The sequence below is a fragment of the Pseudomonas sp. B14(2017) genome (assembly GCF_002113255.1).
In the GTDB taxonomy this organism is placed as follows: domain Bacteria; phylum Pseudomonadota; class Gammaproteobacteria; order Pseudomonadales; family Pseudomonadaceae; genus Aquipseudomonas; species Aquipseudomonas putida_Z.
Genome location: NZ_NEJY01000001.1, coordinates 170148 through 225984, shown reverse-complemented (window position 1 = coordinate 225984; position 55837 = coordinate 170148). Strand labels below are relative to the sequence as shown.

The following is a 55837-nucleotide window of genomic DNA, read 5'->3' as shown; positions in this document are numbered from 1 at the left end:
GTCGGCCTGTGCGCCCCGGGCAAGTTCGGCGGCGACGTATCCCACCTGAACCTGCACAAGACCTTCTGCATCCCGCACGGTGGTGGCGGCCCGGGCGTCGGCCCGATCGGCGTCAAGTCGCACTTGGCGCCGTTCCTGCCCGGCCATGCGCAGCTGGAAAACACCGAGGGCGCGGTTTGTGCCGCGCCGTTCGGCAGCGCCAGCATCCTGCCGATCACCTGGATGTACATCCGCATGATGGGCGGTGCCGGTCTCAAGCGTGCCTCGCAGATGGCGATCCTCAACGCCAACTACATCGCCCGTCGCCTGGAAGAGCACTATCCTGTTCTGTATACCGGCGGCAATGGCCTGGTGGCCCACGAGTGCATCCTCGACCTGCGCCCACTGAAGGACACCAGCGGCATCAGCGTCGACGACGTGGCCAAGCGCCTGATCGACTTCGGCTTCCATGCCCCGACCATGTCCTTCCCGGTGGCGGGCACGCTGATGATCGAACCGACCGAAAGCGAGTCCAAGGAAGAACTGGACCGCTTCTGCGACGCGATGATCCAGATCCGCGAAGAAATTCGCGCGGTCGAGAACGGTAGCCTGGACAAGGACGACAACCCGCTGAAGAACGCCCCGCACACTGCGGCCGAGCTGGTTGGCGAATGGGCCCATGGCTACAGCCGCGAGCAGGCGGTGTACCCGCTGCCGAGCCTGGTGGAAGGCAAGTACTGGCCGCCGGTCGGCCGGGTCGACAACGTGTTCGGCGACCGCAACCTGGTGTGCGCCTGCCCGTCGATCGAGAGCTATCAGGACGCCTGACCCGGCGCTCAGGCCTCATCGCCGGCAAGCCAGCGCCCACAGGGGCCTCACCGCACTCAAGGCTAGTGCAGTACCTGTGGGAGCTGGCTTGCCGGCGATCGAGTGCGCAGCACTCGCCTTACTTACCGGAGGGAATGAGCAATGTCTTTGAGCGTCTTCGACCTGTTCAAGATCGGCATCGGCCCCTCCAGCTCGCACACGGTCGGCCCGATGCGCGCCGCCGCGCGCTTCGCCGAAGGGCTGCGCCGTGATGGCCTGCTGGCCCGCACGGTCAGCGTCAAGGCCGAGCTGTACGGCTCGCTCGGCGCCACCGGCAAGGGCCACGGCAGCGACAAGGCCGTGCTGCTGGGCCTTGAAGGCGAACACCCCGATGTCATCGACACCGACACCATCCCTGCCCGCCTGCAGGCCATCCGCGACAGCGGTCGGCTGAACCTGCTCGGCGAGCACAGCATCGCGTTCATCGAAAAGCAGCACCTGGCGATGATCCGCAAGCCGCTGGACTACCACCCCAACGGCATGATCTTCCGCGCCTTCGACGAGGCCGGCCTGCAAATCCGCAGCCGCGAGTACTACTCGGTGGGCGGCGGTTTCGTGGTCGACCAGGACGCTGCCGGCCACGACCGCATCGTCGAGGACAGCACACCGCTGACCTACCCGTTCAAGACCGCCAAGGAGCTGCTCGGCCATTGCACCGGGCAAAACCTGTCGATCAGCCAGGTAATGCTGGCCAACGAGGCGGCCTGGCGCCCCGAGGCGGAAACCCGTGCCGGGCTGCTGCGCATCTGGCAGGTGATGCAGGATTGCGTCGAAGCCGGTTGCCAGCATGAAGGCATCCTGCCGGGCGGGCTCAAGGTCAAGCGCCGGGCACCGGCGTTGTACCGCCAACTGAGCCGCAACCCGGAGGCCAGCCTGCGCGATGCCCTGTCGGTACTCGACTGGGTCAACCTCTATGCCCTGGCAGTGAACGAGGAAAACGCCTATGGCGGGCGTGTGGTCACCGCTCCGACCAACGGCGCGGCGGGCATTGTCCCGGCGGTGCTGCATTACTACATGCGCTTCGTACCGGGAGCCAACGAGGACGGGGTGGTGCGGTTTCTGCTCACCGCCGCGGCCATCGGCATCCTGTACAAGGAAAACGCCTCCATCTCCGGCGCCGAAGTTGGCTGCCAGGGCGAGGTCGGCGTGGCCTGCTCGATGGCCGCCGGGGCGCTGTGCGAGGTGATGGGTGGCACCGTCCAACAGGTGGAAAACGCTGCCGAAATCGGCATGGAACACAACCTGGGCCTGACCTGCGACCCGATTGGCGGGCTGGTCCAGGTGCCTTGCATCGAGCGCAACGCCATGGGCTCGGTGAAGGCGATCAACGCGGTGCGCATGGCCTTGCGCGGCGACGGGCAGCACTACGTGTCGCTCGACAAGGTCATCCGCACCATGCGCCAGACCGGCGCCGACATGAAAAGCAAATACAAAGAGACCGCCCGTGGCGGCCTGGCCGTCAACATCATCGAATGTTGACCCGACAACAACAGCAAGGAGTCACCGATGTCCGAAACACTGCTCAAGACCCCACTGCACGCCCTGCACCTGGAACTGGGTGCGCGCATGGTGCCGTTCGCCGGCTATGACATGCCGGTGCAGTACCCGTTGGGCGTGCTCAAGGAACACCTGCACACCCGCGAGCAGGCCGGCCTGTTCGATGTCTCGCACATGGGCCAGATCACCCTGCGCGGCAGCGATGCCGCCAAGGCCCTGGAAAGCCTGGTGCCGGTGGATATCATCGACCTGCCGGTGGGCATGCAGCGCTATGCCATGTTCACCAATGAGCAAGGCGGCATCCTTGACGACCTGATGGTCGCCAACCTGGGCGACGACACGCTGTTCCTGGTGGTCAACGCCGCCTGCAAGGACCAGGACCTGGCCCACCTGCAAGCGCACATCGGTAGCCGTTGCGAGGTGCAGCCGCTGTTCGAGCAGCGCGCTCTGCTGGCCCTGCAAGGCCCGGCGGCGGTCAAGGTGCTGGAGCGCCTGGCCCCGGAAGTGGCCGGCATGACCTTCATGCAGTTCCGCCCGGTGAAACTGCTGGGTGAAGACTGCTTCGTCAGCCGCTCGGGCTACACTGGCGAAGACGGCTACGAAATCTCGGTACCGGTACATGCCGCCGAAGCCCTGGCCCGCCGCCTGCTGGCCGAGCCCGAAGTACAGCCGATCGGCCTGGGTGCGCGTGACTCGCTGCGCCTGGAAGCCGGCCTGTGCCTGTATGGCCACGACATGAACACCGAAACCACGCCGGTGGAAGCCAGCCTGTTGTGGGCCATTTCCAAGGTTCGCCGTGCCGATGGCGCGCGTGCCGCCGGCTTCCCGGGTGCCGAGGCCATCTTCGCTCATCAGCGCGATGGTGTGGCGCGCAAACGTGTGGGCCTGTTGCCGCAGGAGCGTACCCCAGTACGTGAAGGCGCGGATATTGTCGATGCAAACGATAAACCTGTAGGCAAAGTGTGCAGCGGCGGCTTTGGCCCGACACTCGGTGCACCTGTAGCAATGGGTTATATCGATAGTGAACATAGCGCTATCGACACCCCACTGTTTGCCGTGGTGCGCGGCAAGAAGGTTGCCTTGAAAGTCAGCAAAATGCCTTTCGTGGCACAACGTTACTACCGGGGCTGAAGCCGCTTTGTGAAGGTTGCGGGCAGGTTCGACATATTCGTTTTCGAACCTGTCCAATAACTTTTGAACATGGCGCCAGGCCAGGCGCCATGCCGTTTCCGACAAATCGGTCGGTTATCGGCAAACGGCCGATTTTCCATACGACCAAGGGCTTGTTTTTCGCTCGGGAGTTGGCGTAGAGTCACTGCACTGTGTTTGCATGGGTCGCAACAGTTCGTGACCTGGGCCAGTAGCCGCAATCTGCTACAACCCGTTCGACGTCTCTTACTTTCCTGCAACCCAGCCCAGTAATCTTTTGCTTCCTTTATTGCAAAAGAAACTGTCATCAAAATTCAAGCTTCATAGGAAATAAGACAATGGCTGAGCGTCAGAACGGTACCGTCAAGTGGTTCAATGACGAAAAAGGTTACGGCTTCATCACCCCAGAAAGCGGTCCGGATCTGTTCGTGCACTTCCGCGCTATCGAAGGTAACGGCTTCAAGAGCCTGAAAGAAGGCCAGAAGGTCACCTTCGAAGCAGTCCAGGGCCAGAAAGGCATGCAGGCTGACAAAGTTCAGGTCGCCGGCTAAGCCGAACCCGACTTCGAGAAAAGCCCCTGCCAAGTGCAGGGGCTTTTTTTTGCCCGTAGAATAGCGGCTTCGTCTTCTGGAGCCGTTTTGCATGTCCAAGCCTCTGCTCACACCCCAGGGTGATTTTCCGCCGGTCGGCCTGGGCCGGCGCCTGGCGGCGATGTTCTACGACTTCCTGCTGTGCACGGCGCTGCTGATCGTGACCGCCGGTGCCTACAAGATGATCCAGATGGCGATCATCGGCGAAGCCCGCATGCGTGAGCTGACCGAGGCTGGCGCACTGGACGGCGACCCGCTGTTGTCCACCGTGTTGCTGTTCGTTCTGTTCGGTTTCTTTGCCAAGTTCTGGACCCATGGCGGGCAGACCCTGGGCATGCAGGTGTGGGGCGTGCGGGTGCAGAACGCCGATGGCACAGCCATCAGCCTGTGGCAGGCGCTGCTGCGCTTCGTGGTGTCGATTGCCTCGTGGCTGTGCCTGGGGCTGGGGTTTTTCTGGGTCTTGATCGACAAGCGCCAGCGGGGCTGGCATGACATCTATTCGGAAAGCCAGCTGGTGCGGGTGCCGAAGCAGAAGAAATGAACTGAGACTTGTATTGCCTGCTCCGGCCTCTTCGCGGGCTTGCCCGCTCCCACAGGAACCTCACCATCCTCAGGACCTGTGATGAACCTGTGGGAGCGGGCAAGCCCGCGAAGAAGGCAACACAAATACCAGCAAAAAGCCGACCCTGAGGTCGGCTTTTTTGTACAGCTCAGGCCATCAACCTGCCCGGCGCAACAACCACACACCGGCCAGCGCACAGATGCCTGCCGGGATCACCACCGCCAGCAGCGGCGGGAAGCCGAACACCTGGCTCGAAGGCCCCAGCAGGTCCTGGGCGATGCGGAACACGAAGCCCACCAGTACACCGGTGAACACGCGCTGGCCAAGGGTTACCGAACGCAGCGGGCCGAAGATGAAGGAAATGGCCATCAGCACCAGCGCCGCGGTCACCATCGGCTGCAACACCTTGGTCCAGAACGCCAGCCAGTAACGGGCATTGTTCAGGCCCTGGTCGGACAGGTAGTGGATGTAGTCCCACAGCCCGGTGATGGACAGCGACTCCGGCGCGAGGATCACGGTATTGAGCAGTTGCGGCGTGAGCGAAACGTCCCAACGCTCCTGCGGCGCGGTCACCACTTCGGTGTGGTCGCCACGGAAGAAGGTGGTGCGCACGTCGCTGAGCATCCAGTGGTCGTCCTGGTACTGTGCACGGCGGGCGAAGCTCGAGGTGACGATCTTGCGCTCGCTGTCGAAGCGGTAACGGGTCACACCCAGCAGCAGGCCGTTAGGCTGCACGGCGTTGATATGCACGTACTCCTCGCCCTGGCGGTGCCACATGCCGCGCTTGGAGCTTTGCGCATCACCACCACCCTGGGCCAGGGAACGGTCGGCCTGGGCCTTGTTCTCGGTCACCGGCGCCACGTACTCGCCGATCAGCAGGCCGACCAGCATCAGTACCAGCATCGGCTTCATCACCGCCCAGACGATGCGCCCGATGGAAACCCCGGCAGCACGCATGATGGTCAGTTCGCTGCTGCTGGCCAGGCTGCCCAGGCCGATCAGGCAGCCGATCAAGGCAGCCATCGGCAGCATTTCGTACAGGCGCCGCGGTGCGGTCAGCAGGACGAAGTTGCCCGCCTCCATCACCGTGTAGGTGTCACTCAGGTCGCTCATCTCGTCGATGAAGGCAAACAGCGAAGCCAGGCCGAGGATGATCCCCAGCACGGCGAGGATGGCCAGCAGCACGCTCTGGCCGATGTAGCGGTCGAGCTTACCCATGGGCCACCTCCGCACGACGGGCGGCGCGCTTGAGACGCAGCGGCTCCCAGTACATCAGGCCCAGGCCGATCAGCAGGAACAGGCCGTGGACCCACCACATGCCCAGGGCGATCGGCAGTTTGCCCTTCTCGAGGGCGCCACGTACGGAAATCAGCATTGTCAGGTAGGCCATGTACAGAAGAATTGCCGGCAGCAGCTTGAGGAAGCGGCCCTGGCGCGGGTTGACCCGGGACAGCGGCACCGCCAGCATGGTGACGATGAACACCAGGATCGGCAGCGACAGCCGCCATTGCAGCTCGGCGCGCTCACGCAGGCCTTTCTTGCCGATCAGCTCGGAAGTGGGGATGGCTTCGCGATCGGTCACTTCCTCGGCGACTTCCGGCTTGGGCAGCAGCACGCCGTAGGTGTCGTATTTGATTGCACGGTAATCGGCCTGGCCCGGGTTGCCGTCGTAACGGTAACCGTTTTCCAGCACCAGGTAGCGGTTGCCGTCGGCCTGGATTTCCTGGTGGCCTTTTTCGGCAACCAGCACCGACGGGGCGCGGTCCTTGGTCTTGTCCTGGTTGAAGCGCTTCTCGGAAATGAACACCCCGGCCAGGTTGATGCGGTCGTCCGACAGCTCTTCGGTGTAGGTCACCCGCGAGCCGTCGCGCAGGGTCTGGAAGCGGCCCGGCACCAGGGTGTCGAACTCGGTCAGGGCATCCTGCTGGCTGATGATCTGCTGCACCTGGGCAACACCCAGCGGCGCCAGGCTCAGGCTAAGCCAGGCCACCAGCAGGGCAACCAGGGCGGCCGGTGCCATGGTCAGGCCCAGCAGGCGCTGCTGGCTCATGCCGGTGGCCGACAGCACGGTCATCTCGCTTTCCAGGTACAGGCGCCCGTACGCCAGGAGAATGCCGAGGAACAGCCCCAGAGGCAGGATCAGCTGCAGGAAGCCCGGCAGGCGGAAGCCCATGATCAGGAACAGCACGCTCGGGTCGAGCACACCCTGGGCAGCCTGGGCCAGGTACTTGATGAAGCGCCCACTCATGATGATCACCAGCAGCACGGCGCTGACGGCGCTCAAGGTCACCAGGACCTCGCGGGACAGATAACGAAAGACGATCAAACCAGACACTCCTGGGTTGTCAGGGCGGACTGCCAATCAATGGCGCCAGACAATGACTTAGTACAGCCAAGACCAATGCCGGTTCGCCAAAGGCGAACCTCCATGTAAAGTGCGCGCATTATCCTGTGATTGACCGCCCCTGTCACTTCGCCGCGCATGAAGGCGCATAACGGGGTTGTCAGCACGCTTGCCGCAGGCTCAAACTGGCAGCTTTTCCGCTGGCGCGCGACGACGCGGCCAGGCCTGTCCAGAGCGCTGGAACACACAGCGCCGACTGTATCGATCATTCGGGGATCCTGACATGGAACTGGTTGTAAAAAGCGTAGCTGCTGCATCCGTAAAAACCGCCACCCTGGTCCTCCCGGTAGGTGAAAACCGCAAGCTCGGCGCCGTGGCCAAGGCCGTCGACCAGGCCAGCGAGGGCGCCATCAGTGCCGTGCTCAAGCGTGGCGACCTGGCCGGCAAGCCGGGCCAGACCCTGCTCCTGCAGAACCTCGCGGGCCTAAAGGCCGAGCGCGTACTGCTGGTGGGCAGCGGCAAGGACGAAGCCTTGGGCGACCGCGCCTGGCGCAAACTGGTCGCCAGCGTCGCCGGCGTGCTCAAGGGCCTGAACGGCGCTGACGCAGTGCTGGCCCTGGACGACATCGCGGTCAGCAACCGCGATGCCCACTATGGCAAGTACCGCCTGCTGGCCGAAACCCTGCTCGACGGCGAATACGTGTTCGATCGCTTCAAGAGCCAGAAGGCCGAGCCGCGCGCCCTGAAGAAGGTCACCCTGCTGGCCGACAAGGCCGGCCAGGCCGAGGTCGAGCGTGCCGTCAAGCATGCAAGCGCCATCGCCACCGGCATGGCTTTCACCCGCGACCTGGGCAACCTGCCGCCCAACCTGTGCCACCCAAGCTTCCTGGCCGAACAGGCCAAGGACCTGGGCAAGGCGCACAAGGCGCTGAAAGTCGAAGTGCTGGACGAGAAAAAGATCAAGGACCTGGGCATGGGCGCGTTCTACGCCGTCGGCCAGGGCAGCGACCAGCCACCACGCCTGATCGTGCTCAACTACCAAGGCGGCAAGAAGGCGGACAAGCCGTTCGTGCTGGTGGGCAAGGGCATTACCTTCGACACCGGCGGCATCAGCCTCAAGCCTGGTGCCGGCATGGACGAAATGAAGTACGACATGTGCGGTGCCGCCAGCGTGCTCGGCACCCTGCGTGCGGTGCTCGAGCTGCAGCTGCCGGTCAACCTGGTGTGCCTGCTGGCCTGCGCCGAGAACATGCCGAGCGGCGGCGCCACCCGCCCGGGTGACATCGTCACCACCATGAGCGGGCAGACCGTGGAAATCCTCAACACTGACGCCGAAGGCCGCCTGGTGCTGTGCGACACCCTGACCTACGCCGAGCGCTTCAAGCCGCAGGCAGTCATCGACATCGCCACCCTGACCGGTGCCTGCATCGTCGCCCTGGGCAGCCACACCACCGGCCTGATGGGCAACAACGACGACCTGGTCGGCCAGTTGCTCGACGCCGGCAAGCGCGCCGACGACCGTGCCTGGCAGCTGCCGCTGTTCGATGAGTACCAGGAGCAGCTGGACAGCCCGTTCGCCGACATGGGCAACATCGGCGGGCCGAAGGCCGGCACCATCACCGCCGGCTGCTTCCTGTCGCGCTTTGCCAAGGCCTACGACTGGGCGCACATGGACATCGCCGGCACCGCCTGGGTCAGTGGTGGCAAGGACAAGGGCGCCACTGGCCGCCCTGTGCCCCTGCTGACCCAGTACCTGCTGGACCGCGCTGGCGCCTGACGCCATGAAGCCGGTGGCGCCCCGTGCGCCGCCGGCCGGCGATACCACCATGAGCAAAGTCGATTTCTACATCCTGCCCACCGACTCGCTGTCGGCGCGGCTCGATTTCGCCTGCAAGCTGTGCGAAAAGGCCTGGCGCCTTGGCCACCGGGTCTACCTGCATTGCCAGGACGCCGAGCAGCGCAGCGAGCTGGACCAACGCCTGTGGCGCTTCAAGGGTGAGGCCTTCGTGCCCCACGACCTCGCGGAGGCACATGCCGATGCCAGCGTGGCATTGGGCCTGGCCGCCGACAGTGCAGGCGACCACCACGACCTGTTGATCAACCTGGGCGCCGGCGTACCGGCCTTCGTCGGCCAGTTCGAACGGGTGGCCGAAATAGTCGTTGAAGAGCCTGGCATCCGCCAATCGGCCCGTGAACGATTCCGTTTCTACCGTGAACAGGGCTATGCTCTGCAAGACCACCGCTTACAGCGACTTTGACGACGATGGACAAGCCCTCCCCCCTGCCCGATTCCGCCCATCTGCTCGATGACCTCGAGTCGATACGCCAGTTGCTTGGCGACGCCGACCTGCAACCGCCGCTGCTGACCGAGACGGTGGAGCAGATCCCGTTGCTGCTGGAAGAAGCGCCCGGCAATCATGTGCCTGCGGCCGAACCGGTAGCTGCCGAACCCGAAGATGACCCGCAGACCCGTCGCCAGGACACCCTGCTGCACCTGGAAAGCGAACTGCGTGCGGCGGCGCAGATGATCATGCAGGACGTGATCAACGACTTCACCCCGCACATCGAGAACGAGATCAAGCGCCGGCTGGATGCGCGGATCGAGCGGTTGATCAAGCGTTCCGAGTAGATATACCGAACATCCGGGTCGCCTGCTTCGCGGGCACGCCCGCTCCCACAGGGTCCCCACAGCCCGCAAGACCTGTGGTGCACCTGTAGGAGCGGGCGTGCCCGCGAAGCAGGCGCCACTGTTCCGACAGTTGTCAGCAGCTTGTCGCCTGCGGCCCCCAGCTTGGTTATACTTCCCGGCTTTCCCGAATAAATGCACAGGGTCCCGCCGCGCATGGATAAGACCTACCAGCCGCACGCCATCGAAACTTCCTGGTACAACACCTGGGAGTCCGAGAACTATTTCGCCCCACAAGGTGCAGGCGAGTCCTACACCATCATGATCCCGCCGCCGAACGTGACCGGCAGCCTGCACATGGGCCACGGGTTCAACAACGCGATCATGGACGCCCTGATCCGTTTCCGCCGCATGCAAGGCCGCGACACCCTGTGGCAGCCAGGCACCGACCACGCCGGTATCGCCACCCAGATGCTGGTCGAGCGCCAGCTCGAGGCCAAGGGCCAGAACCGGCATGACCTGGGCCGCGAAAAGTTCCTGGAAAAGGTCTGGGAATGGAAGGACCAGTCCGGTGGCAACATCAGCCGTCAGATCCGCCGTCTGGGCTCGTCGGTCGACTGGAGCCGCGAGCGCTTCACCATGGACGACGGCCTGTCCGAAGCGGTCAAGGAAGCCTTCGTGCGCCTGCATGAAGATGGCCTGATCTACCGCGGCAAGCGCCTGGTCAACTGGGACACCAAGCTGCACACGGCCATCTCCGACCTCGAAGTGGAAAACCACGACGAGAAGGGCCACCTGTGGAACCTGCGCTACCCACTGGCCGACGGCGCCAAGACCGCCGAAGGCAAGGACTACCTGGTAGTCGCCACCACCCGTCCGGAAACCCTGCTGGGTGACGCCGCCGTGGCGGTCAACCCGAACGACGAGCGCTACCAGGCACTGATCGGCAAGTTCGTCGAACTGCCGCTGGTCGGCCGCCGCATCCCGATCATCGCCGACGACTACTGCGACCCCGAGTTCGGTACCGGCTGCGTGAAGATCACCCCGGCCCACGACTTCAACGACTACGAAGTCGGCAAGCGCCACAACCTGCCGCTGCTGAACATCTTCGACAAGAACGCCTTCGTGCTGGCCAGCGCGCAGGCCTTCAACCTCGACGGCAGCGTCAACGAGCAGGTGGACACCCGCCTGCCGGCCCAGTATGCCAACCTCGACCGCTTCGTCGCGCGCAAGCAGATCGTCGCCGACCTGGATGCCCAGGGCTTGCTGGTCAGCATCGATGACCACGCGCTGAAAGTGCCGAAAGGCGACCGTTCGGGCACCGTCATCGAGCCGTGGCTGACCGACCAGTGGTACGTTTCCACCAAGCCGCTGGCAGAACCTGCCATCGCCGCCGTGGAAGATGGCCGCATCCAGTTCGTGCCCAAGCAGTACGAGAACATGTACTTCTCCTGGATGCGTGATATCCAGGACTGGTGCATCAGCCGCCAGCTGTGGTGGGGCCACCGCATCCCGGCATGGTACGACGAGGCCGGCCAGGTCTATGTCGGCCGCAACGAGGAAGAAGTGCGCGCCAAGCACAACCTGGGCGCCGACGTGGTCCTGCGCCAGGACGACGACGTACTCGACACCTGGTTCAGTTCGGGCCTGTGGACCTTCTCTACCCTGGGCTGGCCGGAACAGACCGAGTTCCTCAAGAAGTTCCACTCCACCGACGTGCTGGTGACCGGCTTCGACATCATCTTCTTCTGGGTTGCGCGCATGATCATGCTGACCATGCACCTGATCAAGAACGAGGATGGCACCCCGCAGGTACCGTTCAAGACCGTGTACGTGCACGGCCTGGTACGTGACGGCCAGGGCCAGAAGATGTCCAAGTCCAAGGGCAACGTGCTGGACCCGCTGGACATCGTCGACGGCATCACCCTCGACGCCCTGCTGGAAAAACGCACCAGCGGCATGATGCAGCCCAAGCTTGCCGAGAAGATCGCCAAGCAGACCAAGGCCGAGTTCCCCGAAGGTATCGCCAGCTACGGCACCGACGCCCTGCGCTTCACCTTCTGCTCGCTGGCCTCCACCGGCCGCGACATCAAGTTCGACATGGGCCGCGTCGAAGGCTACCGCAACTTCTGCAACAAGATCTGGAACGCCGCCCGCTACGTGCTGGACAAGGGCGAGGACTGCGGCCAGAACGGCGAGGCCTACGAGCTGTCGTTGGCCGACCGCTGGATCATCTCGCAGCTGCAGCGTACCGAAGCCGAAGTGACCCGCCAGCTGGAGCAGTTCCGCTTCGACCTGGCCAGCCAGGCGCTGTACGAGTTCATCTGGAACCAGTACTGCGACTGGTACCTGGAGCTGTCCAAGCCAGTGCTGTGGGACGAGAACGCCCCGGTCGAGCGCGCCCGTGGCACTCGCCGCACCCTGGTGCGCGTGCTGGAAGTGGCGCTGCGCCTGGCACACCCGTTCATGCCGTTCATCACCGAAGAAATCTGGCAGCGCATCGCACCGCTGGCCGGCATCGAAGGCAAGACCATCATGCTGCAGCCATGGCCGGTGGCCAATGAAAGCCGCATCGATGCTGCCGCCGAAGGCGACATCGAGTGGCTCAAGGAGCTGATGGTCGGCCTGCGCAACATCCGCGCCGAAATGAACATCGGCCCGGGCAAGCCGCTGCCGCTGTTCCTGAAGAACGCCAACGCCGACGACCAGCGTCGCCTGCAGGAAAACGAAGCCCTGCTGAAGAAGCTGGCCAAGGTCGAGTCGTTCACCGTACTGGGCGATGCCGACGAAGCGCCGCTGTCGGCCACCGCCCTGGTCGGTGACCTGCAAGTGCTGGTGCCAATGGCCGGCCTGATCGACAAGGATGCCGAGCTGGCGCGCCTGAACAAGGAAATCCAGCGCCTGCAGGGTGAAGTGGCACGCGTGGGTGGCAAGCTGTCCAACGCCGCCTTCGTCGACAAGGCACCGCCTGCCGTGATCGAGAAGGAGCGCGCCAAGCTGGCCGAGTCCGAACAGGCCCTGGCCAACTTCACCGAGCAGCATGCGCGGATTGCAGCGCTGTAACCAAAAGTGAAGCCATAGCGGGCTGCTTCGCAGCCCATCGCCGGCAAGCCAGCTCCCACAGGAAAGCGCTGTACCTGTGGGAGCTGGCTTGCCGGCGATGCTTTTCAGGACCCCATCATGACCGACAAACCCACCCTGCACCCGCGCAACCGCCACCAGGGCCGCTACGACTTCCCCAGCCTGATCAAGGCCCACCCTGACCTGGCGCGCTTCACCATCACCAACCCCCACGGCAAACCCAGCATCGACTTCGCCAACCCCGAGGCCGTGCGGGTGTTCAACCGTGCCCTGCTGAAGGCCCAGTACGGCATCCAGCACTGGGATATCCCCGCCGACTACCTGTGCCCGCCGATTCCCGGCCGCGCCGACTACATCCACGTGGCCGCCGACCTGCTGGCCGACGACAATGCCGGCGAGATCCCCAAGGGCGCCCAGGTGCGTGCGCTGGACATCGGCGTGGGGGCCAACTGCATCTACCCACTGCTGGGCCACAGCGACTACCGCTGGCGCTTCCTCGGCTCGGACATCGACCCCGTGGCCCTGGCTTCGGCCAAGGCCATCGTCCAGGCCAACGGCCTGGGCAAGGCCATCACCCTGCGCCAGCAGGCCAACCGTGCACACATCCTCAGCGGCCTGCTGCAGGAGGGCGAACGCTTCGACCTCACCCTGTGCAACCCGCCCTTCCATTCCTCACGCGACGAAGCCACCCGCGGCAGCCAGCGCAAGTGGAAGAACCTCGGCAAGCAGGACCCCAAGCGCAAGCTGCCGGTGCTCAACTTCGGCGGCCAGAACAACGAACTGTGGTGCGAAGGCGGCGAGATCCGCTTTGTCAGCCAACTGGTCAGCGAAAGCGTGCAGTACGCCGAGCGGGTACTGTGGTTCACCAGCCTGGTGTCCAAGGCCAGCAACCTGCCGGGGATCGAGGCTGCGCTCAGGAAAGCGGGCGCCAAGGCCGTGCGCATCAGTGAAATGGGCCAAGGGCAGAAGCAGAGCCGCATGGTCGCCTGGAGCTTCCACGACGACGCCGCGCGCCAGGCCTGGCACGCCGGGCGTAAAACCCAGGCATGAAAAAACCGCGCCCGGGCAAGCCGGGCGCGGTTTCGTCAAAGCTTCAACAATTACTTGTTGATGGCGTCGGTCAGCACTTTGGCTGGAACGAACTTGACGACTTTCTTGGCAGCGATTTCGATGGCAGCGCCAGTCGAAGGGTTGCGGCCGGTACGGGCAGGACGCTCAGCGACTTTCAGCTTGCCGATGCCTGGCAGAGTGATTTCAGCGCCGTTTTCCAGCTGGTCGGCAACGATCTGGCCCAGTTGCTCCAGAGCGTTCTTGGCGGTGGCTTTTGGCGCGGCGATCGATTCGGCGATGTCGGCAATCAGTTGGTCTTTGGTCAATGCCATGGTGGTGTTCCTTCCCTATCAAATTCGATGGTTATGCAGCGGACTACGACGTTATCGGGCCAGCCCCTGAAAGTGGAGGGCCGCGCCAATCGCGTATGTAGATACGCAAATCGACGTTTGGTTCGACACGACGACAGCACGCTGCCAGCAATGCGCCACACAAGGGGCGCAAGACCGCGCAAAGCTACCACAGGAACGGATAAATATCCGCTGCGCGCTTCGATTTAATGCAGGTTTTTCGGGGGTTTTAGCCTAAAACGCACAAATTTGAACAAAAAACGAACAACCGGCATTTCTGCCAACATCCGGCCACTGCACCACCTTGTGTCTAGGGTAAACTGGACGACTTTTGCAGCTCGCCGAGAATTCCATGCCAATCCGTCATTGCATCGTTCACCTGATCGACAAAAAGCCCGATGGCAGCCCCGCCGTGCTGCATGCCCGCGATTGCGAACTGGCTGCCTCCGACGCCATCGAAAACCTGCTGGCCGACCTCAATGACAGCTACAACGCCAAGCAAGGCAAGGCCTGGGGCTTTTTCCACGGTGAGTCCGGCGCCTACCCGCTGAGCGGCTGGCTGAAGCAGTACCTGGACGAAGAAAAGGACTTTACCGCCTTCAGCCGCGTGGCCGTGGAGCACCTGCAGAAGCTGATGGAAGAGTCCAACCTGTCCACCGGCGGCCACATCCTGTTTGCCCATTACCAGCAAGGCATGACCGAATACCTGGCGATCGCCCTGCTGCACCACAGCGAAGGCGTGGCGGTGAACGCCGAGCTCGACGTGATGCCTTCGCGCCACCTCGACCTTGGCCAGCTGCACCTGGCGGCGCGCATCAACCTGTCGGAGTGGAAGAACAACCAGAACTCCAAACAGTACATTTCGTTCATCAAGGGCAAGAACGGCAAGAAGGTCTCGGACTACTTCCGCGATTTCATCGGCTGCCAGGAAGGCGTGGACGGCCCGGGCGAAACCCGCACCCTGCTCAAGGCCTTCAGTGACTTCGTCGAGAGCGAAGACCTGCCGGAAGAGTCTGCCCGCGAAAAAACCCAGACCCTGGTCGAGTACGCCACTACCCAGACCAAGCTGGGTGAGCCGGTCACGCTGGAAGAGCTGTCCAGCCTGATCGACGAGGACCGGCCCAAGGCGTTCTACGACCACATCCGCAACAAGGACTACGGCCTGTCGCCGGAAATCCCCGCAGACAAGCGCACCCTCAACCAGTTCCGCCGTTTCACCGGGCGTGCCGAGGGGTTGTCGATCAGCTTCGAAGCGCACCTGCTGGGGGACAAGGTCGAGTATGACGAGGAGGCAGGGACCTTGATCATCAAGGGCCTTCCGACCACCTTGGTGGATCAGTTGAAGCGGCCCTAACTAACAGCCACTACTGCGCCATAGGAGGCCACCAAAGCCTCCTTCGCCGACTTGCGCAGCCGCTTCACCAGCCGCTCCTGGCGTAACGCCTCGCCCTTGTCCGGCCATTGCTCCACATACACCAGCGCCTGGGCCGGGCTGGTCTTGAAGTAGCGCGCGCCCTGCCCTTTCTGGTGCGCCAGAAAGCGCCGCTGCGGGTCATCGCTGATACCGCAATACAGCGATCCATTGGCAGCCCTTACCAAGTAGACATACCAGGGTTTGCTCGCGGCAATTTCGACGGGCTCACTCACCCTGGGCCTGCTGGAATGCTCGCAATCCTGTGAACGCCTGCTGGCGTACCTTGTTCTGCACCAGCGGCGACCAGCCCAGCAGCATGCCAGGCACACCCAGCGCCTGCCGCGACCAACTCCACAAGTCGAATTGGTCATCGTGCTGGCAGATCAGCCCGTCACGAATCACGAAACGCGCCTGGATATCGTTGACCACGATGCGGCCGGTCTGGCTGAACAGGTAGGTGGCCACCCAATGTGCGGCGCCCGTGCGTTCATCGGCGCGGACGTTGTCGAAGGTCAGGGTGAAGTCCTTGGCACGGCTGGTGAGCATTCGCCACATGTCGCCTGCATCCTTGCCACGCAAGGTGCCGAAGACCGGGTCGCTGAAGACGATATCGTCGCTGTAGCAGGCGACCATGGCCTCGGCATCCAGGCGCTGGAAGGCCTGGTAGAAGCGGGTGATCAGGTCGCGGTTGGCGTCGCTCATGGGGCTGGTCCGTCCTGGGGTCGAAAGCAGCACGATAATCTGCCCTGGTTGCTTATGCCAGTACCGGCCTCTTCGCGGGCGCGCCCGCTCCCACAAGATCCATGCATGCTTTGATCCTGTGGCTCTCCTGTGGGAGCGGGCGTGCCCGCGAAGAGGCCAGCACTGCCAATATCAGCTTCAGACTTTCTCGCTGCTCACCTGCACATGCAAAGCCCGCCCGGCGCCCAGGCCGAACACGATGGCCCCCACCCCCAGCACGGCAAAGATCCACCCCACTGCCGCCCAGCCCCCGGTCAGGTCATGCACCAGCCCCACCGCAAACGGCCCCATCGACGCCAGGGTATAACCCACCCCCTGCGCCATGCTCGACAGGTTCGCCGCCACATGGGCATCCTTCGAGCGCAGCACGATCAAGGTCAGCGCCAGGGCAAAGGTACCGCCCTGCCCCAGGCCCAGCACAACCGCCCAGCCCCACAGCCCGGAAAGCGGCGCATACAGGCAACCGAACAGGCCGGCCAGGGTAATCAGCATGACCAGCACGATCGCCAGGCGCTGGTCCTTGCCCCGAGTGGCCAGCCAGGGCGCACTGAGCGAACTGACCAGCTGCACGATCACCGACCCCGACAGCACCAGCCCCGCCTCGGTCGGGCTCAGGCCGCGACCGATCAGGATCGATGGCAACCAGCCAAAGACGATGTAGGCCAGTGACGACTGCAGGCCCATGTACAGGGTCACCTGCCAGGCCAGCGGATCACGCCACAGCCCACGCACGCGATAGGCCACCTTGTGCAGGCCATGACCTTGGCGGGCCTGCGGCAGCCATACCAGCATGGCTAGCAGGGCCGGCAACATCCAGAAGCCAAGCCCCAGCGCCCAGCTGCCGTCGAAATGCTGGGCCAGGGGCACCGTGGCGCCAGCCGCCATGGCGGCGCCCAGGCACAACGCCATGGTGTACACGCCGGTCAGCGTGCCAGCGTGCTGCGGGAAATCGCGCTTGACGATGCCCGGCAGCAGCACGCCAATGATGCCGATGCTGGCCCCCGCCATGAGGCTGCCGAGGAACACCCCGGTGGCCCCCAGGCTACTGCGCACGACAATGCCGAGCGCCAGGGTGGCGAGGATGCCGAGGATCACCCGCTCGCTACCAAAGCGACGCGCCAGCATCGGCGCCAAGGGGGCGAACAGGCCCAGGCACAGCACTGGCAAGGTGGTCAGCAAACCGGCCTGCGAGGCATTCAGCCCCAAGCCTTCGGACACCTGGCCCAGCACCGGCGCCATGCTCGACAATGCCGGGCGCAGGTTCAAAGCCACCAACACCAGGCCGAGCAACAACAGCCAAGGCCGCTGTACCTGTACCGGCTGCTGTTGGACCTGTTCGTCGTCAGCCTCGGCGTCGATCAGCAACTCGTCTAGGTCCCGCTCGCTCGGTGGGGTGTTACGGGTGATGGAATCAGCCATGGCCTTCTCGGAGTCAGGATTCGATAAGGGTACGGCTCAGGCGCTTGGCCTGCTCCGCATCGCGTTGCTCGATGGCGGCAAGGATCTGCCCATGCAGGTCGAACGTGGACTGGCAGCGCGGCACGGTCGCCATGTTGTGCTGCAGCGCGGCAGCCACCACCCCGGAAAAGTACCGGTACAGCTCACTCAAGGCCGGGTTGTGGGCGGCATCGACCAGCCGCTGGTGAAACACCAGGTCGCAGGCCACATAAGCATCGATATCACCGTGAAAATGCCCGGCACTGTTGGCCAGGGCATCACGCAGCGCCTGCAGGTCGGCGTCGGTTCGGCGCAGCGCGGCCAGGCCGATGGCCTCGGCTTCGAGGATATGTCGGGTTTCACGGGCCTGCTCGGGCGTGCAGCGTGACATCGCCTGCACCGCCTGCAGCGGGTCCTGGGCCGTGCGCAGATAGCTGCCGTCGCCCTGGCGGATCTCCACCAGACCACTGAACGCCAGCACGCGCATGGCCTCGCGTACGGTGTTGCGGCTTATGCCCAACTGCAGGGCCAGTTCCGGCTCGGTCGGCAAACGCTGGCCAACCTGCCAGTCGCCCAGCACGATGCGTTCGCGCATGCGCTCGACGGCCAGTTCGACCAGGGACCGCTTGGTCAATTCGGTACTCATGCTACTCAACCAATCATCCGATGAATTGGCGCAGCATACCGGTGGGCAAAGTGTTTGTCATTGAAGAGAGCTGCGATTAGAAACCTGGCGCGATTTTTTGTGGGAGCGGCCTTGTGTCGCGAAAGGGCCGCAAAGCGGCCGCTGGATTTCAGCGCAGATGCAAAAACTGCTGGGGCCGCTTTGCGGCCCTATCGCGACACAAGGCCGCTCCTACAAGGACCGCGCAGGGCAGTGGATGACGTCAGGTCAACGCATCGAGCAGCGCCTGGTTCATCTCTGGCGTACCGATGGTGATGCGCAGGAACTGGGCAATGCGCGGCTGCTTGAAGTGGCGCACGATCACGCCCTGCTCGCGCAGGCGTGCAGCCAGCTCACCGGCATCTTGTTGCGGATGGCGGGCGAAGATGAAGTTGGCCGCCGACGGCAGCACTTCGAAGCCCTTGGCCTGCAGCTGCCCGACCAACACCTCTCGGCTGTCGATCACCTTGCGGCAGGTTTCCTCGAAGTACTCGCGGTCCTCGAACGCCACCGCCGCGCCGACGATCGCGGCTCGGTCCAGCGGGTAGGAGTTGAAGCTGTTCTTGATCCGCTCCAGCGCCTCGATCAGGTCCGGGTGCCCCACCGCCAGGCCAACCCGCAGCCCGGCCAGCGAGCGCGACTTCGACAGGGTCTGGGTGACCAGCAGGTTGTCGTAGCGGTCCACCAGGCTGATCGCCGTTTCGCCACCGAAGTCGATGTAGGCTTCATCGACCACCACCACCGAATCACGGTTGGCCTGCAGCAACTGCTCCACCGCCTGCAGCGGCATCAGGCAACCGGTCGGCGCGTTGGGGTTGGGGAAGATGATGCCGGCATTGGGCTTGTTGTAGTCCTCGATGCGGATCTGGAACTGCTCGTCCAGCGCCACCTGCTCGAAGGCGATACCGTACAGGCCGCAGTAGACCGGGTAGAAGCTGTAGCTGATGTCAGGGAACAGCAGCGGTGCGTCGTGCTGGAACAGGCCGTGGAAGATGTGCGCCAGCACCTCGTCCGAGCCGTTGCCGACGAACACTTGTGCCGGCGTCACGCCGTAGTACTCGGCCACCGCCTGCTTCAGCCGGTCACCGTTCGGGTCCGGGTACAGGCGCAGGTTGTCGTTCAGCTCGCCGCGCATGGCCTCCAGCGCCTTGGGCGACGGGCCGTAGGGGTTTTCGTTGGTGTTCAGCTTGACCAGGCGGGCCAGCTTGGGCTGCTCGCCCGGCACGTAAGGCACCAGGTCCTTGACGAAGGGGCTCCAGAATCGACTCATGCTCAGTTCCCCTTCTCTTGGGTCAGGATGCGGTATTCAGCGCTGCGGGCGTGGGCGGTCAGCGACTCGCCACGGGCCAGGACCGAGGCGGTGTGGCCCAGCTCGGACGCGCCCTGCTCGGAGCAGAAAATGATCGACGAGCGCTTCTGGAAGTCATACACCCCCAGCGGCGACGAGAAACGCGCGGTGCCGGAAGTCGGCAGCACGTGGTTGGGCCCTGCGCAGTAGTCGCCCAGCGCTTCGCTGGTGTGACGACCCATGAAGATCGCGCCAGCGTGGCGGATGTGCGGCAGCCAGGCCTGCGGGTCGGCCACCGACAGTTCCAGGTGCTCGGGTGCGATGCGGTTGGCCACTTCCATGGCCTGCTGCATGTCACGCACCTGGATCAGCGCACCACGGCCATTGATCGACTTCTCGATGATCTCGGCACGTTCCATGGTCGGCAGCAGCTTGTCGATGCTGGCGGCAACGCGGTCGAGGAAGGCGGCGTCCGGGCTGACCAGGATGGCCTGGGCATCTTCGTCGTGCTCGGCCTGGGAGAACAGGTCCATGGCGATCCAGTCCGGGTCGGTCTGGCCGTCGCACACCACGAGGATTTCCGACGGGCCGGCGATCATGTCGATACCCACCTGGCCAAACACATGGCGCTTGGCGGTGGCAACGTAGATGTTGCCCGGGCCGACGATCTTGTCCACCTGCGGCACGCTTTCGGTACCGTAGGCCAGCGCGGCAACAGCCTGCGCGCCACCGACGGTGAACACACGGTCGACACCGGCGATGCAGGCAGCCGCCAGCACCAGCTCGTTGACCTCGCCACGCGGGGTCGGCACCACCATCACCACTTCGGCCACACCGGCGACCTTGGCCGGGATGGCGTTCATCAGCACCGACGACGGGTACGACGCCTTGCCACCCGGCACATACAGGCCGGCGCGGTCCAGCGGGGTGACCTTCTGGCCAAGCACGGTACCGTCGGCCTCGGTGTACTGCCAGGAATCCTGCTTCTGCCGCTCGTGGTACATGCGCACACGGTTGGCAGCCTTTTCCAGGGCTTCGCGCTGGACCGGGGTAATGCGGGTCAGGGCCAGTTCCAGGCGCTCGCGACCGAGGATCAGGTCATCGATGGACTTGGCATCGACACCATCGAAACGCTGGGTGAATTCCACCAATGCCGCATCGCCACGCTCGCGCACGGCCTTGATGATGTCGAGCACGCGCTGGTTGACCGCGTCATCGGACACACTTTCCCAGCTCAGCAGATGATCCAGATGTCGGGCGAAATCCGGATCAGCAGCGTTGAGACGGGCAATTGCAGTGGACACGGTCATGGCGAGGGCCTCGATTATTGGCGAATGCTCAGGCGCCCTAGGCTACCAGTCCATCCGCGCGGGCACCCGAGAAAAATGGCTATGACGCGGATAGACGGGCGCGGCAGCGAAGGCCGCGCGCAGTCGGTAGAGAGTCAGCCGCGGTGTCGCGATTCGACCGCTCCGCGCAGCGTGTCGATCAGGCTCTGGATACGGGCGTGCTGCATTTTCATGGAGGCCTTGTTGACCACCAGGCGCGAGCTGATCGTGGCGATCAGTTCCTGGGGCTCCAGGCCGTTGGCACGCAGGGTGTTGCCGGTGTCGACCACGTCGATGATCTTGTCGGCGAGGTTGATCAGCGGTGCCAGCTCCATCGAGCCGTACAGCTTGATGATGTCGACCTGGCGGCCCTGTTCGGCGTAGTAGCGCTTGGCTACGTTGACGAACTTGGTAGCCACGCGCAGACGGCCCTTGGGCTCGGGTGCGCCGACCACACCAGCGGTCATCAGCTTGCAACGGGCAATCTGCAGGTCCAGGGGCTCGTAAAGGCCCTGGCCGCCGTACTCCATCAGCACATCCTTGCCGGCCACACCCAGGTCGGCGGCACCATGCTCGACATAGGTCGGCACGTCGGTGGCACGCACGATCAGCAGGCGCACATCGTCCTGCGTGGTGGGGATGATCAGTTTGCGGCTCTTGTCCGGGTTCTCGGTCGGCACGATACCGGCCTCGGCCAGCAATGGCAGGGTATCGTCGAGAATACGGCCTTTGGAAAGCGCGATGGTCAACATTGGAACGTCGGTCCTTAAGCGGCTACTGCCGGCCGGGCGTCGAGCCCGACCGCATTTGATTCATTGTGGGAGCGGGCTTGCCCGCAAAGCAACCACCGCGGTGCATGGCACCGGCTCTGCCGGTATTCGCGGGCAAGCCCGCTCCCACACGGTATGCCGAAGGGCTACTAGCCCGGTACGCGACGGATCTTCGCGCCCAGCATCTGCAGTTTTTCTTCGATGCACTCGTAACCACGGTCGATGTGGTAGATGCGATCGATCAGGGTATCGCCTTCGGCTACCAGCGCCGACAGCACCAGGCTGGCGGAAGCACGCAGGTCGGTGGCCATTACCGGGGCACCCTTCAGCGCCTTGACGCCAGTGACGATGGCAGTGTTGCCCTCGACCTGGATCTGCGCGCCCATGCGGTGCATTTCGTAGACGTGCATGAAGCGGTTTTCGAAGATCGTCTCGATCACTGCACCGGTGCCTTCGGCAATGGCGTTGAGCGAGATGAACTGCGCCTGCATGTCGGTCGGGAACGCCGGATACGGGGCGGTACGCAGGTTGACGGCTTTCGGCCGTTTGCCGTGCATGTCCAGCTCGATCCAGTCTTCGCCAGTGTTGATGTCGGCGCCGGCTTCCTTGAGTTTTTCCAGTACGGCTTCAAGGATGGTCGGATCGGTGTCCTTGACCTTGACGCGGCCGCCAGTCACGGCAGCGGCAACCAGGTAGGTACCGGTCTCGATACGGTCCGGCATCACGCGGTAGTTGGCCGAGTGCAGGCGCTCAACGCCATCGATGACGATGGTGTCGGTACCAGCGCCCTGGACCTTGCCGCCCATGGCGTTGATGAAGTTGGCCAGGTCGACCACTTCCGGCTCGCGCGCGGCGTTCTGCAGCACGCTGCGGCCCTTGGCCAGGGCAGCGGCCATCATGATGTTCTCGGTACCGGTCACGCTCACGGTGTCGAAGAAGAAGTGCGCACCGCGCAGGCCACCCTCAGGCGCCTTGGCCTTGATGTAGCCGGCTTCGACTTCGATCTTCGCGCCCATGGCCTCGAGGCCACGGATGTGCAGGTCGACCGGGCGCGAGCCAATGGCGCAACCGCCAGGCAGGGCCACTTCGGCCTCGCCGAAACGGGCGACCATCGGGCCCAGCACCAGGATCGAGGCGCGCATGGTCTTGACCAGCTCGTAAGGTGCAACCAGGGTCTTGATGGTGCGAGGGTCGATCTCGACCGCCAGCTTTTCGTCGATCACCGGCTCGATGCCCATGCGGCCGAACAGCTCGATCATGGTGGTGATGTCGTGCAGGTGCGGCAGGTTGCCCACGGTGACCGGGCCGTCGGCCAGCAGGGTCGCCGCCAGAATCGGCAGGGCTGCGTTCTTCGCGCCCGAAATGCGGATCTCGCCGTCAAGGCAAGCGCCGCCAGTAATAATCAGTTTGTCCATTGGAATCTCGCCGCCACGTTGGCTCAGGTGCGCTCAGCCCAGGCTGCGCTGCTGAAAAATTTCATGGTTACCGCATGGATGCTGCCATTGGCGATCCACGGATTCAGGTGAGCATAGATCGCCTGCTGGCGTTTGACCGGGCTCAGGCCAGCCAACTCGTCGCTGATCACGTTCAACTGGAAGTTGCAGCCTTCGCCTTCAACTTCGACCCGGGAACCCGGCAATTTCTCTTCAAGGAAGCTTTTAACTTCTACGGCCTGCATGCTCAACCTCAATCGGCGCCCGATGCGCACGGGTCGGCCATCATACAAAAAAGCCCCTCGCCTGCGAAGCCCAACGAGGGCTTCGCTGACCGAGGGGCCATCATCCGTGCCAGGCCATCAGGTTGCCAGCACCTCATCGAGGTCATAGACCTCGGCAATTTCCCGCATATCGTCGGGCATGCTGCGCACCTGGCAACCCTTGCCGGCGGCCTGGGCATCACGCATGAATGCCAGCAGCAACGACAGGCCGACACTGGTGGAGCGCTGCACTGCCGAGCAATCGAGCACCAGCTGCGCCTCGCGGCAGGCCGCGATCAGCGCCTTGCCCTGCTTGCGCAGGGCCGGCCCGCTGCGGTAGTCCAGCACGCCGGCCAGGCGCAGCACGCCCGGCTCGGCCATGCTTACACCGGCCTCACTCATTTGACGGTCTTCTCTGGCGAGTTGTCGGCGGCCTGCTTGGCCTTGGCCACTTCGCCGGCCCAGCCGTCGATGGTCTTGTCCAGGTCGTTGCCATTGCGCTGCATGGCGTCGGCGAACTGGTCGCGGAACAGCTTGCCGATGTTGATGCCGTTGACGATCACGTTACGCACCTTCCACTCGCCGCCGATGTTTTCCAGGGTGTACTGCACCGGATACACGGCACCGTTGTTGCCGGTGACCTTCATGCCAACGCTGGCGCGCTTGCCGTCATCAGCCTTGGCCGGGTCGACGGTGATGCCCTGGTTGTTGTACTCGAGCAGGGCATTGCCATAGAACTGCATCAGGCTGCGCTTGAAGTTTTCCTGGAAGCGCTGCATCTGCTCGGGGGTAGCCTTGCGCGAGTACTTGACGGTCATGATGCTTCTGGAAATACCGTCAGCGTCCACCACCGGGCCGAGGATGCGGTTCAGCGCATCGTAGAAGGCGTTGGGGTTGGACTTGTACTGTTCCTTGTTGGCCTTGAGGTCGCCCAGCAGTTCAGTGGTGGTGCCCTGAACCACATCGTGAGGCGTCTGCGCAGCCATGGTCAGCAGGGGGAAGGCCGCCAGCAGGACCAGCAGGCCACGTCGCAGGATGGAAATCATGGAAACTCCTTAATTAGCCGGTTGCGCTTCTTTCGGTTCCTTGCCAACGGAGTTGAGCAGGAACTTGCCAATCAGATCTTCCAGCACCAGCGCCGACTGGGTGTCGTGGATGGTCCCGCCGTCCTTGAGCACCTGGTCCTCACCGCCCACGCTGATGCCGATGTACTTCTCGCCAAGCAACCCGGCGGTCAGGATCGAAGCAGTGGAGTCGGTCGGCAGGTTGTCCACCGACTTGTCCAGCTGCAGCGTCACCCGACCGGTGTAGGAATCACGGTCCAGATCGATGGCGGTAACCTTGCCGATGGTCACACCGGCCATGGTCACTTTAGCTCTGACCGTCAAACCGGCGATATTGTCGAAGTAGGCATAAACTTTATAGGTATCGCTGCTCGGGCTGGCCGACAGCCCGCTGACACGCAGGGCGAGCAGCAGCAGCGCCAGGATCCCGGCCAGGAGGAACAGGCCGACACCGATTTCCAGGGTGCGGTTTTGCATCAGAAATCTCCAAACATCAAGGCGGTCAGAATAAAGTCCAGACCCAGCACTGCCAACGAGGCATAGACCACGGTCTTGGTGGTGGCACGGCTGATCCCTTCTGAGGTGGGCTCACAGTCGTACCCCTGGAATACGGCGATCCAGGTCGTGACGAAGGCAAATACCAGGCTCTTGATCAGCCCGTTGAGCACGTCGTCGGTGAACGAAACACTGTTCTGCATGTTGGCCCAGAACGAGCCCTCGTAGACGCCCAGCCAGTCCACCGCCACCCACGAGCCACCCCAGATGCCGACCACGCTGAAGATCAGCGCCAGCAACGGCAGCGAGATGAAACCGGCCCACAGGCGCGGCGCGACGATGTACTTGAGCGGGTCGACGCCGATCATTTCAAGGCTCGACAACTGCTCGGTGGACTTCATGTTGCCGATTTCTGCGGTCAGCGCCGAACCGGCACGACCGGCGAACAGCAATGCCGTCACCACCGGGCCGAGCTCACGCAGCAGGGTCAGGGCGACCATCTGCCCAACCGCCTGCTCCGAGCCGTACTTGGTCAGGATGCTGAAGCCCTGCAGCGCCAGCACCATGCCGATGAACACGCCGGACACGACGATGATCGCCAGCGACAGCACGCCCACCGAATACAGCTGCTTGACCAGCAGCTGGAAGCCGCCACCGATGCCGCCACGGCCGATCAGCGCATGGAACAGGAACAGACAGGAGCGCCCCAGCACCGCCAGCACGTCGATGGCCGAGCGCCCCAGCAGGCGGACACGTTCGAGTAAGGATTTTCTGCGCATCAACGCGCTCCCAGCAGGTCGGCGCGGTAGTCAGGCGCAGGGAAATGGAAAGGCACCGGGCCGTCCGGGTCGCCCTTCATGAACTGGCGAATGCGCGGGTTGTCCGAGCCCATCAGCTCGTCAGGCGTACCCTGGCCCAGCACCTGGCCATCACCTACCACATAGATGTAGTCGGCGATGCTGGCGGTTTCCGCCAGGTCGTGGGAAACGACGATGCTGGTGATACCCAGGGCGTCGTTGAGCAGGCGGATCAGACGCACCAATACACCCATGGCGATCGGGTCCTGGCCGACGAACGGTTCGTCGTACATGAGGATCTGCGGGTCCAGGGCAATCGCCCGGGCCAACGCCACTCGGCGTTTCATGCCACCGGACAGCTCGTCGGGCATCAGGTCGATGGCTCCGCGCAGCCCCACGGCCTGCAGCTTCATCAGCACGATATCGCGGATCATCTCGTCCGACAGCTGGGTGTGCACGCGCAGCGGGAACGCGACGTTCTCGAACACATCGAGATCGGTGAACAGCGCGCCGCTCTGGAACAGCACCCCCATTTGCTTGCGGGCGTCGAACAGGTCGCTGCGCGACAGCGTCGGCAGGTTTTGCCCGGCAACCCAGACCTCACCGCTGGAGGGGCGCAACTGCGCGCCCATCAGGCGGAGCAACGTGGTCTTGCCGCAACCCGATGGCCCCATGATACCGGTGACCTTGCCGCGCGGGATGCGAATGTCGACGTTGCTGAAAATGCTGCGCGAACCGCGTTTGAAGGTAACCCCCTTCAACTCGACCGCGTAGGCGCTATCCACACTCATCTAGACTCCTTGCTAGTGCAGCCTCGTCCTAATGGACGTCGGCCTCCATCTGGAAGGCACAAGCGCCCCTGGCAGGCCGAATAGCGGCGAACTATAGCACCGCTGACAGCGCCGCCCCAAGGTCGGCTAACGAGTCGTTCAGCCCTGCGACAGGCTGGCGAGACATTCACCGCGGCAATCGAAAGCGTGAGGGTTTCTTTCATTGCAGCTATAATCGCCGCCTTTTCATCAGGCATTGCTTTTTCGACATGAGCCAATCCAGCGAGCTGATCCAATCCGCCCAACGCACCCTGCGCCTGGAACTCGAGGCCGTAGAGGCCCTGCTGGCGCGCATCGACGACAATTTCGTCAAGGCCTGCGAACTGATCCTGGCCAGCAAGGGCCGGGTCGTCGTGGTCGGCATGGGCAAGTCCGGGCACATCGGCAACAAGATCGCCGCCACCCTGGCCAGCACCGGCACACCGGCGTTTTTCGTGCACCCGGCCGAAGCCAGCCATGGCGACATGGGCATGATCACCCGCGATGATGTCATCCTTGCCCTGTCGAATTCCGGCAGCACCGCCGAAATCGTCACCCTGCTGCCGCTGATCAAGCGCCTGGGCATCAAGCTGATCAGCCTGACCGGCAACCCGGACTCGCCCCTGGCCCAGGCTGCCGAGGTCAACCTCGACGCCCGCGTCGAGCAAGAGGCCTGCCCGCTGAACCTGGCCCCCACCTCCTCCACCACCGCATCGCTGGTGCTGGGCGACGCGCTGGCCATTGCCCTGCTCGAAGCCCGCGGCTTCACCGCCGAGGACTTTGCCTTCTCGCACCCGGGTGGTGCACTGGGCCGCCGCCTGCTGCTCAAGGTGGAGAACGTGATGCACGCCGGCGACGAACTGCCCCAGGTGCCCCGCGGCACCCTGCTCAAGGACGCACTCCTTGAAATGTCCCGCAAAGGCTTGGGCATGACCGTGATCGTCGAAGCCGATGGCAAGCTGGCAGGGATCTTCACCGACGGCGACCTGCGCCGCAGCCTGGACCGCAACATCGACGTCCACACCACCCTGATCGACCAGGTAATGACCGTGCACGGCAAGACGGCCCGCGCCGAAATGCTCGCGGCCGAGGCCCTGAAGATCATGGAAGACCACAAGATCGGCGCCCTGGTGGTGGTGGACCGCGAGGACCGCCCCACCGGCGCCCTGAACATGCACGACCTGCTGCGCGCCGGCGTGATGTAAAGGAGCGATGGAATGAACCAGGACCTCATGCAACGCGGCAAGAACATCAAGCTGGCAGTGTTCGACGTGGACGGCGTGCTCACCGACGGGCGCCTGTACTTCCTCGAGGACGGCAGCGAGTTCAAGACCTTCAACACCCTCGACGGCCAGGGCATCAAGATGCTCATGGCCTCGGGCGTGACCACCGCGATCATCAGCGGGCGCAAGACCCCGGTGGTCGAGCGCCGGGCGAAGAACCTCGGCATCCCGCACCTGTACCAGGGCCGCGAGGACAAACTGGTGGTGCTGGACGGCCTGCTCGCCGAACTGGGCCTGAGCTATGCTCAAGTGGCCTACCTGGGCGACGACCTGCCCGACCTGCCGGTAATCCGCCGGGTCGCCCTGGGCATGGCAGTGGCCAACGCCGCGCCGTTCGTTCGCCAGCACGCCCATGGCGTGACCCAGGCACGTGGCGGCGAAGGCGCGGCCCGTGAATTCTGCGAACTGATCATGCAGGCCCAGGGCACCCTGGACGCTGCCAACGCCAACTACCTGTAAGGCTGCCCATGTTCAGCAAGAAAGCCCGCAACATTGCGCTGCTCGCGGTGATCGCCGCCCTGCTGGTGGCGATCGGCTACTGGAATGTCAGCCCGGAAAGCTTCCTCGACAAGCCGGTGACCCAGGTCGACGAAAGCGCCATCGACTACTACGCGGTCAACGCCCACAGCGTGCAGTTCCTGCCCGACGGCAAGCTGCAGTACGAAATGACCGCCGACAAGGTCGAACACCTCAAGGCCAGCGAAATCACCCTGCTGACCACGCCGGACCTGCACCTGTACCGCGGTACCGAATACCCGTGGCATGTGCAGAGCACCCGCGCCGAAGTCAACCCGGACGGCAGCGAAGTCGAACTGATCGACAACGTACGGGTCGCCCGCACCGACGAAAAGCAGCGCGAAATGATCATTACCAGCTCACGCATGACCGTGTTCCCGCAGAAGCAATATGCGCAGACCGAGCAAGCCGTTAGAATCGACGGCGCCGGTGGCACAACTACGGGCAAAGGAATGAAAGCGTATTTGAAAGAAGGCAAGATGGACTTGCTCTCTAACGTAAGAGGACAGTATGAGGCTCGTTAAAACCCTCCCCCTTTTGCTCAGCCTGAGCGCAGCACTGGGAAGCGCGAGCGCCCTCGCCCTGCCGAACGACCGTGACCAGCCTATCCGCATCCAGGCCGACAACGCCCACCTGGACGACAAGCAGGGCGTGGCCACCTACACCGGCGACGTGATCATCACCCAGGGTTCGATGATGATCAAAGGCAACACCGTGACCATCACCCGCTCCGCCTCCGGCGACATTGACGTGGTGACCTCGGTGGGCAACCTGGCCTACTTCGAGCAGCAGCAGAGCGCAGCCAAGCCAGACAAGATGAAAGGCTGGGCGGTGACCATCCAGTACCAGTCGCAGAAGGACATGGTGATCCTCACCGACCGCGCCAAGGTCGAGAACGAGGGCAACACCACCGAAGGCGAGAAGATCGTCTACAACACCCAGACCCAGGTGGCAACCGCCGGTCGCGGTGGCAACGTGACCTCGCCGCGTCAGCGTATCGACATGGTGATCCAGCCCAAGAAGAAGGCCGAGTAAATGGCAACCCTCAAAGCCCAGCACCTGGCCAAGAGCTACAAGGGGCGGCAGGTCGTACGTGACGTCAGCCTGTCGATCGACAGCGGCCAGATCGTCGGCCTGCTCGGCCCCAACGGCGCCGGCAAGACCACCTGCTTCTACATGATCGTCGGCCTGGTTCAGGCCGATCAGGGGCGCGTGCTGATCGACAACCTCGATGTCAGCCACCAGCCCATGCACGGTCGCGCCCGCGCCGGCATCGGCTACCTGCCGCAGGAAGCCTCGATCTTCCGCAAGCTGTCGGTGGCCGACAACATCATGGCCATCCTCGAGACCCGCAAGGAGCTCGACCGCGACGGCCGGCGCAAAGAGCTGGAAAGCCTGCTGCAGGAGTTCCACATCAGCCACATTCGCGACAACCTCGGCATGAGCCTGTCCGGTGGTGAGCGCCGCCGCGTGGAAATTGCCCGCGCGCTGGCGACCGCACCCAAGTTCATCCTGCTGGACGAACCGTTTGCCGGTGTCGACCCGATTTCGGTCGGCGACATCAAGCAGATCATCCATCACCTCAAGGCCAAGGGTATCGGTGTACTGATCACCGACCACAACGTGCGTGAGACCCTGGATATCTGCGAAACCGCCTATATCGTCAACGATGGCCGGCTGATCGCCGAAGGCGACGCCGAAACCATCCTGGCCAACGACCTGGTCAAAGAGGTTTACCTGGGCCACGAGTTCCGGCTCTGAGCCCGGCACGCGCCTGGAGTACTGGCAAATCGCCCTGAAACCCGGGGTAAAGTGTAACGGTGCTCTAGGCAAACGCTACAATTTAAGGCATAAAACTTGCTTGATCTGGCGCCCCGGCGCCCTCGTGTAGTGGATGGCGCATGCGCGCCGGCGAACAAGGTATTAAGCCCCAGCCATGAAACCATCGCTCGTCCTAAAAATGGGCCAGCAACTGACGATGACACCGCAGTTGCAACAGGCCATCCGCCTGCTCCAGCTCTCTACCCTGGACCTCCAACAGGAAATCCAGGAAGCGCTGGAGTCGAACCCGATGCTCGAACGTCAGGAAGACGGCGACGACTTCGACAACAGCGACCCGATGGCGGACAACGCCGAGAACAAGCCGGCCGCCGAAGTCCAGGACAACAGCTTCCAGGAAAGCACTACCAGTGCCGACACCCTGGAAGACGGTGAGTGGAGCGAGCGCATCCCCAATGAACTGCCGGTCGACACCGCCTGGGAAGACATCTACCAGACCAGTGCCAGCAGCCTGCCGAGCAACGACGACGACGAGTGGGACTTCACCACCCGCACATCGGCCGGCGAAAGCCTGCAAAGCCACCTGCTGTGGCAGCTGAACCTGGCTCCGATGTCCGACACCGACCGCCTGATCGCCGTCACCCTGATCGACAGCATCAACGGCCAGGGCTACCTGGAAGATACCCTCGAGGAAATCTGCGCCGGTTTCGACCCGGAGCTGGATATCGAGCTGGACGAGGTCGAAGCGGTGCTGCACCGCATCCAGCAGTTCGAGCCAGCCGGCGTTGCCGCCCGCACCCTGGGCGAATGCCTGTTGCTGCAACTGCGCCAGCTGCCTGCCAGCACCCCGTGGATGGCCGAAGCCAAGCGCCTGGTCACCGACTTCATCGACCTGCTCGGCAGCCGTGATTACAGCCAGCTGATGCGTCGCATGAAAATCAAGGAAGACGAGCTGCGCCAGGTCATCGAACTGGTACAAAGCCTCAACCCGCGCCCCGGCTCGCAGATCGAGTCCAGCGAGCCCGAGTACGTGGTGCCCGACGTCATCGTGCGCAAGGACAGCGACCGCTGGCTGGTGGAGCTGAACCAGGAGGCCATTCCGCGCCTGCGCGTCAACCCGCAGTACGCCGGTTTTGTGCGCCGGGCCGACACCAGCGCCGACAACACCTTCATGCGCAACCAGCTGCAGGAAGCGCGCTGGTTCATCAAGAGCCTGCAAAGCCGCAACGAAACCCTGATGAAGGTGGCCACGCAGATCGTCGAGCACCAGCGCGGCTTCCTCGACCACGGCGACGAAGCGATGAAGCCGTTGGTACTGCATGACATCGCCGAAGCGGTGGGCATGCACGAGTCGACCATTTCGCGGGTAACCACGCAGAAATACATGCACACCCCGCGTGGCATCTACGAACTGAAATACTTTTTCTCCAGCCACGTCAGCACCTCCGAAGGCGGAGAATGCTCGTCTACGGCGATCCGCGCGATCATCAAGAAACTGGTTGCGGCGGAAAATCAGAAAAAGCCATTGAGTGACAGCAAGATCGCTGGTTTACTGGAGGCACAAGGCATCCAGGTAGCCCGTCGCACCGTCGCCAAGTACCGCGAGTCCCTCGGCATCGCACCGTCGAGCGAGCGCAAGCGACTGATGTAGCCCCTGAGATGTGCCACAGCGTTTGTGGGGCAGGTGCAAGACCTGCCTCTTTATGCACGGGCAACAAAGGAGAAGCTGTATGCAAGTCAATATCAGTGGACAGCATGTAGAAGTCACCCAGCCACTGCGCGATTATGTGCTTGAAAAGCTCGCTCGCGTGGAAAGTCACTTCGACAAGATCACCAACGTGCAGGTCATCATGAAAGTCGAGAAGCTGCAGCAGAAGGTCGAGGCGACCTTGCAGATTCCCGGCGGCGAAGTGGTTGCCAACGCCGAACACGAAGACATGTATGCAGCGATCGACGCCTTGGCCGACAAGCTCGACCGCCAACTGAAAAAACACAAGGAAAAACAGCAAAGCCTGCTGCAAGGTGCAGCTGCCCGCTGATCCCCCTCATCCATGATCCGACTTGAAACCATCCTGACCCCCGGCCGTTCCCTCGTGAACGTGCCGGGCGGCAGTAAGAAGCGCGCCCTGGAAAAGGTCGCCACCGTCATCGCCGAACAAGTGCCCGAACTGGAGATGCAAGACGTCTTCGAAAAACTGGTCGCCCGGGAAAAACTCGGTTCGACCGGTTTCGGCAACGGCATCGCCATCCCGCACTGCCGGCTTGAAGGATGTTCCGCTCCGGTCAGCGCCCTGCTGCACCTGGAAGCCCCTATCGACTACGACGCCATCGATGGTGCGCCGGTGGACCTGCTGTTCGTCCTGCTGGTGCCAGAAGCCGCCACCGATGCCCATCTGGAACTGCTGCGCCAGATTGCCAGCATGCTCGATCGCAAGGAGGTCCGTGATCGCCTGCGTGCGGCCACCAGCAGCGAGGCCCTGTTCCAGGTTGTCCTGGACGTACAGAACGAGCACTGAACATGCGCCTGATCATCGTCAGCGGCCGGTCCGGCTCCGGCAAGAGCACCGCCCTCGATGTCCTGGAAGACAACGGTTTCTACTGCATTGACAACCTGCCCGCCGGGCTGCTGCCACAGCTGGCGGAAAATGCGCTGATCAATACCGAGTTGCTGCAACCCAAGGTCGCCGTGTCGATCGACGCGCGCAACCTGCCCAGCCACCTGACGCGTTTCCCCGAGTTGCTCGAAGAAGCCCGCGCCCGGCATATCCAGTGCGACGTGCTGTACCTGGATGCCGACGAAGACATGCTGCTCAAGCGCTTCTCGGAAACCCGCCGGCGCCACCCGCTGACCAACGCCAACCGCTCGCTCGCGGAAGCGATTCGGGTGGAAAGCGAATTGCTGGGGCCGATTGCGGACCTGGCCGACCTGAAGATCGATACCACCAGCCTGAACCTGTACCAGTTGCGTGATTCGATCAAGCTGCGCCTGCTCAACCAGCCCGAGCCTGGCACCGCGTTTCTGGTCGAGTCGTTCGGTTTCAAGCGCGGAATGCCGGTCGATGCCGACCTGGTGTTCGATGTGCGCTGCCTGCCCAACCCCTACTGGAAGCCTGAGCTGCGTGAGCACTCCGGCCTCGACCAACCGGTAATCGACTACCTGGCCGCACAGCCGGATGTCGAAGAGATGTTCAACGACATTTCCAGCTACCTGCTCAAGTGGTTGCCCCGCTTCGCCGCCAGCAACCGTGCCTACGTCACCATTGCCATTGGCTGCACCGGCGGTCACCACCGCTCGGTGTACATCACCGAACGCCTTGGCCAGCTGCTGCAGCAATCCCTGAAAAACGTCCAGGTCCGCCACCGCGACCTCTAGCCCAAGGATCCGCCCCACGATGCCCGCCCGTGAAATCACCATCATCAACAAGCTGGGTCTGCATGCCCGGGCGGCAGCCAAGTTCGTCGGCGTTGCCGGCCGCTTCCCCTGCCAGGTCAGGGTTGGCCGTGCGCCGGACAAGCTGGTGGATGGCAAGAGCATCATGGCGGTGATGATGCTGGCGGCCGGCAAAGGCACCCAGGTGCACCTGCATACCGAAGGCGAGCAGGACGTTGATGCCATGGATGCGCTGGTCGAGCTGATCAACAACTTCTTCGACGAAGGCGAATGAATTTCGCTGGCTCATTCGCAAGCGGTACGCGTACCCTGTGGAGCTTTAGCCGCGAAGAATCCAACGCGGTGCATGGCACCGGCTCCGCCGGTGTTCGCGGCTAAAGCCGCTCCCACAGAGTCCCCGCTAATTCAATGAGTTATGTGCCGCTCCCACAGCGAAGCCGGTGAACACCCCATCATCCGGCGCAAACCGATGCACAGCCCCAAGCTGGCCAGGCCAGGTCCAACCAGGCGAAGGCGCGCGCCAATAGCAATGCAGTGCCTGCCAGTAACAGCAAAGTCCCAAGCGTCAGGCGAAACAGGCGAAACAGGCGCACACGGCTGACAGACATCATCTGGGAGCGCATACCGGGGAGACTCACTTCAGGGTTTCGAGGTAGCGGCGCTCCACTTCCGCCCAGTCAATGACGTTGTAGAAAGCACCGATGTATTCCGGACGACGATTCTGGTACTTCAGGTAGTAGGCATGCTCCCACACGTCCAGGCCGAGGATTGGCGTGTTGCCGTGCATCAGTGGGCTGTCCTGGTTGCCGCTGCTTTCCACTACCAGGGTTTTCTGCGGGGTCACGCTGAGCCAGGCCCAGCCACTGCCGAAGCGGGTCAGCGCAGCCTTGGTGAAGGCCTCCTTGAAGGCATCGAAGCCGCCCAGTTGGGCGTCGATGGCCTGCGCCAGAGCGCCCTGCGGCTCTCCCCCGCCCTGCGGCGACATCACGGTCCAGAACAGGCTGTGGTTGGCGTGCCCGCCGCCATGGTTGGTCACCGCACCACGCAGATTTTCCGGCAGTTGCCCGACCGCGCCGAGCAGTTTTTCCACCGGCCACTCAGCCCACTCGGTGCCTTCGATGGCGGCGTTGAGGCCATTGACGTAGGTCTGGTGGTGCTTGGTGTGGTGGATTTCCATGGTCTGCGCGTCGATGTGCGGTTCCAGCGCAGCGTAGGCGTAAGGCAGTGCAGGCAAGGTATGGGGCATATCAGTGAATTCCGTAGGCAGGGGTTGGGCGATGACCAGTGCGGCCACCGCTGGCGCTTGGGCCGTGACTCAGTGTCAGATACCACCGGCGGTGAGCTTCTCCGGGTCCAGCAGCGCTTCCAGCTGGTCACGCGACAGGTCGGTGTGCTCCAGCGCCACGTCGATGATCGGACGGCCCTGCTTGTAGGCGGTCTTGGCGATTTCGGCAGCCTTGAGGTAGCCGATGATCGGGTTCAGCGCCGTGACCAGAATCGGGTTGCGTGCCAGGGCTTCCTTGAGCTTGCTTTCGTTGACCTTGAAGCTGGCGATGGCCTTGTCGGCCAGCAGGCGGCTGACGTTGGCCATCAGCTCGATGCTCTCCAGCAGGTTGCGGGCGATCACCGGCAGCATCACGTTCAGTTCGAAGTTGCCGGACTGACCGGCGATGGCGATGGTGGCGTCATTGCCGATCACCTGGGCGGCGACCATGGCGGTGGCCTCCGGAATCACCGGGTTGACCTTGCCCGGCATGATCGAAGAGCCCGGCTGCAGGCCTTGCAGCTCGATTTCGCCCAGCCCGGCCAGCGGGCCAGAGTTCATCCAGCGCAGGTCGTTGGCGATCTTCATCAGCGCCACGGCGGCAGTCTTGAGCTGGCCGGACAGGGCCACGGCGGTGTCCTGCGAGCCGATCAGGGCGAACAGGTTCTGCCCGGGGGTGAACTCGACCTGGGTCAGGCCGCTGAGCTGGCGGGCGAAACCGGCAGCGAACTGTGGGTGAGCGTTGATGCCGGTGCCCACGGCGGTGCCACCCTGGGCCAGCGCCTGCAGGCTCGGCAGGGTCGCTTCGATGTGTGCCTTGGCGCCATTGATCTGCGCCGCCCAGCCATCCAGCACCTGGCTCATGCGCACTGGCATGGCGTCCATCAGGTGGGTGCGGCCGGTCTTCACGTACTGATGCACCTGTGCCGACTTGGCCTCGATCACCTGTACCAGGTGCGCCAGGGCTGGCAGCAGTTGCTCGTGCAGGGCCAGGGCGGCGCTGACGTGAATGGTGGTCGGGATGATGTCGTTGCTGCTCTGGCCGCAGTTGACGTGGTCGTTGGCGTTGACGGCCTCACCCAGCACGCGGCTGGCCAGAGTCGCGATCACCTCGTTGGCATTCATGTTCGAGCTGGTGCCGGAGCCGGTCTGGAACACATCCACCGGGAAATGCTGGATGAATTCACTCGCCAGCAGTTGCTCGACTGCGGTTACGATGGCCTGGCCCTGCGCGGTCGATAGCTGTTCCAGTTCGACGTTGGCCTTGGCCGCGGCAGCTTTGGCCAGCAGCAGCGCGCGAATGAACTGGGCCGGCATGCGCTGGCCGCTGATCGGGAAGTTGTCGACCGCGCGCTGGGTCTGGGCACCGTACAGGGCCTGGGCCGGCACCTGCAGTTCGCCCATGCTGTCACGCTCGATACGGGTATCACTCATCATCAAATCCTTGCATCAGTTCATCGGGAGAAATCGACGGCAGCAGGCGGCAATTGGCCAACTGCAGGGCGTAGGGCTGCCAGCGCTGGTTCTGTGCCTCGCGGTCGAGGTTGCGCAGGTCCAGCAGCGGGCGCCAGGCCTGGTCCAGGCACAGGCAGCGCCAATGCCAGGGCAGCATGCGGTCGCAGGCGGTATCCAGCAGCAGGCGGAAGGAGGTCAGCGCCACCGTCCATGGCGAGGTCTCGGTGCAGCACACCAGGTAACGGCCTTCAGCCAGGTAATGCTCGATAAGGCGCGGCTCGTCGGGCTCGAGCGCACAGCGGATGCGTCGGCTGAGCCAGCGCCAGTTTTCCAGGTAGGGCAGTTCGCGGAGGACGGGTTTCATGAACATCATCGCCGGGTTACTGGATAATGATATTCATTATTAAGTGATAAACAGAATCACTTCAAGAGAAAGGTGATGAAACAAAAAACCCGGCGTGGGGCCGGGTCTTCGGTTTCATTGAGAATTCTCTATAGCCTGCACTGGCCTCTTCGCGGGCTTGCCCGCTCCCACAGGGATCGCACAGGTTTCAAGCTTGTGCAGTATCTGTGGGAGCGGGCAAGCCCGCGAAGAGGCCGGTACAGGCTATGGATCAGCTACCCGCCACAGTCATCCGCTCGATCAGCACCGAGCCGGTGTGAATGTTGCTGCGGGTCTCAAGATCGCTGCCAATCGCGACAATCTGCTGGAACATGTCTTTCATGTTCCCGGCAATGGTCACTTCCTGCACCGCGTGCTGAATCTCGCCATTCTCGACCCAGAACCCTGCCGCGCCACGGGAATAATCCCCCGTCACCATGTTCAGGCCATGCCCCATCAACTCGGTCACCAGCAGCCCGCGGCCCATGCGCCGGATCAGCGCCGCCTGGTCTTCGACACCGTGGCTGACGAACAGGTTGTGCACGCCGCCAGCGTTGGCCGTGCTTGGCAAACCCAGCTTGCGCCCGGAATAGGTACCCAGCAGGTACGACACCAGCTCACCCTTGTCGACGAACGGCTTGGCATAGGTAGCCAGGCCATCGCCGTCGAATGCGGCACTGCCCAGTGCCCGCGGAATGTGCGGGCGCTCGTCGAGGGTCAGCCAGGTGGGGAACAGGCGCTGGCCGATGGTCCCCTCCAGGAACGACGACTTGCGGTACAGGTTGCCGCCGGAGATGGCCGACAGGAAGCTGCCGAACAGGCCACCGGCCAGCTCGGCCGAGAACAGTACCGGCACCTCGCAGGTCGGCACCGGCCGCGCACCCAGGCGGCTGGCGGCACGCTGGGCAGCGCGCACGCCGATGCTACGCGGGTCTGCCAGCAGGTTGCCCTGGCGGTTCACGTCGTACCAGTAATCACGCTGCATCTGGCCGTCGCCTTCGGCGATCATCACGCAGCTCAGGCTGTGCCGGGTCGAGGCGTAGCCACCGATGAAACCATGGCTGTTGCCATACACGCGGCAGCCCTGGTGGGTATTGAGGGTGGTGCCGTCGGCATTGAGGATACGCGGGTCGGCGTCGAACGCCGCCGCCTCGCAGGCCAGGGCCATCTCGATGGCCTTCTCCGGCTCGAGGTTCCAGTCGTGGTACAGGTCCAGGTCCGGGATCTCGCGGGCCATCAACGCTGCGTCGGCCAGGCCGGAACATTCGTCCTCGGAGGTATGCTTGGCAATCGCCAAGGCCGCGGCGACGGTTTCGCGGATCGCCTCCGGGCCACTGGCCGAGGTGCTGGCCGAGCCTTTGCGCTGGCCCACATAGAGGGTGATGCCAAAGCCCTGGTCGCGGTTGAACTCGACCGTTTCGACCTCTCGCTGGCGTACCGTGGTGGACAGGCCCTGCTCCAGCGACACCGCCACTTCGCAGGCACTGGCCCCCTGGCGGCGCGCTTCGGCGATGATCGCCTCGACCTGCTCCTGCAATGCTGGCAGGTCCTTCGGACCTACGCTCTGGACTGCACTCATGGTTCTCTCCACTCAAATTCTGCGTTCGGCGAGGGTCATTCTACGACCGGGCCGGACAAGCGGCCCCCGACTGGTTATCATGGCGGCGATTTCTAGCGGACTGCCACCATGGTTGATTCAAACGACGACGCCTTCGACGGCGAAAAAAGCAAAACCCAGATCAAGCGCGAGCTGCATGCGCTGGTCGAACTCGGCGAGCGCCTTACCACGCTCAAGGCCGATACCCTGGCTCGCCTGCCGTTGACCGACGAGCTGCGCAAGGCCCTGGCCGAAGCCAGCAAGCACACCGCTCACGGTGCCCGCAAACGCCACATGTCGTTTGTCGGCAAGCTGATGCGCGTGCAGGACCTGGATGCCATCCACGCCTTGCTCGAACAGATGGACAGCTCGACCCGCCAGTACAACGAGCGCTTCCACGGCCTGGAGCGCTGGCGCGACCGGTTGATCGACGGTAACGACGAAGACCTCGAGCGCTTCGTCAGCGAATACCCCGACACCGACCGCCAGCAACTGCGCTCGCTGGTACGCCATGCCCAGCACGAGAAGGCGCGGAACAAACCGCCTGCCGCCGCGCGCAAGGTGTTCAAGTACATCCGCGACCTCGACGAGCTGCAGCGCGGCTTGCGCTGATCACCCTGGGGCCGCTTTGCGGCCCAATCGCGACACAAGGCCGCTCCCACAGTAAGTGCGCAGCCATTTCTGCATGGCGCAATCCCTGTGGGAGCGGCCTTGCGTCGCGAAAGGACCGCAAAGCGGTCCCAGATGGCCATCACGCCCCGGTACCGCCCACGGTAATCGCATCCAGCTTCAAGGTCGGCTGCCCGACCCCCACCGGCACCGACTGCCCGTCCTTGCCGCAAGTCCCTACCCCGCTGTCCAGCGCCAGATCGTTACCAACCATCGACACCCGGCTCATCGCCTCCGGGCCATTGCCGATCAGGGTCGCCCCCTTCACCGGCGCGGTAATCTTGCCGTCTTCGATCAGGTAGGCCTCACTGGTCGAGAACACGAACTTGCCGCTGGTGATGTCCACCTGGCCACCGCCGAGGTTGGCGCAGTAGATGCCCTTCTTCACCGAAGCGATGATTTCCTGCGGGTCGCTTTCGCCGGCACGCATGTAGGTGTTGGTCATGCGCGGCATCGGCAGGTGCGCGTAGGATTCGCGGCGGCCGTTGCCGGTCACCGCCATGCCCATCAGGCGCGCGTTCAGCTTGTCCTGCATGTAGCCCTTGAGCACACCGTTCTCGATCAGCGTGGTGCACTCGGTCGGGGTGCCTTCGTCATCCACGCTCAGCGAGCCTCGGCGGCCTTCGAGGGTGCCGTCGTCGACGATGGTGCACAGGCTCGATGCCACTTTCTCGCCAATGCGGCCGCTGAACGCCGAACTGCCCTTGCGGTTGAAATCACCTTCCAGGCCATGGCCGACAGCCTCGTGCAGCAGAACGCCCGACCAGCCCGACCCCAGCACCACCGGCAGGGTACCAGCCGGTGCCGGGATCGCCTCCAGGTTCACCAGGGCCTGGCGCAGTGCTTCGCGGGCATAGCCCATGACCCGCTCTTCGGTGAAGAAGCGGTAGTCGGTACGCCCGCCACCGCCCTGCCCGCCACGCTCGCGGCGGCCATTCTGCTCGACGATGACGCTGACGTTGAAGCGCACCAGCGGGCGCACGTCGGCGGCCAGGCTGCCATCGGCCGCAGCGATCAGGATGCGTTCCCAGACCCCGGCCATGCTCACACTGACCTGCTGGATACGCGGGTCCAGGGCACGGGTGGCGGCGTCGACACGCTTGAGCAGATCGACCTTTTCGGCACGGCTGAGCACATCCAGCGGGTTGTCCGCCGGATAAAGGGCAGTCACGTCCTGGCTGCGGAAGGCCTGCACCTTGCCGTTCTGCCCGGCACGGGAGATCGAACGGGCGGCACGGGCGGCCGAGGTCAGCGCTTCGAGGTTGATTGCGTTGCTGTAGGCAAAGCCGGTCTTTTCACCGGACTGGGCACGCACGCCCACGCCCTGGTCGAGGTTGAAACTGCCCTCTTTGACGATGCCGTCTTCCAGCGCCCAGGTTTCCGAGATCTGGCCCTGGAAATACAGGTCGGCGGCATCGATGCCGGGGCCGGCCAACTCACCCAGCACGCTCTGCAGGCTGTCCAGGGTCAAGCCGCCTGGGGCCAGGAGCTGCTCGCTGACGGTGGATAACATCTGGCTCATAGTCACTCCGAGGTGTGCGCAGGCCGCAACGCGCCCTGCGAGAAAAAGCGCCGGTGCGATACCACCGGCATGCGCGCCCGGATGGACGCTTGTTCGTCAATGTCGCGCTCGGCGAGCAGTACCGCTTCACCTTGCGCCTGTTCCGCGACGATGCGCCCCCAGGGGTCGACGATCGCCGCATGGCCATGGGTTTCCCGTGGCCCCGGGTGAGTGCCGCCCTGTGCCGCAGCCAGCAGATAGCACTGGGTCTCGATGGCCCGGGCGCGCACCAGCACTTCCCAGTGCGCCGCGCCCGTTACCGCAGTGAAGGCGGCCGGCGCAGTGATCAGTTCCGCACCAGCGGCGCGCAGTGCGCTGTACAGTTCGGGGAAGCGCAGGTCGTAGCACACGCTCAGCCCCAGCCGCCCCACCGGCGTATCAGCCACCACTACCTGGGCGCCGTGGGCATAGTCATCAGACTCGCGGTAACGGCCACGGTTGTCGGCAACGTCCACATCGAACAGGTGCAGCTTGTCATAGCGTGCCGCCACCTCACCGTGTTCGTCGATCAACAGCGAGCAGGCATGCGCCTTGGCTTCGGGCTGGCCGACCGGTGGCAATGGCAAGGTACCGGCGACAATCCATAACTTGAGGTCGCGGGCGGTACGTTTCAACCATGGCAGGATCGGCCCTTCGCCCAACGCTTCGGCGCGGCCGATGGCAGCGGCGTCCTTGCGGCCCATGGCGGCGAAGTTTTCCGGCAGCACGGCCAGCCGTGCACCGCCAAAGGCGGCCTGCTCCAGCAGGGCACCGGCGCGCTGCAGGTTGGCCAGCACATCGTCCTGGCTGACCATCTGGATTACAGCTGCCTTCATGAGCACTCCTAGCGGGATTTCTCGAAAGGTTTCACAAATGTGATTCTAGGCTCTTTCACCGGACCTTCGACACGGTAGTGCACGCTGGCGAAGCGCGACACGCGGTCGCCGATCAGCCGGTCGACCAGGAACAGCGCCCCGCCCACGGCCGGCGCGCCGACAATCAGGGCCGCCAGCGGCAGGTTGTTGGTCACTGGCAGGCTCACCTGCAGGTTGGCATCGACCCGGTCGCGTACCAGGTCCAGGGTACCGTCCAGCTCGAAGTTGCTCGACGGGCCAGTCACGGCGATTGGCTCGCGGGTCACATAGACACCGTTACTGGCCACCAGCAAGCCTTTTACCCGGTCGTAGGCCAGGCCCTTGTCGAACAGGTCGGAGAAGTCCAGGCGCAAGCGCCGCCCGATGGAGTTGAAGTTCAACAGGCCGAACACCCGCAGCGCCTGGGCACTGCCTTCGACCTCGACGAACTGGCCGGTTCGCAGTGCTGCGTCCATGCTGCCGGAGAAGCGCTTGAGGCTCACCGAGGCCGGCGAACCCGGCCAGCGGCCATCCACATCCAGGCGGAAGTCGCGGCTGGTCACAGTCGGGGCAAAGCCCCAGGCCTTGAGCACATCCGCCAGGTTCTTGCCGTCCAGGCGCCCTTTGTACCAGCTGCTGGTGCCGCCCGGTTCGCCTTCCCAGCCGCCGCCACCATCGATACGCAGGCCTTTGAAGTCGAGGTCGATGTCGCTGGCGGTCACGCCACGCGCGGTCGGCCGCAGCTTGAGCGACGCACTGCCGTACAGGTCGTCACCGCGATAGAGCTTGTCGATGCTCAGGTCCAGCGCCGGCACCTTGCGCGGGTCGAACGAGGCCAGCGGGTCCGGGCCCTCCTCGGCCTGTGCCTCGGCCTGCTTTTCAGCAGCGCTGGCGGCGGGCAGGCGCAAGGTCTGCATGCGCACGACCATGGGCGCACCCTTGGCATCCGGCACCCGGGCGTTGCCGATGATTTCCTTGCTGTCGAGGCGCAAATCCCAGGCGGGGCCACCACGGGCAAGGCGCACCACGGCCTGGTTCAGGTCCAGGCCAAAGGCTTTCAGCTGGCCGATGCTCAGGTCGACGCCTTGCAGGTTCTGCCGCGCGCTACCACCCGGGTCGTTACCGGCCAGGCGCGTCGCCTGTTCCTGCCAAGGCCCCAGGTCCAGCGCCTCCAGGTGCCCGCGCACTCGCAGGCCCTGGCCGGCAGGTACCTGGGCGTCCCCGGCGCCCAGCAGCAACTCGCCACGGCCCTGCCCCAGCTTCTCGGCCGGCGCGGCGTAGGCAAAGCGGGCAAGGTCGGTGTAGGCGACATCGAAGCGCCGCTCCGGCCCCTGCAGGGTCATGCTGAAACGGGTGTCACGGGTATCGGACGCTGCCTTGCCAAAGGGTGCTGGCAGGTCGATGGCCAGGCCCTTGAGGCTGGAATTGATGCTCAGGCGGTTGTCCCGGCTACCCAGGCTGACCTGCAACTGGTACGGCAGGTCGCCGGAAGCCGGCAAGGCCTGGTTGAACTGCAGCCAGTCGGTCAGTGCCTTGAGCGACACCTGGCCGCTGGCGTTGACGCGTGTCTGCATCTGCCCGGGCTGGCCTTCGGCGGTGATTTGCGCCGTCACCGGCTTGCCGAAGGCCTGCAGGCTGATGCCCTTGCCGCTCAGGCCCTTGTCCAAATCAAAACTGAAGTCACCCTTCAGGCGGCTCAAATTCAGGCTCGGCGGCGCGACCTTAAGCCGCGCATCGTCGGTGGCAAAGTCCACCTGCACTTTCGGCCGCTGCCCGTGGGCCAGCGGAATGTCGAGCTTGACCTTGCCCTTGAGCGGCCCCTCGCCCTCCCAGCCAGCGAAGATCTCGCCAGTGCCGATTGGCGCTTCCTTGAGGATCTTCAGGCCATCGCCCAGGCTGCCGTCGAAGTCGCCATCGAGGTACAGGTGGCTTTGCTGGCCCAGGTCGACATGCGGGATATCGACGCTCACATCACTGACCTTGGTGTCGAGCAGTACGCCACGCTGAGCCTTGATGCGCACACCGCTGTCCTCGATGAACACATCGCCATCAACGTGCTGCACCTGCGGCCAGCCCGGCTGGAAGTCCAGGGCCGCATCACGCACCTTGAAAAACAGGCTGATGCTGCGGGCTTCCGGCGCGACGCCATGGTTCAGCGAGCCCTGGTACTGGAAGTAGCCTTCGTCCACCGTGCCTTTGACGATCGCACTGCGCAGCCATTCGTCGAGGGCGGGGCTGAGCACCTCGGGCAGGTACTTGGCGGTGTAGCGGCCATCGCCTTCGGTCAGGCCGACGCGCAGGTCCATGTAGTCCTCGCGGCCCTCTTCGAACAACAGGCGAATGAGGAAGTCACCGGCGATCTTGCCCTCCTCGCCGAGTACCTTGAGGTAAGGCGCGACCAGGGTGAAACCTTCCTTGTCCAAGGCCCAGGTCAGGCGCGCATTGGCCTTCTGGTAGTGCCAGGGTTTGGCGAAGATCGGGTATAGATGCAGCATGAACGCATCGGTATCAAGGCGCAGTTCGCCATGGCCAAGGTCACCGCTGATGCTGCCGCTGACGTTACCGGCTGCAGGAGCATTGTGATAGGCATCGAAACCGACCTTCTCCAGGTTGGCTTCGAACTGCAGGCGCTGGTCACCCTCGGCCTTGGGCCGGGCCTCCAGGCGCACATTGCGCAGCGCACCGGTCACCTTCAGGCCATCGACCACGGCCATGACCTTGTCCGGCAGCGGCGCCAAGGCATCGATCAGCGGGGTCAACGGTGTGAGGTCGAGGCGGTCGGCCTGCACTTGCCAGCTTTCCGCAGCAGCGTCCTCGCCTGGACGCTGCTGCAATTGCAGGTGCGACTCCCAACGGGTCTTGCCGACATCCATGGCCAGGGAGTCGACCACCACATCGAAGCCCTGCTCCCGGCGCTGGAACCAGGCGCCCAGGGCCAGGTTGTTCAGCTTGGCCGCCTTGCGCCCAGCATAGGCGCCCTGCAACTCCGGTGCATTGAGGCGTACAACGGCCTGCTGCAACTGCCCCTTGCGCCAGTCGACCCAGAACTCGCCGCCCGCCCGCAGGGCGTCGGCATGCCACTGGCCCAGCAGGCGTGGTGGCAGCCAACGCGCCCAGTCACTCTGTGGCAGGCTCAGGTAGGCTTCGACCTGGCCGTCGCGCCAGGCGTTGGCCGAGGCACGACTGCGCAGATTCAGCGACAGGGGCTGGCCATCGGGCAGGGTCGCGCGCAGGTCCAGGGCATGGCGCGAAGCCCCGGCCTGCAGGCCGACACTCACATAAGTCAGGGTCAACGGGTCGCGCTGCCAGGGGTGCAGGGTGACCTGGCTGTCGAACACATCGATGCGGCCCAACTGGCGCAGGCGCTGCAACAACTCGGCGGGGTCGAGCGGCGTATCGTCCTTCTTCGGCAGGCCTTCGAGGCTCCAGGCGCCCTGCTCGTTCTCGCGCAGGATCAGTTGCAGGCCGCCCAACTGAATGCGTGCCAGGCGTACCTCGCGGGCGGTGAGGCTGGCCCAGACATCGGGTACCACCTTGACGTCGTCCAGGCGCAGGGCCGTGGCCCCCTCGCCCAGTTGCAGGTCGCGCACCCGCAGCACCGGTGCCAGGCCGCTCCAGCGGCCTTCCAGGGCACCGACGTGCACGGGCAGGCCCAAAGCCTGTTCGGCCTTGCTTTCCACATCGGCGCGGTACTCGGCCACCAACGGCACCAGCTCGCGGCCGAGGCTGACATACAGTGCCACCAGTACCGCCAGCAGGGCGCAAACGCCCAGCCCCCAGCGGGTCAAAGCGACAAGAACGCGGGTCAGACGTCCCATGGCCATGGCCCTCCAGGTCGTTTATCCATGATGGCCCGTCGTCCCGGTTTTGCCAGCCCGGGCCACCCGCGGCGCACTTCAGAAGGACTCAGAGCAGCACCACATCGTATTGTTCCTGCGAATACATCGACTCCACCTGGAAACGAATGGTTCGGCCGATGAAGGCCTCCAGTTCCGCGACGTTACCGGACTCTTCATCCAGCAACCGGTCGACCACCTTCTGGTTGGCCAGCACGCGGTAGCCTTCGGCCTGGTAGGCACGGGCCTCGCGCAGGATCTCGCGGAAGATTTCGTAACAGATGGTCTCGGGAGTTTTCAGCTTGCCACGGCCCTGACAGGCCAGGCAGGGCTCGCACAGCACCTGTTCCAGGCTTTCCCGTGTGCGCTTGCGGGTCATCTGCACCAGGCCCAGCTCGGTGATGCCGATGATATTGGTCTTGGCGTGATCGCGCTCCAGCTGCTTTTCCAGGGTGCGCAGCACCTGGCGCTGGTGCTCCTCATCTTCCATGTCGATGAAGTCAATGATGATGATGCCGCCGATATTGCGCAGGCGCAGTTGCCGGGCGATGGCTGTGGCGGCCTCGAGGTTGGTCTTGAAGATGGTCTCTTCAAGGTTGCGATGGCCGACGAAGGCGCCGGTGTTCACATCGATGGTGGTCATCGCTTCAGCGGGGTCGACCACCAGATAGCCGCCGGACTTCAGCGGTACCTTGCGCTCGAGTGCGCGCTGGATCTCGTCCTCGACGCCGTACAGGTCGAAGATCGGCCGTTCGCCCGGGTAGTGCTCGAGGCGGTCGGCGATTTCCGGCATCAGCTCGCCAACGAACTGCGTGGTCTTCTGGAAGGTTTCCCGCGAGTCGATGCGGATCTTCTCGATCTTCGGGTTGACCAGGTCACGCAAGGTACGCAGGGCCAGGCCCAGGTCCTCGTAGATGACCGTGGGCGCACCGCAGGTCTTGATCTGGGTGCCGATCTGCTCCCACAGGCGGCGCAGGTAGCGAATGTCTTGCAGGATCTCTTCAGCGCGTGCGCCTTCGGCGGCGGTACGCAGGATGAAGCCACCGGCGTCCTTGATGTTCTCGCTTTCCATGCAGTCGCTGACCACCTGCTTGAGGCGCTCGCGCTCGGCTTCGTCTTCGATCTTCAGGGAAATGCCGACATGGCTGCTGCGCGGCATGTACACCAGGTAGCGCGACGGGATCGACAGCTGGGTGGTCAGGCGCGCGCCCTTGGTGCCGATCGGGTCCTTGGTCACCTGCACCACCAGGGCCTGGCCCTCGTGCACCAGGGCGGTGATGTTCTCTACCGCCGAGCCTTCGCGCTGGGATATTTCCGAGGCATGGATGAATGCCGCGCGCTCCAGGCCGATGTCGACGAAGGCCGCCTGCATGCCCGGCAGCACACGCACCACCTTGCCTTTGTAGATATTGCCGACGATGCCCCGGCGCTGGGTGCGCTCGACATGCACTTCCTGCAGCACCCCGTTTTCCACCACCGCCACGCGCGACTCCATCGGGGTGATGTTGATCAGGATCTCTTCACTCATGGCAGGCTCTCGTCAAAGGTCTTGGATAATGATGGATGGCGTATGCAGTGCTGGCTACCGCTGGTTTGTTACCTCTGGCGTATGCGCGGGCGATTGCCAGCAGGCAATGCCGAATTGGCCAAGCAGTTCGGCCGTTTCACTGAGGGGCAAACCGACCACCGCCGAGTAGCTGCCGGAAAGGCCGGTGACGAACACCGCGCCCAAACCCTGGATGGCATAGCCGCCGGCCTTGTCCGCGGGCTCGCCGCTGGCCCAGTAGCGTTGCGCTTCCTCGGCGCTGATCGCACGGAAGCGCACCTTGCTGGTGACGCACAGGCTGTGCACGCGCTGGCCATCGCTCAGGGCGACCGCGGTCAAAACCTGGTGCTCGCGGCCCGAAAGGTCGGCCAGCATGGCCAGGGCATCTTCGCGGTTTTCCGGTTTGCCGAGAATACGACCATCGAGCACCACGGCAGTGTCTGCGCCCAGCACCACAGCCGGGCCTTCGAGGCAGGCCAGGCCAGCGGCAGCCTTGGCCCGGGCCAGGCGCTCGACGTAGGCCGGGGCGCTTTCATCGGGCAGCGGGGTTTCATCGATGGGGGCACTGACAACGCTGAACGGCACGCCGATCTGGGCCAGCAGTTCACGACGACGGGGCGAGCCGGAGGCCAGGTATAGCGGGTTCATGCAGACATCTCCCTGTCAGTCGCGGCGGCGCCGTCAGTTGATATGCAAGCGTCGGCGCAGGTCGCGCAGGGCGAAGCTGATCCACGGCCAGAGCAAGGCACTGATCACCGCCGACCAGACCAACGCCAGGGTGGGCAGGCGGTTGCCGGTCAGCGCGCTGAGCCACAGCTGGATCAGCTGAGCAATGCCGAAGATCACCAGGATCACCAGGCTCTGCTGCCACATGGGGAACATGCGCAGGCGCTGCTGCAACGACAGCACCAGGAAGGTGATGAGGGTAAGGATCAGCGCGTTCTGCCCCAGCAGGGTGCCGTACAGCACATCCTCGGCCAGGCCCAGCACGAACGCGGTGGTCATGCCGACCTTGTTCGGTACGGCGAGGGTCCAGAACGACACCAGCAAGGCCAGCCACATGGGCCGGAACACTTCCATGAACTGCGGCATGGGCGAGACGCTGAGCAGCAGGCCGATGGCGAAAGTCAGCCAGATGACCCAGCCGTTGTTGCGGCGTGATGCAGCCATCATTGCCTCCGGGTGTGAGCGGGTGCGGCAGGCGCGGCAACCGGTGTGGCAGGTGCGGCCGCCGGAGCTGCCGGCTGCGCAGCCGGGGCTGCCGGGGTCGCTGGTGTGGCCGCTGGTGTGGCCGGCGTGGCAGGGGCGCTGCCAGCTGGTGCGCCCTGCTCGCCCGTCGTGGCCGGCTGGCCTGCGGTCGAGGTGCCCTTGCGGTCAGCCTCTTCCTGGGCAATGGCGGCATCGGTGGCGCGCTGTTCCGGGCTGCGCCGGTCGCTGAACACCAGCAGCATGTAGCGGCTACGGTTGAGCGCGGCGGTGGGGATGGCACGAACGATGGCGAACGGCTGGCCGGAATCGTGGATCACTTCGTTGACCGTGGCCACCGGGTAGCCGGCCGGGAACCGTTGCCCCATGCCGGAACTGACCAGCAGGTCGCCTTCCTTGATGTCGGCGGTATCGGCCACATGGCGCAGCTCCAGGCGCTCCGGGTTGCCGGTGCCGCTGGCGATGGCGCGCAGGCCGTTGCGGTTGACCTGCACCGGGATGCTATGGGTGGTATCGGTCAGCAACAGTACCCGCGAGGTGTAGGGCATCAGCTCCACCACCTGGCCCATCAGGCCACGGGCATCGAGCACCGGCTGGCCAAGGAACACGCCATCACGCTCGCCCTTGTTGATCAGGATGCGGTGGGTGAACGGGTTGGGGTCGACACCGATCAGCTCGGCCACTTCGACCTTTTCGTTGACCAGCGCCGAGGAGTTGAGCAACTCGCGCAGGCGCACGTTCTGCTCGGTCAGGGCCGCCAGCTTCTGCAGGCGCCCCTGCAGCAGCAGGGCTTCGGTCTTGAGCTTCTCGTTTTCGGCGATCAGTTCGGTGCGGCTGCCGAACTGGCCGGCCACACCTTGCCACGCACGCTGCGGCAGGTCGGTGATCCAGTACGACTCCATGAGTACCAGGCCCATCTGGCTGCGCACTGGTTTGAGCACGTCGAAGCGCGCGTCGACAACCATCAACGCGACCGACATCACCACCAGGACGAGCAGGCGAACGCCCAGCGAAGGGCCCTTGGAGAAAAGCGGTTTAATGGGCCGTTCCTCGTGGACGACTCAGGAGGTCATTGGACATGGGACAACGCACCAGCCTGGTTGCGGGTTGACGGATACGGCGCCCCGAACGGGCGCCAGCCCAGCACATACAGGTAGCACTGTGCGTACTACCTGTAAACCGGGGCTCGTGAACAGCGAGCGGAATCACTCGCTGGAGAGCAGGTCCATCGCGTGCTTGTCCATCATCTCCAGGGCGCGACCACCGCCACGGGCGACACAGGTCAGCGGGTCTTCGGCGACGATCACCGGCAGGCCGGTTTCCTGGGCCAGCAGCTTGTCCAGGTCACGCAGCAGGGCGCCACCACCGGTCAGCACCAGGCCACGCTCGGCGATGTCCGAGGCCAGTTCGGGCGGCGATTGCTCCAGGGCACTCTTGACCGCCTGGACGATAGTTGCCAGGGACTCCTGCAGCGCTTCGAGCACTTCGTTGGAGTTCAGGGTGAAGGCACGCGGTACGCCCTCGGCCAGGTTGCGGCCGCGCACATCGACTTCGCGTACTTCGCCGCCCGGGTAGGCGGTACCGATTTCCTGCTTGATGCGCTCGGCGGTGGACTCGCCGATCAGGCTACCGTAGTTGCGGCGCACGTAGGTCACGATGGCTTCATCGAAGCGGTCGCCGCCAACGCGGACGGATTCGGCATAGACCACGCCGTTCAGGGAGATGAGCGCGATTTCAGTGGTACCACCACCGATATCGACGACCATCGAACCGCGGGCTTCTTCGACCGGCAGGCCGGCACCGATGGCGGCGGCCATCGGCTCTTCGATCAGGAACACTTCACGGGCACCGGCACCCAGCGCCGATTCGCGAATGGCGCGGCGCTCTACCTGGGTCGACTTGCACGGCACGCAGATCAGCACGCGCGGGCTCGGCTGCAGGAAGCTGTTCTCGTGAACCTTGTTGATAAAATATTGCAACATTTTTTCGCAGACGCTGAAGTCGGCGATGACGCCGTCCTTCATCGGACGAATGGCAGCAATGTTGCCAGGCGTACGGCCCAGCATGCGCTTGGCTTCGGTACCGACGGCGACGACGCTTTTCTGGTTGCCATGGGTACGGATGGCAACAACCGAGGGCTCATTCAGGACGATACCGCGCTCACGCACGTAAATAAGGGTGTTGGCAGTACCCAGGTCGATGGACAGATCGCTGGAAAACATGCCACGCAGTTTCTTGAACATGGGAAAGTGACCCTGGGGAAAGCGTGGGTAAAAAAGTGCGGCAAACTCTAACAATGGCAGGGATTTTGGGCAAGGAGCCAATATGTTAAATTGGCTGTTTTTCCGAGCACGCCAGCAGAATTTCGCGGCCGTTAGACCGCCAGAAAGCTGACATGTTCCTCACTGCGGACCCAAATTCCGGTCTTTGTTTCCCCTGGAGATCCCCATGGCGCTTGAACGCTGCGACGTGGAAAAGATCGCCCATCTGGCCCGTCTGGGCCTGAATGATGGCGAACTGCCACGCATTACTGACGCACTGAACAGCATTCTCGGGCTGGTCGACCAGATGCAAGCGGTCGACACTACCGGCATCGAGCCACTGGCCCACCCCCTGGAGGCCAGCCAGCGCCTGCGTCCCGACCAGGTCACCGAAAGCAACCAGCGCGACGCCTACCAGGCCATCGCGCCGTCGACCGAAAGCGGTCTGTACCTGGTTCCCAAAGTCATCGAGTAAGGGATAGAGCCTGCCATGCATCAATTGACCCTGGCCGAGATCGCCCGCGGACTCGCCGACAAGTCGTTTTCCTCCGAAGAGCTGACCGGCGCCCTGCTGGCGCGCATCAAGCAGCTCGACCCGCAGATCAACAGCTTCATCAGCGTCACCGAAGACCTGGCCCTGGGCCAGGCGCGTGCCGCCGACGCCCGTCGCGCCGCCGGCGAAACCGGCGCGCTGCTGGGTGCCCCGATCGCCCACAAGGACCTGTTCTGCACCAACGGCGTACGCACCAGCTGCGGCTCGAAGATGCTCGACAACTTCAAGGCGCCGTATGACGCCACCGTGGTTGCCAAGCTGGCCGAAGCCGGCATGGTCACCCTGGGCAAGACCAACATGGACGAATTCGCCATGGGTTCGGCCAACGAATCCAGCCACTACGGCGCGGTGAAGAACCCATGGAACCTCGAGCACGTCCCGGGCGGCTCGTCGGGCGGTTCGGCCGCGGCAGTGGCTGCGCGCCTGCTGCCAGCCACCACCGGCACCGACACCGGCGGCTCGATCCGCCAACCGGCGGCACTGACCAACCTCACCGGCCTCAAGCCGACCTACGGCCGCGTGTCGCGCTGGGGCATGATCGCCTACGCTTCCAGCCTCGACCAGGGTGGCCCGCTGGCCCGTACCGCCGAAGACTGCGCCCTGCTGCTGCAAGGCATGGCTGGTTTCGACGCCAAGGACTCCACCAGCATCGAAGAGCCGGTGCCGGACTACAGCGCCAACCTGAATGCTTCGCTGCAGGGCCTGCGCATCGGCCTGCCGAAGGAGTACTTCGGTGCCGGCCTCGACCCACGCATCGCCGACTTGGTCCAGGCCAGCGTCAAGGAGCTGGAAAAGCTCGGCGCGGTGGTCAAGGAAATCAGCCTGCCGAACATGCAGCACGCCATCCCGGCCTACTACGTGATCGCCCCCGCTGAAGCCTCGTCCAACCTGTCGCGTTTCGACGGCGTGCGCTTCGGCTACCGCTGCGAAAACCCGAAAGACCTCACCGACCTGTACAAGCGTTCGCGTGGCGAAGGCTTCGGTGTCGAAGTGCAGCGCCGCATCATGGTCGGCACCTACGCCCTGTCGGCCGGCTACTACGACGCCTACTACGTGAAGGCGCAGCAGATCCGCCGCCTGATCAAGAACGACTTCATGGCCGCCTTCAACGACGTCGACCTGATCCTCGGCCCGACCACGCCAAACCCGGCCTGGAAACTCGGCGCCAAGAGCAGCGACCCGGTCGCCGCCTATCTGGAAGACGTCTACACCATCACCGCCAACCTGGCGGGCCTGCCGGGCCTGTCGATGCCGGCCGGCTTCGTCGATGGCCTGCCGGTCGGCGTGCAGCTGCTGGCGCCATACTTCCAGGAAGGCCGCCTGCTCAACGTCGCGCACCGCTACCAGCAAGTGACCGACTGGCACACCCGCGCCCCCAACGGCTTCTGAGGAATTCACACATGCAATGGGAAGTTGTGATCGGGCTGGAAATCCACACTCAGCTCGCCACCCAGTCGAAGATCTTCTCCGGCAGCGCCACCACCTTCGGTTCCGAGCCGAACACCCAGGCCAGCCTGGTTGACCTGGGCATGCCTGGCGTACTGCCGGTGCTGAACCAGGAAGCCGTGCGCATGGCGTGCATGTTCGGCCTGGCCATCGATGCCGAGATTGGCAAGCGCAACGTGTTCGCGCGCAAGAACTACTTCTACCCGGACCTGCCCAAGGGCTACCAGATCAGCCAGATGGACCTGCCGATCGTCGGCAAGGGCCACCTGGACATCGCCCTGGAAGACGGCACCATCAAGCGCATCGGGGTAACCCGCGCGCACCTGGAAGAAGACGCCGGCAAGAGCCTGCACGAAGACTTCAGCGGCTCCACCGGCATCGACCTGAACCGTGCCGGCACCCCGCTGCTGGAAATCGTCTCCGAGCCTGACATGCGCAGCGCCAAGGAAGCCGTGGCCTACGTCAAGGCGATCCACGCGCTGGTGCGTTACCTGGGCATCTGCGACGGCAACATGGCCGAAGGCTCGCTGCGTTGCGACTGCAACGTGTCGATCCGCCCGAAAGGCCAGGCCGAGTTCGGCACCCGCTGCGAGATCAAGAACGTCAACTCGTTCCGCTTCATCGAGCGCGCGATCAACAGCGAGATCCAGCGCCAGATCGACCTGATCGAGGACGGCGGCAAGGTGGTACAGGAAACCCGCCTGTACGACCCGAACAAGGACGAGACCCGCTCCATGCGCAGCAAGGAGGAAGCCAACGACTACCGTTACTTCCCCGACCCGGACCTGCTGCCGGTGGTGATCGAGGACAGCTTTCTCGAAACCGTCCGCGCCGGCTTGCCGGAACTGCCGACGCAGAAGGTCGAGCGCTTCCAGAACCAGTACGGCCTGTCGGCCTACGACGCCAACGTGCTGGCATCCAGCCGCGAACAGGCGGACTACTTCGAGGAAGTGGTGAAGATCGGTGGCGATGCCAAGCTGGCAGCCAACTGGGTCATGGTCGAGCTTGGCAGCCTGCTGAACAAGCTGGGCATCGAGATCGACCAGGCGCCGGTCAGCGCCGCACAGCTGGGCGGCATGCTGCTGCGTATTCGCGACAACACCATCAGCGGCAAAATCGCCAAGACCGTGTTCGAGGCCATGGCCGCCGGTGAAGGCGATGCCGACAGCATCATCGAAAGCAAAGGCCTGAAGCAGGTCACCGATACCGGTGCGATCGACAAGATGCTCGACGAAGTGCTGGCGGCCAACGCCGAGCAGGTCGAACAGTACCGCGCAGCCGACGAGGCCAAGCGTGGCAAGATGTTCGGCTTCTTCGTCGGCCAGGCGATGAAAGCCTCCAAAGGCAAGGCCAACCCGGGGCAAGTGAACCAATTGCTCAAGGCCAAGCTCGAAGGGTGATTTGAATATGCTGCGAGGGCTTTGCCCTCGTTCGCGGGCTTGCCCGCTCCCACAGGTACTGCGCCGCTTTCACAGGCGGTGATATACCTGTGGGAGCGGGCAAGCCCGCGAATGGCTGCACTGGAGACCTCCTGACTTGCTAAAGCGATCCCTGAGCACCCTCGCCCTCTTCTCCCTGCTGGCCGGCTGCGCCAGCCAGGACATCGACGTCGACCCCGACGGTTACGACAAGACCGGCACCGCTTCCTATTACGGCGCGCGCCACCACGGCAAACGCACCGCCAGCGGCGAACCGTTCAACCAGCATGGCCTCACCGCCGCCCACCGCAGCCTGCCCTTCGGCACCCGGGTACGGGTTACCAACCTGGCCAACCAGCGCAGCGTCGTGGTGCGCATCAACGACCGCGGCCCACATACCCGCGGCCGCCTGATCGATCTTTCACGTGCCGCCGCAGAAAAAATCGGCATGATCCGTAGCGGAACCGCGCGCGTGCGAGTACAAGGGCTTAGCGACTGACGCGACAGGAGTCCGACCATTTTCGACCTGGCTACCCTTCCCACCTTCAGCCTCTTGCAACTGGGCATCGCCTTGCTGTTGCTGGTCGGCGGTGCCGAACTGCTGGTACGCGCAGCCCTGCGCCTGGCCCAGCGCCTGCACGTACGTCCGCTGATCATCGGCCTGAGCCTGGTGGCCTTCGGCAGCACTGCCCCGCAAATGACCGTGAGCCTGCAGGCCGCCTACCAGGGCGCGCCGGACGTGGCGGTGGGCAGCGTGATCGGCAGCAACATCTTCAACGTACTGGTCATTCTCGGCCTGGCCGCACTGATCATCCCGCTGCGCGTGTCGCGGCAACTGGTGCGCCTGGACATTCCACTGATGATCGTCGCCAGCGGCCTGGTCTACGCGCTATCCGCCAACGGCCACCTGGGCCGGGTCGAAGGGGTGTTGCTGCTGACCGGCCTGGTCGGCTACCTGGCAATGCTTTGGCACCAGTCGCGCCACTACGCCCGCACCTACCCCGCACCGGCCACCGCCACCAGCAGCACCGGGCGCTTCTGGTCGGGCACGCTGCTGCAGGTGCTGGCCGGCCTGGGCCTGCTGAGCCTGGCGGGTCACTTGTTGCTGGAAGCCGCCGTGGAGGTGGCCACCGACCTGGGGCTGTCCGAGCGCATCATCGGCCTGACCGTCGTTGCCATCTGCACCTCCCTGCCGGAACTGGCCGCTGCGCTGATCGCCGCCCTGCGCGGTGAACGGGAAATCGCCGTGGGCACGGTGATAGGCAGCAACCTGTTCAACCTGCTGGCGGTGCTGGGCCTGACCGCACTGGTCACTCCCGAGCCGCTGTCGATCTCGCCCAACGCCTTGGCCTTCGACCTGCCGGTAATGCTGGGTGTTGCTGCGCTGAGCCTGCCGGTGTTCTATTCCGGTTACCGCATCACCCGCGCCGAAGGCCTGGTATTCCTCTGCCTGTACCTGGCCTATGGCCTGCACGTGGCGGCGTTCACCATGGGCATGCCACTGGCCGGCCGCCTGGAGCGGTTGATGCTGTTCTACGTACTGCCGGTGCTCGCCATGGTGTTGCTGTACACCACCGCACGAGCCTGGCGTCGCCAACACTAAGGAAAACAACATGGCTGATAGCAAGAAAACCGGCGAACAGATTCGGCGCCAGGTGATGGGCGATGCGTTCGTCGACCGCGCTCTGGGCAATGCCACCGACTTTACCCAACCGCTGCAGGACTTCGTCAACGAACATGCCTGGGGCAGCGTGTGGGCCCGCGACGGGCTGCCGTTGAAAACCCGCAGCCTGATTACCCTGGCCACGCTGACCGCACTCAAGTGCCCGCAGGAGCTCAAGGGGCATGTGCGCGGGGCGCTGAACAATGGCTGTACGGTGGAGGAAATTCGCGAAGCGCTGCTGCATTGCGCGGTGTATGCGGGGGTGCCAGCGGCGATTGACGCGTTCCGTGCGGCACAGGAAGTGATCGACAGTTATCAAGGGTAGCCTGTACCGGCCTCTTCGCGGGCACGCCCGCTCCCACAGGGACCCTACAGGCTCTGATACTTGTGCAGTACCTGTGGGAGCGGGCGTGCCCGCGAAGAGGCCGGGACTGTGTTACCTATCTGGCCTGGCGAGCCTTCTTCATCTTGAAGGCCACCCACAGCACCAGGATCCACCCCGGAATCAGCATCACCGAGATGCGAATCGGCGGGGTCAGGTACATCACCACCAGGATCAGCACGATGAACGCCAGGCACA

Annotated in this window: 58 protein-coding genes (2 of these 58 only partly in view); 28 read left to right on the top strand and 30 right to left on the bottom strand. The window is 64.0% G+C overall.

Annotated elements, in window-relative coordinates:
* The 5 genes from gcvP to CAG34_RS01075 form a co-directional block, all read left to right on the top strand.
* Window positions 1–807 carry the final stretch of an aminomethyl-transferring glycine dehydrogenase gene (gene gcvP, locus CAG34_RS01095; protein WP_085587507.1) on the top strand. It extends 2049 nt beyond the left edge of the window, so only the last 807 of its 2856 coding nucleotides appear in the window; its start codon lies beyond the left edge, outside the window; it ends in the stop codon at window positions 805–807.
* Window positions 808–948: 141 nt separating this feature from the next.
* A complete protein-coding gene (locus tag CAG34_RS01090; RefSeq protein WP_015269079.1) occupies window positions 949–2325 on the top strand; it encodes an L-serine ammonia-lyase in 1377 nt (458 codons plus the stop codon).
* 27 nt (window positions 2326–2352) lie between these two features.
* Complete coding sequence (gene gcvT / locus CAG34_RS01085; protein WP_085587505.1) at window positions 2353–3474, top strand: glycine cleavage system aminomethyltransferase GcvT; 1122 nt, start codon at window positions 2353–2355, stop codon at window positions 3472–3474.
* A gap of 356 nt (window positions 3475–3830) precedes the next feature.
* Window positions 3831–4043 (top strand): cold-shock protein, encoded by a 213-nt coding sequence (locus CAG34_RS01080; protein WP_003257941.1) that lies wholly within the window; start codon window positions 3831–3833, stop codon window positions 4041–4043.
* 91 nt (window positions 4044–4134) lie between these two features.
* Entirely contained in the window at window positions 4135–4623 is a 489-nt protein-coding gene (locus CAG34_RS01075) for an RDD family protein (protein ID WP_075043880.1), read from the top strand.
* A 177-nt stretch (window positions 4624–4800) separates the two neighbouring features.
* On the opposite strand, the gene lptG is transcribed toward CAG34_RS01075, so the two are convergent.
* Window positions 4801–5862, bottom strand: coding sequence for an LPS export ABC transporter permease LptG (gene lptG / locus CAG34_RS01070; protein ID WP_025337842.1), 1062 nt, complete (start codon window positions 5860–5862; stop codon window positions 4801–4803).
* Window positions 5855–6970, bottom strand: a complete 1116-nt coding sequence (gene lptF, locus CAG34_RS01065) for an LPS export ABC transporter permease LptF (RefSeq protein ID WP_025337841.1) — start codon at window positions 6968–6970, stop codon at window positions 5855–5857. The genes lptG and lptF overlap by 8 nt, the downstream gene beginning before the upstream one ends.
* A gap of 301 nt (window positions 6971–7271) precedes the next feature.
* Here lptF and CAG34_RS01055 point away from each other — a divergent pair, with 301 nt between their 5' ends.
* The 5 genes from CAG34_RS01055 (at window position 7272) to rlmF (ending at window position 13745) form a co-directional block, all read left to right on the top strand.
* Entirely contained in the window at window positions 7272–8765 is a 1494-nt protein-coding gene (locus CAG34_RS01055; protein WP_025337839.1) for a leucyl aminopeptidase, read from the top strand.
* Window positions 8766–8814: 49 nt separating this feature from the next.
* Window positions 8815–9246: a DNA polymerase III subunit chi gene (locus CAG34_RS01050; RefSeq protein WP_085587688.1), complete on the top strand. Its 432-nt coding sequence runs from the start codon at window positions 8815–8817 to the stop codon at window positions 9244–9246.
* A gap of 5 nt (window positions 9247–9251) precedes the next feature.
* Window positions 9252–9617, top strand: coding sequence for a hypothetical protein (locus CAG34_RS01045; protein WP_013971096.1), 366 nt, complete (start codon window positions 9252–9254; stop codon window positions 9615–9617).
* A 213-nt stretch (window positions 9618–9830) separates the two neighbouring features.
* Entirely contained in the window at window positions 9831–12677 is a 2847-nt protein-coding gene (locus tag CAG34_RS01040; RefSeq protein ID WP_013971095.1) for a valine--tRNA ligase, read from the top strand.
* A gap of 117 nt (window positions 12678–12794) precedes the next feature.
* A complete protein-coding gene (gene rlmF, locus CAG34_RS01035) occupies window positions 12795–13745 on the top strand; it encodes a 23S rRNA (adenine(1618)-N(6))-methyltransferase RlmF (RefSeq protein WP_085587501.1) in 951 nt (316 codons plus the stop codon).
* Between the two features lie 50 nt (window positions 13746–13795).
* Here the strand turns inward: rlmF and CAG34_RS01030 are convergent, their stop codons facing one another.
* Window positions 13796–14077: an HU family DNA-binding protein gene (locus CAG34_RS01030; protein ID WP_003257928.1), complete on the bottom strand. Its 282-nt coding sequence runs from the start codon at window positions 14075–14077 to the stop codon at window positions 13796–13798.
* A 370-nt stretch (window positions 14078–14447) separates the two neighbouring features.
* Between CAG34_RS01030 and yejK the strand changes: the two genes are divergently transcribed.
* Window positions 14448–15449: a nucleoid-associated protein YejK gene (yejK, locus tag CAG34_RS01025; RefSeq protein ID WP_085587686.1), complete on the top strand. Its 1002-nt coding sequence runs from the start codon at window positions 14448–14450 to the stop codon at window positions 15447–15449.
* Here the strand turns inward: yejK and CAG34_RS01020 are convergent.
* The 14 genes from CAG34_RS01020 to CAG34_RS00955 all read right to left on the bottom strand — a co-directional run bounded on the left by CAG34_RS01020 (window position 15446) and on the right by CAG34_RS00955 (window position 26580).
* Window positions 15446–15742, bottom strand: a complete 297-nt coding sequence (locus CAG34_RS01020) for a GIY-YIG nuclease family protein (protein WP_085587499.1) — start codon at window positions 15740–15742, stop codon at window positions 15446–15448. The genes yejK and CAG34_RS01020 overlap by 4 nt on opposite strands.
* Window positions 15735–16211, bottom strand: coding sequence for a nuclear transport factor 2 family protein (locus CAG34_RS01015; RefSeq protein WP_085587497.1), 477 nt, complete (start codon window positions 16209–16211; stop codon window positions 15735–15737). Before CAG34_RS01015 ends, CAG34_RS01020 begins: the two co-directional genes overlap by 8 nt.
* A 177-nt stretch (window positions 16212–16388) precedes the next feature.
* Window positions 16389–17669 carry an MFS transporter gene (locus tag CAG34_RS01010; protein WP_085587495.1) on the bottom strand — a complete coding sequence of 427 codons (1281 nt, stop codon included), beginning with the start codon at window positions 17667–17669 and terminating at the stop codon, window positions 16389–16391.
* A 13-nt stretch (window positions 17670–17682) separates the two neighbouring features.
* A complete protein-coding gene (locus CAG34_RS01005) occupies window positions 17683–18333 on the bottom strand; it encodes a FadR/GntR family transcriptional regulator (protein WP_085587493.1) in 651 nt (216 codons plus the stop codon).
* A 241-nt stretch (window positions 18334–18574) separates the two neighbouring features.
* The gene (gene hisC / locus CAG34_RS01000) at window positions 18575–19621 is read right to left on the bottom strand and encodes a histidinol-phosphate transaminase (protein ID WP_075043871.1); all 1047 of its coding nucleotides are present in this window, start codon (window positions 19619–19621) and stop codon (window positions 18575–18577) included.
* Between the two features lie 2 nt (window positions 19622–19623).
* Window positions 19624–20949 carry a histidinol dehydrogenase gene (gene hisD, locus CAG34_RS00995; RefSeq protein WP_025337829.1) on the bottom strand — a complete coding sequence of 442 codons (1326 nt, stop codon included), beginning with the start codon at window positions 20947–20949 and terminating at the stop codon, window positions 19624–19626.
* A gap of 134 nt (window positions 20950–21083) precedes the next feature.
* On the bottom strand, window positions 21084–21719 hold the full coding sequence (gene hisG / locus CAG34_RS00990) for an ATP phosphoribosyltransferase (protein WP_003257924.1): 636 nt from the start codon (window positions 21717–21719) through the stop codon (window positions 21084–21086).
* A 167-nt stretch (window positions 21720–21886) separates the two neighbouring features.
* Window positions 21887–23152, bottom strand: coding sequence for a UDP-N-acetylglucosamine 1-carboxyvinyltransferase (murA, locus tag CAG34_RS00985; RefSeq protein ID WP_085587490.1), 1266 nt, complete (start codon window positions 23150–23152; stop codon window positions 21887–21889).
* Window positions 23153–23175: 23 nt separating this feature from the next.
* Entirely contained in the window at window positions 23176–23415 is a 240-nt protein-coding gene (locus CAG34_RS00980; protein WP_003255121.1) for a BolA family protein, read from the bottom strand.
* Between the two features lie 117 nt (window positions 23416–23532).
* Window positions 23533–23835: a lipid asymmetry maintenance protein MlaB gene (locus tag CAG34_RS00975; RefSeq protein ID WP_025337827.1), complete on the bottom strand. Its 303-nt coding sequence runs from the start codon at window positions 23833–23835 to the stop codon at window positions 23533–23535.
* Window positions 23832–24479, bottom strand: a complete 648-nt coding sequence (locus CAG34_RS00970; protein WP_025337826.1) for a phospholipid-binding protein MlaC — start codon at window positions 24477–24479, stop codon at window positions 23832–23834. The genes CAG34_RS00975 and CAG34_RS00970 overlap by 4 nt, the downstream gene beginning before the upstream one ends.
* Window positions 24480–24488: 9 nt before the next feature.
* Window positions 24489–24974, bottom strand: coding sequence for an outer membrane lipid asymmetry maintenance protein MlaD (gene mlaD, locus CAG34_RS00965; protein WP_003257921.1), 486 nt, complete (start codon window positions 24972–24974; stop codon window positions 24489–24491).
* The gene (gene mlaE / locus CAG34_RS00960) at window positions 24974–25771 is read right to left on the bottom strand and encodes a lipid asymmetry maintenance ABC transporter permease subunit MlaE (RefSeq protein ID WP_025337825.1); all 798 of its coding nucleotides are present in this window, start codon (window positions 25769–25771) and stop codon (window positions 24974–24976) included. The genes mlaD and mlaE overlap by 1 nt, the downstream gene beginning before the upstream one ends.
* Complete coding sequence (locus tag CAG34_RS00955; protein WP_012270662.1) at window positions 25771–26580, bottom strand: ATP-binding cassette domain-containing protein; 810 nt, start codon at window positions 26578–26580, stop codon at window positions 25771–25773. The genes mlaE and CAG34_RS00955 overlap by 1 nt, the downstream gene beginning before the upstream one ends.
* A gap of 248 nt (window positions 26581–26828) precedes the next feature.
* Here CAG34_RS00955 and CAG34_RS00950 point away from each other — a divergent pair, with 248 nt between their 5' ends.
* The 10 genes from CAG34_RS00950 (at window position 26829) to CAG34_RS00905 (ending at window position 33841) form a co-directional block, all read left to right on the top strand.
* The gene (locus CAG34_RS00950) at window positions 26829–27803 is read left to right on the top strand and encodes an SIS domain-containing protein (protein ID WP_003257920.1); all 975 of its coding nucleotides are present in this window, start codon (window positions 26829–26831) and stop codon (window positions 27801–27803) included.
* A 12-nt stretch (window positions 27804–27815) separates the two neighbouring features.
* Window positions 27816–28340 carry an HAD family hydrolase gene (locus CAG34_RS00945; RefSeq protein WP_024086339.1) on the top strand — a complete coding sequence of 175 codons (525 nt, stop codon included), beginning with the start codon at window positions 27816–27818 and terminating at the stop codon, window positions 28338–28340.
* Between the two features lie 8 nt (window positions 28341–28348).
* Window positions 28349–28921: an LPS export ABC transporter periplasmic protein LptC gene (gene lptC, locus CAG34_RS00940; RefSeq protein ID WP_025337824.1), complete on the top strand. Its 573-nt coding sequence runs from the start codon at window positions 28349–28351 to the stop codon at window positions 28919–28921.
* The gene (gene lptA, locus CAG34_RS00935; RefSeq protein WP_015269063.1) at window positions 28908–29432 is read left to right on the top strand and encodes a lipopolysaccharide transport periplasmic protein LptA; all 525 of its coding nucleotides are present in this window, start codon (window positions 28908–28910) and stop codon (window positions 29430–29432) included. Before lptC ends, lptA begins: the two co-directional genes overlap by 14 nt.
* The gene (gene lptB, locus CAG34_RS00930) at window positions 29433–30158 is read left to right on the top strand and encodes an LPS export ABC transporter ATP-binding protein (protein ID WP_015269062.1); all 726 of its coding nucleotides are present in this window, start codon (window positions 29433–29435) and stop codon (window positions 30156–30158) included.
* A 175-nt stretch (window positions 30159–30333) separates the two neighbouring features.
* The gene (locus tag CAG34_RS00925) at window positions 30334–31827 is read left to right on the top strand and encodes an RNA polymerase factor sigma-54 (RefSeq protein ID WP_015269061.1); all 1494 of its coding nucleotides are present in this window, start codon (window positions 30334–30336) and stop codon (window positions 31825–31827) included.
* Window positions 31828–31906: 79 nt separating this feature from the next.
* A complete protein-coding gene (gene hpf / locus CAG34_RS00920; RefSeq protein ID WP_003255135.1) occupies window positions 31907–32215 on the top strand; it encodes a ribosome hibernation-promoting factor, HPF/YfiA family in 309 nt (102 codons plus the stop codon).
* Window positions 32216–32227: 12 nt separating this feature from the next.
* Window positions 32228–32692: a PTS IIA-like nitrogen regulatory protein PtsN gene (ptsN, locus tag CAG34_RS00915; RefSeq protein WP_015269060.1), complete on the top strand. Its 465-nt coding sequence runs from the start codon at window positions 32228–32230 to the stop codon at window positions 32690–32692.
* A 2-nt stretch (window positions 32693–32694) separates the two neighbouring features.
* Window positions 32695–33549, top strand: a complete 855-nt coding sequence (gene rapZ, locus CAG34_RS00910; protein WP_085587488.1) for an RNase adapter RapZ — start codon at window positions 32695–32697, stop codon at window positions 33547–33549.
* A gap of 19 nt (window positions 33550–33568) precedes the next feature.
* Window positions 33569–33841, top strand: coding sequence for an HPr family phosphocarrier protein (locus CAG34_RS00905; protein ID WP_023660775.1), 273 nt, complete (start codon window positions 33569–33571; stop codon window positions 33839–33841).
* 360 nt (window positions 33842–34201) lie between these two features.
* Here the strand turns inward: CAG34_RS00905 and CAG34_RS00900 are convergent, their stop codons facing one another.
* The 4 genes from CAG34_RS00900 to pmbA all read right to left on the bottom strand — a co-directional run bounded on the left by CAG34_RS00900 (window position 34202) and on the right by pmbA (window position 38247).
* A complete protein-coding gene (locus CAG34_RS00900; protein WP_084785049.1) occupies window positions 34202–34813 on the bottom strand; it encodes a superoxide dismutase in 612 nt (203 codons plus the stop codon).
* A gap of 75 nt (window positions 34814–34888) precedes the next feature.
* Entirely contained in the window at window positions 34889–36265 is a 1377-nt protein-coding gene (locus CAG34_RS00895) for a lyase family protein (RefSeq protein WP_085587486.1), read from the bottom strand.
* A complete protein-coding gene (locus CAG34_RS00890; protein WP_025337819.1) occupies window positions 36258–36659 on the bottom strand; it encodes a hypothetical protein in 402 nt (133 codons plus the stop codon). The genes CAG34_RS00895 and CAG34_RS00890 overlap by 8 nt, the downstream gene beginning before the upstream one ends.
* Before the next feature lie 241 nt (window positions 36660–36900).
* On the bottom strand, window positions 36901–38247 hold the full coding sequence (pmbA, locus tag CAG34_RS00885; protein ID WP_025337818.1) for a metalloprotease PmbA: 1347 nt from the start codon (window positions 38245–38247) through the stop codon (window positions 36901–36903).
* Window positions 38248–38355: 108 nt separating this feature from the next.
* Here pmbA and yjgA point away from each other — a divergent pair, with 108 nt between their 5' ends.
* On the top strand, window positions 38356–38877 hold the full coding sequence (gene yjgA / locus CAG34_RS00880; RefSeq protein WP_025337817.1) for a ribosome biogenesis factor YjgA: 522 nt from the start codon (window positions 38356–38358) through the stop codon (window positions 38875–38877).
* 139 nt (window positions 38878–39016) lie between these two features.
* Here the strand turns inward: yjgA and tldD are convergent, their stop codons facing one another.
* From tldD to mreB, 8 genes are all read right to left on the bottom strand, one after another.
* On the bottom strand, window positions 39017–40456 hold the full coding sequence (gene tldD, locus CAG34_RS00875) for a metalloprotease TldD (protein WP_025337816.1): 1440 nt from the start codon (window positions 40454–40456) through the stop codon (window positions 39017–39019).
* Window positions 40457–40458: 2 nt separating this feature from the next.
* Complete coding sequence (locus CAG34_RS00870; protein ID WP_075043863.1) at window positions 40459–41310, bottom strand: carbon-nitrogen hydrolase family protein; 852 nt, start codon at window positions 41308–41310, stop codon at window positions 40459–40461.
* 8 nt (window positions 41311–41318) lie between these two features.
* A complete protein-coding gene (locus CAG34_RS00865) occupies window positions 41319–45152 on the bottom strand; it encodes a YhdP family protein (protein WP_085587484.1) in 3834 nt (1277 codons plus the stop codon).
* An 82-nt stretch (window positions 45153–45234) separates the two neighbouring features.
* A complete protein-coding gene (gene rng / locus CAG34_RS00860; RefSeq protein ID WP_013971067.1) occupies window positions 45235–46692 on the bottom strand; it encodes a ribonuclease G in 1458 nt (485 codons plus the stop codon).
* A 54-nt stretch (window positions 46693–46746) separates the two neighbouring features.
* Window positions 46747–47358 carry a nucleoside triphosphate pyrophosphatase gene (locus CAG34_RS00855; protein ID WP_061551950.1) on the bottom strand — a complete coding sequence of 204 codons (612 nt, stop codon included), beginning with the start codon at window positions 47356–47358 and terminating at the stop codon, window positions 46747–46749.
* 33 nt (window positions 47359–47391) lie between these two features.
* Window positions 47392–47880, bottom strand: coding sequence for a rod shape-determining protein MreD (mreD, locus tag CAG34_RS00850; protein WP_015269051.1), 489 nt, complete (start codon window positions 47878–47880; stop codon window positions 47392–47394).
* Window positions 47880–48896, bottom strand: a complete 1017-nt coding sequence (gene mreC / locus CAG34_RS00845; RefSeq protein WP_371857994.1) for a rod shape-determining protein MreC — start codon at window positions 48894–48896, stop codon at window positions 47880–47882. The genes mreD and mreC overlap by 1 nt, the downstream gene beginning before the upstream one ends.
* 225 nt (window positions 48897–49121) lie before the next feature.
* Window positions 49122–50159: a rod shape-determining protein MreB gene (gene mreB, locus CAG34_RS00840; protein ID WP_003255163.1), complete on the bottom strand. Its 1038-nt coding sequence runs from the start codon at window positions 50157–50159 to the stop codon at window positions 49122–49124.
* A 205-nt stretch (window positions 50160–50364) separates the two neighbouring features.
* Between mreB and gatC the strand changes: the two genes are divergently transcribed.
* The 6 genes from gatC (at window position 50365) to CAG34_RS00810 (ending at window position 55582) form a co-directional block, all read left to right on the top strand.
* Complete coding sequence (gene gatC, locus CAG34_RS00835; RefSeq protein WP_003255165.1) at window positions 50365–50652, top strand: Asp-tRNA(Asn)/Glu-tRNA(Gln) amidotransferase subunit GatC; 288 nt, start codon at window positions 50365–50367, stop codon at window positions 50650–50652.
* Between the two features lie 15 nt (window positions 50653–50667).
* Complete coding sequence (gene gatA / locus CAG34_RS00830; protein ID WP_024086328.1) at window positions 50668–52119, top strand: Asp-tRNA(Asn)/Glu-tRNA(Gln) amidotransferase subunit GatA; 1452 nt, start codon at window positions 50668–50670, stop codon at window positions 52117–52119.
* Window positions 52120–52130: 11 nt separating this feature from the next.
* Complete coding sequence (gene gatB, locus CAG34_RS00825; protein ID WP_013971062.1) at window positions 52131–53576, top strand: Asp-tRNA(Asn)/Glu-tRNA(Gln) amidotransferase subunit GatB; 1446 nt, start codon at window positions 52131–52133, stop codon at window positions 53574–53576.
* Window positions 53577–53712: 136 nt separating this feature from the next.
* A complete protein-coding gene (locus CAG34_RS00820) occupies window positions 53713–54093 on the top strand; it encodes a septal ring lytic transglycosylase RlpA family protein (RefSeq protein ID WP_025337810.1) in 381 nt (126 codons plus the stop codon).
* A gap of 60 nt (window positions 54094–54153) precedes the next feature.
* On the top strand, window positions 54154–55197 hold the full coding sequence (locus CAG34_RS00815; protein WP_085587684.1) for a calcium/sodium antiporter: 1044 nt from the start codon (window positions 54154–54156) through the stop codon (window positions 55195–55197).
* Between the two features lie 10 nt (window positions 55198–55207).
* On the top strand, window positions 55208–55582 hold the full coding sequence (locus tag CAG34_RS00810; protein ID WP_013971059.1) for a carboxymuconolactone decarboxylase family protein: 375 nt from the start codon (window positions 55208–55210) through the stop codon (window positions 55580–55582).
* Between the two features lie 115 nt (window positions 55583–55697).
* On the opposite strand, the gene CAG34_RS00805 is transcribed toward CAG34_RS00810, so the two are convergent.
* Window positions 55698–55837: the end of an amino acid permease gene (locus CAG34_RS00805; RefSeq protein WP_085587480.1), read on the bottom strand. The gene runs 1219 nt beyond the window's last position; only the last 140 of its 1359 coding nucleotides appear in the window; its start codon lies off the right edge, out of view; it ends in the stop codon at window positions 55698–55700.

What these genes read in the sequence shown, in the direction of transcription:
- lptB (WP_015269062.1), top strand. Translation starts at nt 29,433, where the DNA reads ATGGCAACCCTCAAAGCCCAGCACCTGGCCAAGAGCTACAAGGGGCGG.
- CAG34_RS00925 (WP_015269061.1), top strand. Translation starts at nt 30,334, where the DNA reads ATGAAACCATCGCTCGTCCTAAAAATGGGCCAGCAACTGACGATGACA.
- hpf (WP_003255135.1), top strand. Translation starts at nt 31,907, where the DNA reads ATGCAAGTCAATATCAGTGGACAGCATGTAGAAGTCACCCAGCCACTG.
- CAG34_RS00900 (WP_084785049.1), bottom strand. Translation starts at nt 34,813, where the DNA reads ATGCCCCATACCTTGCCTGCACTGCCTTACGCCTACGCTGCGCTGGAA.
- CAG34_RS00905 (WP_023660775.1), top strand. Translation starts at nt 33,569, where the DNA reads ATGCCCGCCCGTGAAATCACCATCATCAACAAGCTGGGTCTGCATGCC.
- CAG34_RS01090 (WP_015269079.1), top strand. Translation starts at nt 949, where the DNA reads ATGTCTTTGAGCGTCTTCGACCTGTTCAAGATCGGCATCGGCCCCTCC.
- gatB (WP_013971062.1), top strand. Translation starts at nt 52,131, where the DNA reads ATGCAATGGGAAGTTGTGATCGGGCTGGAAATCCACACTCAGCTCGCC.
- CAG34_RS00895 (WP_085587486.1), bottom strand. Translation starts at nt 36,265, where the DNA reads ATGAGTGATACCCGTATCGAGCGTGACAGCATGGGCGAACTGCAGGTG.
- gcvT (WP_085587505.1), top strand. Translation starts at nt 2,353, where the DNA reads ATGTCCGAAACACTGCTCAAGACCCCACTGCACGCCCTGCACCTGGAA.
- mreD (WP_015269051.1), bottom strand. Translation starts at nt 47,880, where the DNA reads ATGGCTGCATCACGCCGCAACAACGGCTGGGTCATCTGGCTGACTTTC.
- hisD (WP_025337829.1), bottom strand. Translation starts at nt 20,949, where the DNA reads ATGACCGTGTCCACTGCAATTGCCCGTCTCAACGCTGCTGATCCGGAT.
- CAG34_RS01045 (WP_013971096.1), top strand. Translation starts at nt 9,252, where the DNA reads ATGGACAAGCCCTCCCCCCTGCCCGATTCCGCCCATCTGCTCGATGAC.
- CAG34_RS00945 (WP_024086339.1), top strand. Translation starts at nt 27,816, where the DNA reads ATGAACCAGGACCTCATGCAACGCGGCAAGAACATCAAGCTGGCAGTG.
- mlaD (WP_003257921.1), bottom strand. Translation starts at nt 24,974, where the DNA reads ATGCAAAACCGCACCCTGGAAATCGGTGTCGGCCTGTTCCTCCTGGCC.
- mreB (WP_003255163.1), bottom strand. Translation starts at nt 50,159, where the DNA reads ATGTTCAAGAAACTGCGTGGCATGTTTTCCAGCGATCTGTCCATCGAC.
- yjgA (WP_025337817.1), top strand. Translation starts at nt 38,356, where the DNA reads ATGGTTGATTCAAACGACGACGCCTTCGACGGCGAAAAAAGCAAAACC.
- ptsN (WP_015269060.1), top strand. Translation starts at nt 32,228, where the DNA reads ATGATCCGACTTGAAACCATCCTGACCCCCGGCCGTTCCCTCGTGAAC.
- CAG34_RS01010 (WP_085587495.1), bottom strand. Translation starts at nt 17,669, where the DNA reads ATGGCTGATTCCATCACCCGTAACACCCCACCGAGCGAGCGGGACCTA.
- CAG34_RS01080 (WP_003257941.1), top strand. Translation starts at nt 3,831, where the DNA reads ATGGCTGAGCGTCAGAACGGTACCGTCAAGTGGTTCAATGACGAAAAA.
- gatC (WP_003255165.1), top strand. Translation starts at nt 50,365, where the DNA reads ATGGCGCTTGAACGCTGCGACGTGGAAAAGATCGCCCATCTGGCCCGT.
- mreC (WP_371857994.1), bottom strand. Translation starts at nt 48,896, where the DNA reads ATGTCGGTCGCGTTGATGGTTGTCGACGCGCGCTTCGACGTGCTCAAA.
- CAG34_RS01015 (WP_085587497.1), bottom strand. Translation starts at nt 16,211, where the DNA reads ATGAGCGACGCCAACCGCGACCTGATCACCCGCTTCTACCAGGCCTTC.
- CAG34_RS00980 (WP_003255121.1), bottom strand. Translation starts at nt 23,415, where the DNA reads ATGCAGGCCGTAGAAGTTAAAAGCTTCCTTGAAGAGAAATTGCCGGGT.
- CAG34_RS00970 (WP_025337826.1), bottom strand. Translation starts at nt 24,479, where the DNA reads ATGATTTCCATCCTGCGACGTGGCCTGCTGGTCCTGCTGGCGGCCTTC.
- CAG34_RS01005 (WP_085587493.1), bottom strand. Translation starts at nt 18,333, where the DNA reads ATGAGTACCGAATTGACCAAGCGGTCCCTGGTCGAACTGGCCGTCGAG.
- rapZ (WP_085587488.1), top strand. Translation starts at nt 32,695, where the DNA reads ATGCGCCTGATCATCGTCAGCGGCCGGTCCGGCTCCGGCAAGAGCACC.
- CAG34_RS00955 (WP_012270662.1), bottom strand. Translation starts at nt 26,580, where the DNA reads ATGAGTGTGGATAGCGCCTACGCGGTCGAGTTGAAGGGGGTTACCTTC.
- lptG (WP_025337842.1), bottom strand. Translation starts at nt 5,862, where the DNA reads ATGGGTAAGCTCGACCGCTACATCGGCCAGAGCGTGCTGCTGGCCATC.
- CAG34_RS00890 (WP_025337819.1), bottom strand. Translation starts at nt 36,659, where the DNA reads ATGATGTTCATGAAACCCGTCCTCCGCGAACTGCCCTACCTGGAAAAC.
- tldD (WP_025337816.1), bottom strand. Translation starts at nt 40,456, where the DNA reads ATGAGCCAGATGTTATCCACCGTCAGCGAGCAGCTCCTGGCCCCAGGC.
- CAG34_RS00865 (WP_085587484.1), bottom strand. Translation starts at nt 45,152, where the DNA reads ATGGCCATGGGACGTCTGACCCGCGTTCTTGTCGCTTTGACCCGCTGG.
- CAG34_RS01050 (WP_085587688.1), top strand. Translation starts at nt 8,815, where the DNA reads ATGAGCAAAGTCGATTTCTACATCCTGCCCACCGACTCGCTGTCGGCG.
- CAG34_RS01040 (WP_013971095.1), top strand. Translation starts at nt 9,831, where the DNA reads ATGGATAAGACCTACCAGCCGCACGCCATCGAAACTTCCTGGTACAAC.
- pmbA (WP_025337818.1), bottom strand. Translation starts at nt 38,247, where the DNA reads ATGAGTGCAGTCCAGAGCGTAGGTCCGAAGGACCTGCCAGCATTGCAG.
- hisC (WP_075043871.1), bottom strand. Translation starts at nt 19,621, where the DNA reads ATGAGTCGATTCTGGAGCCCCTTCGTCAAGGACCTGGTGCCTTACGTG.
- mlaE (WP_025337825.1), bottom strand. Translation starts at nt 25,771, where the DNA reads ATGCGCAGAAAATCCTTACTCGAACGTGTCCGCCTGCTGGGGCGCTCG.
- lptA (WP_015269063.1), top strand. Translation starts at nt 28,908, where the DNA reads ATGAGGCTCGTTAAAACCCTCCCCCTTTTGCTCAGCCTGAGCGCAGCA.
- yejK (WP_085587686.1), top strand. Translation starts at nt 14,448, where the DNA reads ATGCCAATCCGTCATTGCATCGTTCACCTGATCGACAAAAAGCCCGAT.
- lptC (WP_025337824.1), top strand. Translation starts at nt 28,349, where the DNA reads ATGTTCAGCAAGAAAGCCCGCAACATTGCGCTGCTCGCGGTGATCGCC.
- CAG34_RS00810 (WP_013971059.1), top strand. Translation starts at nt 55,208, where the DNA reads ATGGCTGATAGCAAGAAAACCGGCGAACAGATTCGGCGCCAGGTGATG.
- murA (WP_085587490.1), bottom strand. Translation starts at nt 23,152, where the DNA reads ATGGACAAACTGATTATTACTGGCGGCGCTTGCCTTGACGGCGAGATC.
- gatA (WP_024086328.1), top strand. Translation starts at nt 50,668, where the DNA reads ATGCATCAATTGACCCTGGCCGAGATCGCCCGCGGACTCGCCGACAAG.
- CAG34_RS00975 (WP_025337827.1), bottom strand. Translation starts at nt 23,835, where the DNA reads ATGAGTGAGGCCGGTGTAAGCATGGCCGAGCCGGGCGTGCTGCGCCTG.
- CAG34_RS01030 (WP_003257928.1), bottom strand. Translation starts at nt 14,077, where the DNA reads ATGGCATTGACCAAAGACCAACTGATTGCCGACATCGCCGAATCGATC.
- CAG34_RS01055 (WP_025337839.1), top strand. Translation starts at nt 7,272, where the DNA reads ATGGAACTGGTTGTAAAAAGCGTAGCTGCTGCATCCGTAAAAACCGCC.
- CAG34_RS01075 (WP_075043880.1), top strand. Translation starts at nt 4,135, where the DNA reads ATGTCCAAGCCTCTGCTCACACCCCAGGGTGATTTTCCGCCGGTCGGC.
- rng (WP_013971067.1), bottom strand. Translation starts at nt 46,692, where the DNA reads ATGAGTGAAGAGATCCTGATCAACATCACCCCGATGGAGTCGCGCGTG.
- CAG34_RS00855 (WP_061551950.1), bottom strand. Translation starts at nt 47,358, where the DNA reads ATGAACCCGCTATACCTGGCCTCCGGCTCGCCCCGTCGTCGTGAACTG.
- rlmF (WP_085587501.1), top strand. Translation starts at nt 12,795, where the DNA reads ATGACCGACAAACCCACCCTGCACCCGCGCAACCGCCACCAGGGCCGC.
- CAG34_RS00870 (WP_075043863.1), bottom strand. Translation starts at nt 41,310, where the DNA reads ATGAAGGCAGCTGTAATCCAGATGGTCAGCCAGGACGATGTGCTGGCC.
- hisG (WP_003257924.1), bottom strand. Translation starts at nt 21,719, where the DNA reads ATGTTGACCATCGCGCTTTCCAAAGGCCGTATTCTCGACGATACCCTG.
- CAG34_RS00950 (WP_003257920.1), top strand. Translation starts at nt 26,829, where the DNA reads ATGAGCCAATCCAGCGAGCTGATCCAATCCGCCCAACGCACCCTGCGC.